Raw genomic sequence first — 57,671 nt, forward strand, 5'->3', positions numbered from 1 at the left:
TTCTTACCCATGGTACACCTCCGTGTTAGGCCGAAACCTAACTATACAGGGTGTCTACTAAACGTGGGTAAGTCTTAAACATAACGCCGCCGGCAGGGGCAGCTTACCTTGTGCGCGTTTTGCGCAAAAATGGGCGCGCAGCGACCTGCGCAAAACGTGCACAAGGTAAGCTGTCCCGCGGAGGGCCGAAGGCCTGGAGCAAATTGTCCGGCTTTGTTAGCTATTTCATGATTCATAGAAATATTTCGCTAAGAGATTTAGTCTTTTCCTTAATACTTTCTATAAATTCATTGGGACAGTCATCGGTTCGAAAACGGGTATCAATTTGATAACCTTCGCATTCACAAGGCCTAACACCCATTACTGATGAACGAAGGGTTGATAGCTCCCCCTCCTTCCCATAGGCCGAGAAATGGATACGGACTCCATTAGGACATGAAACAAACCAATATTGGCCTCGCTTTTCATTTCTTGCCGTTGAATTTAAAGGTGCGTCAATAACTGACTCAACCGACCTAGGGAAATTATCGTTGGTGACGATTTTGCCATTAATAGTGAGCTCCCCACTAAAGTATTCCATTGGTGTTTCAGGGTGTATTATAGACAGCAATACCTTTGGACCAAAGTATACTTCTAGCCAAGAAAAATCGTGGTCTAGCCGAATTCCTAGCCTATCCCAATAATAGAATTGCTGATCTACCCTGGAAGGCTCCCCGAGCGCTTCAAATACATTTTCTTCATTAGTTGATGGTGATATTTGAGTATCATTAAAGTAAATAGCATCGCTTTTAATGCTTAGGCGCCCTTGAGAAGAATCAGCGAGACTGATAGATGTAGAAAAAATTAGAACAAAAAATAGAGAAGTTCTCACGGAGGCCTCGGATAGCTAACGCCGCCAGCAGGGGCAGCTTACCTTGCGCTCGTTTTGCGCGAAAATAGGAGCGAAGCGACCCGCGCAAAATGTGCACAAGGTAAGCTGTCCCGCGAAGGGCCGAAGGCCCGTAGCATCCTGCCTGGCTTTGTTAGCGACTCCAAGGTACGGGCTTGTCCCGCCAATCTAGGCCTTCGCCCAGTGCGTTCTCGGTGATTTTCAAAGCCTCAGAATGACTGCACCCTTGGCCATAGATTCCACAATCCTGACATTCACAAAGATATAAAGAATCCTTGATTTTATAGACATTCAACTCCACCAAACCACACTGCGGACATTCATCAACTTGAACAAAAGACCGGTCTTTTGTGGCCTTCCATGCATTAGCCAGCATCTCATTGACTTCTGAGTTCGCCTCCGACTGATTCCCCTCAATCTCCCGAGCTCTTTTTGCACCTTCTGGGTCGAACTTTCCACCCACATAATTCGCAGGATTCTCTTCAGGGAAATCCTCAAAATAGTCAGACCATTCACTCATTTTTAATCCCTCCTGTGGATTTATTCATTGCTCGCTAACGCCGCCGGCAGGGGCAGCTTGCCTTGTGCACATTTTGCGCGAAAATGGGAGCGCAGCGACCCGTGCAAAATGTGCACAAGGTAAGTTGTCCCGCGGAGGGCCGCAGGCCCGGAGCAAATTGCCCGGCCTTGTTATGCATTTATGCCCCCTAAACTCCCAACCAGGGCCACCACACCTGAAATTAATGCCAACTGAGCTATCACCCAGAAAGCTGAAAAATACAACTTTGATATTCCATGTTGTACCACAGCCGACGCGTATGCCACTTGACTTAGCTTGTCATAACCAAGCAGCAGTGGGACTAAAAGCAATAGGTACCACACAGCATCCTTCGCGATCTGACCTAGAACCAGTGCGACAAAGATGTAATACGGTATCCCTAAAAACCACAGTAACTTCATTATATTTCTACCGGACTACGACACCGATGCATAACGCCGCGTTAATGGGCAGGCACTGCGGAGGAATTTTTGGTGTAAAATGCCGCGAAGCGGTTTACACCAAAAAGGCCGGAGTAGTGACTGTCCAGGCCAACTTGTTGGCCGAGCATTGAACGCCTTGTTAGCACTTTTATTGCTCCACTATGATTGATTTGCCCCTGAAAAAGAAATTGTCTTTTTCTTCTTCGGACTCTAGCTCGTTGAATGGGTCTAACGAAAGATAAATACCATCATTCTTGTTTATTAATTTGCACTGACTAATAACTAGACAGCCAAAATCTTCGTATATTGAGTACTCAGATAAAGCCACTATACGGTATTTTGTTTGTGTACCGTCAGATTCGACTACCGATAGAACAGCATAGTTTTGATTGCCATCCAAGTCATAGCCAATTGTGACCTGGACTAATGATTTATCTCTAAAGTTTAAACTCGTGATTTCCATATTTTTTGAGTGCTAACAGTTTATTCAAAGGACGCATCTTGTTATCTGGCTGTCGCCTATCCGCTAAGCGAATTATCTTCGATAATCGAGAATTTCTTTTATTTCAGTAACTTAGACTTTCTTTAAGGCACGGAAGCCCACGAAACCGCGACGTGTCGCTATCTTCTACCAGCAATCCTGTCAATTGATCTTAAGCGGTGTCCCTTGTAAGTCAATAAGTTACAGAAATTTGTCCGCAGATAGGCGACGCGTCGCGTTATCCTGGCAGTTGACAGCCTCATCCAAGCCTAAATACTGTATATAAACACAGACGGCATGGAGGGTGGTATGGATGATATTCGTCATCGTATTCCCAGGGAGAAGGCCGGAAGATTCATACAGCAGCTGAGACTGCACATGCGCGAAGCTGGACTATCGTACCGCTCTGAACAGACCTATGTGCACTGGATCAAGCGGTTCATTCACTTCCATAAACTGCGCCATCCCACTGAAATGGGCCTGCCAGAGATCGAGATATTCCTGTCACACCTGGCCATAGAGCGGGATTGCTCTGTGAACACCCAGCGAATCGCATTGAATTCGCTCGTCTACCTCTACAAGCGGTTTCTTGGCAGGGATACGGATGACCTGAACTTCAGTCCGGCACAACAGCCGCGGCGCTTGCCAGTGGTATACAGCCCAGCGGAAATCGGTGCAATCCTTCGGCAACTGCAGGGCGTGTACCGGCTGCAGGTGGAGCTGATGTACGGCACAGGCCTGAGAAGCGCGGAGCTGCTGTCATTACGAGTGAAGGATATCGATTTTGGCAGCAATAATATCTATGTACGCGCCGGGAAGGGGAACAGGGACCGAACCACCATGTTGCCGCAGACATTGCAGGCGGACCTGCGGCGGCAAATCCGGCGGGTGGAGCTGATTCACGCCCAGGATATGGTCAACGGCCTGGGCGAGGTGTACCTCCCGGATGCCCTCTCCCGTAAGTACCCGAATGCAGCACGGCAACTGGGCTGGCAATACCTGTTCCCATCTACAACGACTTCTATCGACCCTCGCTCGGGCACCGAGCGCCGGCACCACATGCATGCCTCCACGCTGACGAAGCACGTGCGCAAAGCGGTTCGCAGTGCTGGTATTCACAAGCCGGCGCGCACCCACGCCTTTCGCCACAGTTTTGCCACCCACCTGCTGGAATGTGGCTATGACCTGCGGACCATCCAGGAACTCCTCGGTCATGCCGATATTGGCACCACTGAGATTTATACCCACGTGGTTAACCGGGGTGGCAACGGTGTATTGAGCCCGGCGGACCGGCTCAGGAGCACCCTGCGGCCCAGCTGATGACTCTCTTGACCTGGACCGCCCCTGATCCGGCCAGCGTCACAGACAGGAGCCGCTTCGCTCCCGCCATGGTCCCCGTGATACCAGCCTGGCCTGTCAAGGAGGCCACTCCGCACGTTAGAATGGGCGCTGAATCCACCAGCAAGACGTCCCGGATGCCCGTCGAGTTCACCAGTCTGCAGCAGCTCCTTGAGCACATCGCCGCCACCGCACGCCATCGTGAGCGCGTGTCGCTGGACCTGGTATTGCGGGTCGTGGGTAGGCGCTCGTTTGCCCCGGTGCTGCTACTGGTGGGTATTATCCTTTTCTCTCCGCTCTCCGGCATTCCGGGCCTGCCCACCACCATGGCGATCCTGGTGCTTCTGGTCACCCTGCAGCTGCTGCTCGGCCGGCATCACTTCTGGTTCCCCCAGTGGATGCTGCAGCGCTCAATCGCCAACGACAAGCTCCTGACGGCGCTCAAATGGCTGGAGAAGCCGGCGGCATTTATCGATAACTGGCTGAAACCCCGGCTGCAGTTCCTGGTGCGGCGCAGCGGGACTTTTGTCATCGCCCTGATCTGCACCCTGATCGCGCTGGCGCTGCCGGTAATGGAGGTGGTGCCCTTCTCCGCCACTATCGCCGGCATCGCCCTGACGGCTTTTGGTTTGGCCCTGATGGCCCACGACGGGATACTGGCCCTGGTCGCTTTCTGCCTGACTGCCACCACCATGGTCACGATTGGAATGGGCCTGCTCTCCGCGGCGTGAGTGCCAGCCAGATGAAAGATTCCGCCTGCCTCACCCACCAGCTGCCCCCTGGCGTGCGGGGCAACCCTGATTGCCAGGTTTGCCGCCCGTCAACACCGGTACTGCTTGCTAACCGCCCCGGACTCTCTTAACTTGAAGTTTCCCTGACCACCGGATTCTCTTGCCAACCGGCTGACACAGGAAACAACTGCAGACAAGAACAACAAGACTACTTTCCGTCCCAACCCTCGATGTCCCCTATCCACCGGCGTAGCGCCCCATGGCTGGTGGTTGCAGTAATGCGCCCGGTTACCCCGGACGCCGCTGTTGAGTACCGATGTACCAAGAGCGACCAGCCCATCCATAGTTCACGCACATGAGGGAAGCTGCACCATGAAATCTGTCAACGAAATGATCGACGATATCCTGCGCCGCGAAGGTGGCTTTGTTGACCACCCGGCAGACCGTGGTGGACCGACCAGGTACGGCATTACCCGGGCAACACTGTCGGCGTATCTGGGCCGCGAGGCGCAGTACGCAGAAGTAAAGAACCTGGAACGGGAAGTAGCCCGGCAGATCTACCAGCGCAATTATTTCTACCAGCCACAGATAGACCAGCTGCCACCCGCGATACAACCTTTTATATTCGATTGCGCGGTCAATCACGGCCCGGGCCGGGCCATCAAGTTTGTTCAGGACGTCTGCAACCGGGCCGGGTACAAGCCGGCACTCTCGGTGGACGGGACCATGGGGCCCGATACACGCAAGGGTGCGGAGTGGGCCCAGGGCCAGCTGGGCGAGTCTTTTCTCCGCGCCCTGCTTGAGGAGCGCCTGAACTTCTATCGTCGGATTGTGGAAAGGGACCCCTCCCAGGACGTGTTCCTCGCGGGCTGGACGAACCGGGTCAATGAATTCGACGAGGACATGGTGTAAATCAGCCGGGCGTGTAAGCGGGGGACACAGACAGCAAACCGGGGCGGGAGCCCCGGGGTAGCTGTCTTTGCCCCAGACTCAGCCTTCTTTCTATACCACCTGCCCATCCGGGCCCAGTCCCAGCCATCCGGGCCGGCGGGTGATCACGGCAATGGCAAGCAGGTCGTAGAGGGCGTGCCAGGTCACCACCAGTAGAACACTGCCGGTCTGCCAGTAGGCGAAGCCCAGCAACAGCCCGATAACCAGGGTGAGAATAAAGTACAGGCGGGTCATGGCATGCATCAGCGCGAACAGCAGCGACGCCACCGCCACCCCCAGGGTGGGAGCGAACAGCCCCGCCAACCACTCCTGCAGCCAGACCCGGAACAGCAGTTCTTCGCCCAGCCCTGCCAGCAGGGAGACCAGTATCATTTGCGGCCACGACATGCCTGCAAGGATGGGGTGGACCATGGAGACAATGCGCCGCAGGCTGCGCCCCACCGGCAGCGACAGGCGCGTCAGCCACATGGCCAGCGCATAGCTCGCTACCGCACCGACCGCCCCCCATACGAGCGCGCCGTAACCGGTGTTACCCGGCCACGAAAAGGGCACACCGCTCCAGGCGATCAGCGCAATGGCAACCAGTAACAGGCAGCCCTGCAGCCTGATCAGAAGCGCGAACCTGGGAGTCTCGCTGGACTCGGGATGCTGCATGCATCCTCCTTGTAACTGTCATTCACTTGCGAATAGCCCTGGCGCGCCAGTCGTCAGCGCGCCGTCGGTTCCTCGACAGACACCAGCCTCGCCCGGCCATCCCCGCTGACCTTCAGGCGTGCCCGCGCCGCCTTGCGCAGTACTTTTTCCAGCCGCAGTGCTTCTTCCTTCGGGGCAAAAAAGGCCTCGATACCATAGCGAACCCGATAGGCTTCGCCGCTGTCACGAAACCAGCTGTCGCTGACACGTCCGCGCAGGAATATACCCTCCTCTGGCGGTTCCAGGCTCGCCCCGGCCAGGCGATAGACACCGGCCCCGGTTGTCTCCAGGGCAACATACACCACCTCCCCCTGCCGCAACTGCTCCTCGCCGAACAGGGAGGCATCCAGCTCGCTGAACGGATAGCGCAGGCGGGCATAGTTTCCGCGGAACATGGAGCGCGGATCCACCGGGATGGTTTTCACCAGGATTTCCTCACCGGTCCACAGGGGTATCTGGGCTTTCAGGTACATCCCTGTCAGGACCAGGAACTGCAACAGGATCGCCAGTGCCAGCCCCACTCTGGTTATCGGTTTCATCAGCGCTCCTCCCGGTCGGCGTCGTCCAGCCCCGACTGGTAGTGCTTCCAGTACCGGGCTGCTCCCAGCAACAGCAGCGCAAACAGCGCAAACATCAACGCGCCGCCGATATAGTCGCCGATCAGGTCGATGTAACGCAGGAATGCCGTGACCAGGATGGCCGCCACGCCGAGGAAAAAGTAGTGGGAAATCCCGCTGTGGATACCCCGTACCACCAGCCAGATACCGAAACCAATCATTACGAAGTTTGCAGTCACCTGGAAGTAAACCGCGTAATCGTCATTACCCAATGTTGACACGGTAAGGGCTGTCAGCCACAGGGCTCCCAGCAATACCGCCGGCAGGACCCAGCGTCCGGAAGCGCGCCCCAGCCACAGCGTGGGCAGCGCAAACAGGATCAGTACCAGCCACATGCCCAGACGGTGCTGCCAGCCGGCATCCAGCAGTTCCTCCCAGGGACCGGCAAATCCCAGTACCAGCAGGGAGATCACCGCGAAACGCAGGCACCAGACGGAAATAACCGCCGCGTAATCCCGGGCCATGTGCAGCTCGCGCCCGGACAACCAGTAGCCGAAAACAGAGAGCAACAGGAACATTGCCGCGGCCACCACCAGGTTCTCCACATGCAGGTCAAACAGGTAGAAGGAAGCGGACTCACGCCACAGGGCCGCAAGCGAATACTCGATCCAGAAACCGGTACTGGCGATCACCAGCAGCAACAGCAACACACTCTGGGGGCCGCGCAGCAGGACATACAGCATCGCGGCAATAAAAAGCGGGAACAGTGTGGGGTAAAAGCCGAAGCTTACCTCCATGAAAAACCACAGCAGGCCCAGCAGGCCGGCCTGCATGGCCAGCCATGGGTTGCGGGTGAGTAGCGCGAACGGCAGGCAGCCCAGCGCCCACCAGAAGATACCGTCGGGCATATATTCGCCCAGGTGGTAAATCTGGGCGATCAGGATGATCGAGGCCCCGAAGAACAGGTTACCCAGCAGGAACAGCCCCACCCCGCCGCCATGATCCCCCTCCAGGTAGCGTTTCAGGCCCAGCCCCTGGGTACAGACGGTCAGGCCGATCAGGCCCCACATCCGCAGTGCCCGGGGGATATTGTCCCAGTTGGCGCCTAACAGGGTGATCAGGGCCAGGCCGATAAACAGGAACCCCAGCCCCACCAGCACGTTGTAACCGAAGGTGCGGTATCGGGCCTGCTGGTAGTCCACACCATAGCGGGCGCAGATGGCCGTCGCCTGCTCCCGGCTGATCAGCCCCTCGTCCACCCAGTCCGCGGATTCCCGGGCAAGGTCATTCTTCAGTAAACGGATCAGTCGCATGGGCCTTGGGCAAGTCCTGTTGGCTATGGGTTCTGTGGGCCGGCAAAATAAATCCGACGGTTCGGTCACAAGCCAGTATCCCACAGGCCCGGCCAGCCACACCACTCCTGCGGACAGCCGCGAAAGATCAACTATTAACTATAAGGCGCTAATTAGTCAGATCTATCACAGCCATTTAAATAGATTATTTTTATTGATGAGGGTCACCCCATAGTATTGCACTCGTTCCAGACAAACAGACCCGAACATTCACTGCAACGAGGAGACGACACTATGTCCCGTTACATCGAATCCGAACTGAAACCCTTCCAGGCCAAGGCCTACCAGGCTGGCGACTTCTTCGACATCAGCGATGCTGATGTAAAAGGCAAGTGGTCCGTGTTCTTCTTCTACCCGGCCGACTTCACCTTTGTGTGTCCCACGGAGCTCGGCGACCTGGCCGACAACTATGAGGAGTTCAAGAAGCTGGGCGTGGAGATCTACTCCGTATCCACCGACACCCACTTCACCCACAAGGCGTGGCACGACACTTCCGAGACCATCGGCAAGATCCAGTTCCCGATGATCGGTGACCCCACCGGCACCATCACCCGCAACTTCGGTGTGATGATCGAGGAAGAAGGCATCGCCGATCGCGGCACCTTCGTTATCGACCCGGAAGGCAAAATCCAGCTGGTGGAGATCACTGCCGGCGGTATCGGTCGCGACGCCAGCGAGCTGCTGCGCAAGATCAAGGCCGCCCAGTATGTCGCCGAGCACCCCGGTGAGGTCTGCCCGGCCAAGTGGAAGGAAGGCGAGGAAACCCTGGCGCCGTCCCTGGACCTGGTCGGCAAGATCTAAGTCACTTCCCAATTGATTCCGGCCCCGACCGGAATCAAACGGGGCAAGAATGCGGGGGCCCGCCTGCCAGCGGGACCCACAGAGCCTCCGGGACTGCACCGGCAGTACGGCCCCTGCGCCTTCCCTCCTCCCCCGAGGGACCACCCCCAACCTGGCCCGCCCCCAAGCGGGCCCTTTTTGACCGAATACACACAGGACACACCGATGTTGGATGCAAACCTGAAGAAACAGCTGGACACCTACCTGCAGAATATCGTCGACCCGATTGAGGTGCGTGTGTCCGGTGACAACACCCCCAAGTCCGCAGAGCTGGAAGAACTGGCGAACGAAATCGCCGGCCTCTCACAGAAGATTGAGGCCAAGACGGGCAATGCAAAACGTACGCCCAGCATGGCCGTGGGCCCGGCGGGTGAAGAGCCCCGGGTGAACTTCGCCGGCATTCCCCTGGGACACGAATTCACCTCCCTGGTGCTCGCTCTGTTACAGGCCGGGGGACACCCCTCCAAGGCCGATCCGCAGGTGCTGGAGCAGATCCGCAACCTGGAAGGCGAATTCCACTTTGAAACCTATATCTCGCTGTCGTGCCAGAACTGCCCGGACGTGGTGCAGGCACTGAACCTGATGGCGACCCTGAACCCGAACATCACCCATACGATGATCGACGGTGCCCTGTTCCAGGATGAAGTCGAGCAGCACAACGTGATGGCCGTGCCCTCCGTCTACCTGAACGGCGAGCACTTCGCCCAGGGCCGCATGACCCTGCAGGAAATCGTCGACAAGATCGATACCGGCGCCGTCGAGCGCAAGGCTGCCGAGCTGGATGAACGCGAGCCCTACGATGTGCTGGTGGTGGGCGGTGGCCCGGCCGGCGCCGCCGCGGCCATCTATGCCGCACGCAAGGGTATTCGTACCGGCCTGGTGGCCGAGCGGTTTGGCGGACAGGTAATGGATACCGTGGGAATCGAGAATTTTATCTCCGTACCCTATACCGAAGGTCCTAAATTGTCCGCGGGACTCGAGCAGCACGTGAAGGAATACGGTGTGGATATCATTACCGAGCAGCGCGCCGCCGCAATCCAGCGCAACAAAATGCTGGAGCTGGAACTGCAGAGCGGCGCCACCCTCGCCAGCCGTTCTGTAGTGCTGGCCACCGGCGCCCGCTGGCGCGAACTTGGGGTGCCGGGTGAGGCCGAGTACCGCACCAAAGGTGTGGCCTACTGCCCCCACTGCGACGGCCCCTTCTTCAAGGGCAGGCATGTGGCGGTGATCGGTGGCGGTAACTCCGGTATCGAGGCGGCCATCGACCTGGCGGGTATCGTCAAACATGTAACCGTGCTTGAGTTTGCCGACACCCTGCGGGCCGACGATGTACTGGTGCGCAAGGCGCGCTCCATGGGTAACGTGGATATCATCATGAATGCCCAGACCACCGAGATCCTCGGCGACGGTAACAAGGTCAATGGCCTGCGCTACACCGACCGGGTGAGCAGCGAAAGCCACGATCTCGAGCTGGCAGGTGTCTTTGTGCAGATCGGCCTGGTGCCCAATACCGAGTTCCTGCGCGACAGTGCTGTCGCCATGAATCCCATGGGTGAAATCGAGATCGATAGTCGTGGCACCACCTCGATGCCCGGGGTATTCGCTGCCGGCGACGCCACCACCGTGCCTTACAAGCAGATTGTAATCTCCATGGGCCAGGGCGCCGCCGCGGCACTGGGTGCCTTTGACTACCTGATTCGCCATTCCGAAGAAGAGGAGGGATCGGAGGCCACTGAGAGCGCCGAGCCGGAGCAACTGGCGCAAAGCGCATAACCTCCCATCATCAATAGGGCAGCCGCGGCCAGCGCGGCTGCTCTTACTTTTTGCCTCACATTCCCCACCCGGTACGCCCACGGGTCATCATTTCCCCACAGGCCATTCGCCCTGTTCCTCGCCTCGCCACCGCGAAGCGACATTTCATGTGGAAAAATCTCGCCCGGAATCCATCCTTAGGGACACGGCGCTGAAAACCGGAACGAGATGACTACTTTCTCAAAAAACAACACCGGCCTGTTGCAGCTCGCGCTGAAAGCCATGGACCTCTATGAAGGCAAGATTGACGGCATTGTGGGTCCTCTGACCCTGTCCGCCATTCAGAAAGTCGAGGCTCTGGCATGCGACCGGCCCGGGGTGGAAAAGCCCGATGCTGAGGAGCCCGCGGAAAGGGTCGACGAGGTCGAGGACATCATCGAGGACCAGGGCGCGAGTATCGAGCACGCACTGGTTTTCACCCTCAAGAACGAGGGCGGCTATGTCGACCATAAACTAGACCGTGGCGGCCCCACCAACAAGGGCATCACCATTGGCACCCTGTCCGCCTACCTGGGCAGGAATGTAAGCAAGGCCGAGGTCAGGAACCTGAGTTATGAAACCATCCGGGACATTTACAAGCGCAACTACTGGGATGCACTGAACCTGGACCATGTCGTCGACCAAAGCATTGCCACCGCCCTGTTCGACATAGGTGTGCTCTGCGGGACGGGTACCGCCGCAAGGCTGTGCCAGGACGTACTGGATATTCCCGAGACAAAGAAAATGGATGCCGGCACCCTGGAGGCGATCAACAGGGTCACCGATGACGAATTTATTCCCGCCTTTATCGACCGGAACATCAGGCGATTTGAAGCCATTGTAAAAAAGCGACCCTCGCAGCGGGTTTTCCTGCGGGGCTGGAAGAACCGCGCCAACCGGCTGCGCACACTGATCGAGACCGATTCCGTGGACGGCAAATCGCCGGAGTCTGTGCCGGACGAACCGGTTGGTGACGGTCTCTATACCCTCGCCGACCAGGTGGGTGTGCCGCGGGACGATATCAGCAAGATGATCAACTGGCAGAATAAAAACCACCCCACCTCCAATCCGAGGTTCTGGGCGGTATTCAGGATCCGGGAACACTCCAGGAACAAGCGTCTCTTCGTCTTCGACCGGATCGCGAAAAAAGTCGAGCAATATCACGCCACACACGGCGAGGGCAGTGACCCCAATCACGACGGTATTGCCACGGAATTTTCCAATACCCCGAACTCCCACATGAGCTCACTGGGCCTCTATCGTACTCTCAACGAATATACCGGGCGGCATGGCAAGTCCCTGCGCCTTGAGGGACTGGAGTCGAGCAACAGTAATGCATTCAAACGGGCCATCGTTTTGCACGGGGCGCATTACGCCGGAGATGACTGGGTGCGGCGCCACGGCCGTTGTGGACGCTCCTGGGGATGCCCTGCCGTGGAACACCGGATCGCCCCCGACCTGGTCAACAGGCTCAAGCAGGGCTCTCTGCTGCTGATTTCCTGACCCTGGTTGCACGGGCGCTGGACGCTCGCTACCAACCAAACCTGACCCGCCATATCCCCGATACGGGAATAATTTACCAGCTGCCAGGGGTAGGATTTCCCATCACCGGCGATTCGACACTGTCCCCGCCCAGCAAATGACTTGTTGACTTATTAACCAGAGCCTATACACTGAGTGCAGCTAGAAAATCAGCTCCTGTTGACCCACTCCGGTTTCGAAGCATTAGTCATAATCCTCGTTCTGTAGCATCCAATATCAGCCAATTTTCCGGCTCCCCCGAACTTTCGGGATACCCATTATTCATCTCTATAGGACTTAAATTATGTCTAACGCAGTTAAAGGCACCGTAAAGTGGTTTGACGAATCCAAGGGCTTTGGTTTTATCCAGCAGGAGTCCGGTCCCGACGTATTCGCCCACTACAGCGCCATTTCCGATTCGGGCTTCAAGACCCTGGAAGACGGCCAGCAGGTAGAGTTCAATGTCACCAAGGGCCCGAAAGGCCTGCAGGCAGAGAACATCACCGTTATCTGACCGGTGACAGGGCTGGCGCGACCGACTGGTGGCGCCCCCTGGTGTGACACTTACGTCGCGCAGGAAAAGCAGGGCCAGGGCCCTGCTTTTTTTATGGCATGCACTAAATAACTGCGGTCATGCCGCAGACGCATCTCCCGCACAATTCCGGTAATTTAACCGCCTGCGGCATCCGCCCCTATGGCTCCTTGCACAGCCCGTGTCCCGGGGCGTCGAGCCGTTTCGACCGTGGCCCCTACCCTCCTTTAACCTGTCCTGATTGGCTGCATACCCCGCAACCCCAGCTGACAGCCCCCGACCCGGCTGATCTCCCTGATGCAGGCAAGGTCCATGCCCCTGCTAGCCATCCCCTCCTACAGGGAAAAATTTGCACACACCAGCGATTGCGCAAGTTCGATCATGCACATCCCCCCGCAGGGCGATACCATTTCCCTGAATTTTGCCTGGGACGGAAAATGGACAGCTACCAACGCTTACTGAAACTGCGGGCATATATCGGCGCGAACCTGGATGGGGACCTGGGCCTGGCCCGGCTCAGCCAGTGGGCCCACATATCACCGTATCACCTGCACCGGCAGTTCTGCGCCACCTTCGGTTTCCCCCCGGCGCGCCTTATTGCGAGGCTGCGGTTGCGGCGGGCCTCCTACCAGCTTGCCTACCGACCGGCACTGCCGATCACCCGGATTGCGCTGAAGACCGGCTACGCCAGTCCCGAGGCATTCTCCCGGGCCTTCAGTCGCATAGTGGGCCAGAGCCCCACGGCATTTCGCCACAGCCCCGACTGGGAACGCTGGGAAGAAAACCTCGGCGACATTGCAGAACAGGAGCCCACCAAAATGTACGACAGCACCACCCTCCGGGTCGAAATAGTGAACTTCCCCGCTTTGCGTGTGGCCCGCCTCGACCATGTGGGGCCGCCGCAATTACTCGGCAACACGCTACGGGACTTTATCCAGTGGCGCCGCGAGCAGCGGCTGCCACCCGCCCGCAGCCGCACCTTCAACCTGGTGTTCGACAACCCGGCCAGCGTGGATCCCGCAGACTACCGCCTGGGCCTCTGTGCGCAGACGGAAAAACCTGTGGAACCGAATGGGGCGGGGGTCTTGTCCGACACCATTCCCGCGGGCCGCTGCGCCCGGGTGCGTCACACCGGCCCAGACGCGGGACTCGAACCCCTGGTGCGCCGCCTCTACGGGCAGTGGTTGCCGGCCTCGGGAGAGGTGCTGCGGGATTACCCGTTATTTTTTGAACGCGTCAGCTTTTACCCGGACGTGGCCGAACCGGAGATGATCACTGATGTCTTCCTGCCACTGGCATAGGAGTATTGGCCCGGCGACTTAACCGGCACCCGGGGAACGGGTCATCGGCGATCACCCGGAAACCCCCGGCTTCTCTCCAGGCACCGACATACCTGCAAGCATTCTCAGGAACACTTCCCGGCGAAGAAGCGCTGGTACATCACTGGCACCACAAGCATATTCAGCGCTGTCGAGCTGATCAGGCCGCAGAGGATCACAATAGCCATGGGTGCCTGAATCTCACTCCCGGGCTGCCCCGCGGCAAGAGCCAGCGGAACCAGGGCAAATGCCGTGGCCAGGGCGGTCATCAAAATAGGCACCAGCCGCTCCTCGGCCCCGCGCCGGATCGCAGATCCCAGGTCCAGTCCCCCGTCCCTTTGCAGCCGCCCGATATGGTCCACCAGGATCACACCGTTGCGTGTGGCAATACCGAACAACGTGATAAAGCCGATTACGGCCGCAATGGTGACAATGCCATCGGTGAGCCAGACACCCACCACCCCGCCAATCAGGGCCAGGGGCAGGTTCAGCATCACCAGCCAGGCCTCCCGGGTATTGCCGAAGGCGGCCACCAACAACAGGAAAATCCCCACAATAACCAGTGCTCCCAGCAACATCAGGCGGGTCCCGGCGGCTTCCGCACTCTCGAACTGGCCGCCGTACTCGATGTGGTAACCGGTGGGCAGGGAGATGCTCTCCCCTAGTGCCACACGGATGTCCTCTACCACGCTGATCAGGTCACGACCAGCGACATTCGCCATGACCACCAGCTTGCGCTGCACATTTTCGCGGCTGATGGTGTTGGCCCCCCGCTCACGACGGATATCGGCGATCGCGGCGAATGGCACCCGTGCCCCACTGTCGAGGGTCAGCATGGTCTCGCGCAGGGTGTCGATATTGTCCCGGGCGGACTCGGGGAAACGCACCACCAGGTCGAAACTCGCCTGCCCTTCCAGGATCCTGCCCACTTCCGTGCCAGTGAAAGCGGTTTCCAGTGCCTCGGCCGCCTCAGCAACCGTCATGCCGTAGTTGGCCAGTGCCGGTCGATTGAAATTGACGGCGACAAAGGGAATCTCGCTCTGCTGTTCCATCGCCACGTCCACGGCCCCGGGAATTTCCGCCACCCGGGACTCCACCTGTTTACCGAGGCGGCGCAGTTCAAACAGGTCCTCACCGAAAACCTTAATCGCGATATTCGCCCGCGTGCCGGACAGCATATGGTCGATCCGGTGAGAGATGGGCTGGCCGATGATGACATTGGTACCGGGGATGCTGGCAAAGCGCTGCCGCAGGCTCGCCAGTAACTGCGACTTGTCCCGCTCCTGCATCGCCAGAGTGACGTCGATCTCAGAGGCGAACACCTGCTGCGCATGGGGGTCCAGCTCGGCACGACCGGTGCGGCGTGCGGTGGCTACCACCTCTGGCTGCTCCAGGAGAATTTTCTCGACGCGCTGGCCGATTTCATTTGAAGTCTCGAGTGATGTTCCCGGCAGGGTGACCACGCTGATGGTCAGGCTGCCCTCATTGAATTCCGGCAGGAAACCCCGGCCCGCCAGCATCAGCCCGGCAATGGCTGCGATAAGCAGGGCGGAGGACCCCAGCAGGACGCTGCGCCAGTAGCGCATGGCACCGGACAGGAGCGGCCGGTAACGGACCTTCAACCAGCTGATAAAGCGGGTATCGTGATCCTCATGCACCGGCTTGCTGTTGGGTAATAACAGTAGTGACAGTACTGGTGTGACGGTGACAGCAACCAGCAGCGACGCCGCCAGCGCTACCACGTAAGCCAGGCCCAGGGGCTCAAGCAACCGCCCCTCCACGCCGCTGAGAAAAAACAGCGGCAGGAACACCAGGATGATGATCAGCGTCGCGAATACAATCGACCCCTCGATTTCGCGGGTCGCATCGAACACCACGGCGACATTGCTACGTCGCTCTGACTCCGGCAGGGCATGGTTTTCCCGCAGGCGCCGCACAATGTTTTCCACCACGATAATGGCATCGTCCACGAGCGCCCCCAGCGCGATCGCCATGCCACCCAGCGTCATGGTGTTGATGCTGCCCCCCAGGTAACGGATCACCAACACTGCCACCAGCAGCGACAGCGGGATTGCCAGCAGCGCGATGCCGGTTGCCCGTGCGCTGAACAGGAAGGCGAACATGATCGCGACAACCAGGATGGCCCCGTCCCGGAGGGCGGCAGCGAGGTTGTCGATCGCAACGTTGATAAAATCGGCCTGGCGGAATGCATCCGTCTCGATCCGCATTCCCTCGGGCAGCGATGCCTGGATATCATCAATCACGGTATCCAGGCGTTTTGTCAGGGCCAGCGTGTTCACGTTGGGCTGTTTCTGGATACCCAGCACCACCGCCGCCTCGCCGCGGTAGGAGCCGGTACCACGCCGCGGTGCCGGACCTGTCTCGACACTGGCGAGGTCGCGCACCTGCACCGGCACTCCATCGCGGGTGGTCACCACCGCCTGGCGTATATCCTCCAGGCCTCTGGCCCGGCCGACGCCCTGGATCAGGAACTCCTGATCGTTCTCGGTGATAAAGCCGGCGGAAGAATTGCGGCTGGCGGCGGCCACCGCGTCACGCAGCTCGCCCAGGGTGACACCGTAGGTCGCCAGGCGCTCCGGTGTGGCAACCACCTGAAACTGCCGTGTCTGGCCACCGGTGGGAATCACCTCGGCTACCCCCGGCACCGCCAGCAGGCGGCGGCGCACGACCCAGTCAGCCGTGGTCTTCAGGGTCATCTCGTCGTGCACATCGGAAGAAAGGGCGATAAACAGGATCTCGCCCATGATCGAAGTAACCGGGGCAAGTACCGGTGATGGCAGGTCCGGGGGCAGCGATGCGCGTACGGTCTGCAGCTTCTCACTGACGATCTGCCGGGCACGATAGATATCCATGCCCCACTCGAACTCCACCGTGACCACACTGATACCGATACCGCTGTTGGAGCGCACGCGCCGCACGCCGCTGGCACCATTCATGGCAGTTTCCAGCGGGAATGTAACCAGTCGCTCGACATCCTCTGGCGGCATCCCGTGCGCCTCCGCCACCACCGTGACAGAGGGTGCGGTCAGGTCCGGGAAGACATCCACCGGCGCTTTCAGGGATGTCCAGGCGCCCCACACGAACAACAGGGCTGCCCCGGCCAGGACCAGCAGGCGATTCCCCAGCGACCACTGGATTATTCGATCAATCATTCACTCTTCCCAACATCAGTGTGCGTGGCCGTGCCCCACTTCGTCACCACCGATAGAGGCCAGCTTGACGAAATAGGCCCCTTTCGAGGCCACCCGCTCACCCGCTGCCACGCCGTCCAGTACCTCGACCATCTCACCGTCGACAATCCCCAGCTCCACCGGGCGACGCGCGAATGTCTCACCGCCGGTCTGCACATACACCACGTTGCGGCCGCCATCATCAATCACCGCACTGCGCGGGATAGCCAGCCGCGGCTCCGCCGGCGCCGTAAACAGGTGCGCGGGCAGGCGTGCGCCGAGAATGGTTGGCCCCAGGGAAACCGGGTACTCGACCGTGACGTGCGCCGTGCGTGTTTTCGGGTCCACGGCAGAACTGACCTGCACTACACGCGCGCCACTGGCTTCATCCAGCACTACCGTGTCGCCCCCTGCAGTTTCGAGCCAGGCGCCACTGGCCGCGGGAACATCGGCGGCAAAGCGCTCCGGCACCGCCAGGTCGAGCCAGCGACGATCCTGCGAGGCAATGCGGAAGACCCGCTCCCCGGCCCGCACGAATGCGCCCGGGCGGGCATTGAACTCGACCACCTCGCCCGCGACCGGTGCACGCAAGGCAATGCCGGCCTCGGCACTGCCGCCCTGGTACTGTTCGACGCGCGCCCTGGCGGCTGCGAATTCTGCCCTGGCGACCTCCAGTTCTTCCCGGGCTTCCACCAGCCGGCGCTCGGCGATCGCGCCCTGCTGGTAGAGTCGTTCCAGGCGCTCGACATCGCGCTTGGCCAGTGACAGCTGCGAACGTGTCCGCTCCATCGCTACCAGCAACTGGCCGAAGTCGGTCTCGCCGCCCAGGCGCGGTACCAGGTATCCCAGCACGGCCCCGCTCTCAACCACATCCCCGGCCCGGGCCATCCCCGCATGGGAGAAATAACCATCCGCGGGTGCCCGGATCTGGGCGCCCGCGTCCGCGGGTGCATCCACGGTGGCAAACGCCGGTACCGACGGGCGCATGGGACGCAGCTGCGCCTCGGTGGAGGCAAACGGGTTGCTCCACTGCTGCTCTTTCAGGTAAGTGATGTCACCCTCGGGTTCAGCCTGGTCAACCACCGCCTCTGCCGCCGACGGGTAGACCCGCACCATGCCCAGGTCATGGGTGGCCTGCAGCTCCCCATCCTGCACTTCGATCAGCAGGCGGAATTCCCCCGCGTCACGCGGCTTTACCCCCGGGGTAAAAATGCCGGTACGCGCGGGCTGCCGCACACGGAAACGGGCGGCTATGCTGTCGCCCCGCTTGAGGACCACGTCGACGCGCCCGCTTTCCAGCGGCGCCGAGTCGGCAAGACGGGTGACATGGGCGGCAAAGTTCGAGGTCTGCCCGGCAACCAGGGTCGGGAATTCCACAAACAATTCAGTGGTATCCGTGTAGTCGGTAAAGACCAGGGTCGGCCCCTCATCACCGTGGCCATGTCCGCTGCCGTCGTGGCCGCCCTCTCCATGAGCGCCTCCTGCCCCATGACCGCCTCCGGGCCCGTGTGCATGGCCGTGGCCACCGCCCGCGGGTTCCCCGCAGGCAACCAGGCCGAAGCCAAGCGCGGCCAGTGCCAGCGCCCGGACAAGGTTTTTAGTGCTCATGCTCGGAATCGTCATCGTGGCTGTGTTCGTGGGATTCTTCCTCTGCGGCTTCTTCAGTGGTGTCGTCCTCGTGGGTGTGCGTTGCTTCACCGTGCTCGTGGCCTTCTTCCTCGCTGGCCGCACCCTCCTCTGCTGGCGCACCGGTTTCAGCTTCTTCACCGTAAAACGCCTCGGTCTCGGTTTCGTCGTGGGAGTGGGCCCCGTCGCCGTGGTCGTGCGCCGTGCCATCTTCATGCGCTGCATCATGGCCCTCGTGATGAGAGGCTTCGTCGTGGCCATGTCCGCCCTCTTCGTGGGCGTGGTCTGACTCGCCTTCATGGGGATGCCCGTGATCATCGCCCTGGCCACAAGCGGACAACAGGAACGCGGAAAACGCGATGGACAGGATCAGAGCAAGCTTGTTCATAAATCACCTTTTATCAGTTGGAGTTGGATGTAGGACTGTCGCGCAGCGCGTGCGCGGCGCACCGCCTCGCGCTGCGCAGAAAGTTCAGTGCGGTGGGCATCGATCAGTTCCAGGACACTAACCTCACCCGCGTCATAGGCGCTCTCCGCAATCGATACCAGCGATCTGCCGGCAGAGGCTTCACGCGCGGTAATTGCGGCGCGCCGGCGGGCGCGCAGTTCCCGGAGTACGGCCCGGGTCTCCGCCGCGAGGCGCGTCTCGAGCAGCGCGCGTTTAGCCTGCAGTTGGTGCGAGCGGGCAGACTGCGCCCGCGCCTCGCCGGAACCGTTATCAAACAACGGCACTTCCACCCCCAGGGACAGCAGCTGGCCGTCGGCAGATACATCGGGATCCTCAAACTCACGGCGCCCCACCCCCAGGGTCAGCTCCGGCCAGCGGCGGCGTTCCTCCGCCCTGGCGGAGAGGGATGCGGCCTGCACTTCCGCCTCCAGCGCCTGCAGCATCGGATGCCCGGCGAGCACAGCCGCCAATTCCACCGTGTCAGCAGCCGGCGGCAGGAGCCTGCTGGCCAGCGGCGCCGGTTCGGACCCGACCAGGCTGAACAAGCGGTCCGCTGCCGATTCCGCCGCAGCCCGGGCGTCCAGCGCCTCACCGCTGACCAGGGCCAGCTCTTTCTCCAGCCGCAGGGCATCAAACTGCGAGGCATCACCCGCCCGGGCGCGGCTGGCAACTGCCCCGGCCAGGTGCGCCAGCCGATCACGCCAGCCGCTCACCGCAGCGGCCTCACGCTCAGCTGCAACCGCGGCGTAGTAGAGGCGACGCATCTCGGCCACCAACTCACGGCGTTTCAGGTCGACGCGGGCGTTTTCCGCCAGACGCTCACTGTCCGCTGCCTCCCGCTCCAGACCATGCACGCCGGCGATATTGAAGCGCTGGGTCAGCCACAGGTAGCGCTCCTCTGCCGTGCCGCTGTCCAGGTCGAGACCTTCATTGCTGTATTCAATTTCCGGATTCGCCCAGCGCCCCGCGGCATCTGCGCGCCCCGCTGCCGCTTCACGCCGTGCGTCCAACAACGTGGCGATGTCCGGTTGCGCCAGCCCGAGCCGCACAGCCTCGGCCTCCGTGAGCCCCGGTGCGGCACGACCGGCAGCGGCCGCCAGCATCGCACCAATCAATAAAAACAGTCGCATGAAGTCAATGTCCCGTGAGAAGCCCGAGCAGGGTTTCGAGTTCGTGGTGTGCACCGGCAGATGACAGCGATAAAGCAAAGATGGCCGCCAGTGAGACACTGACAAACACGCGTCCATTTCGCCTGTTGTCCGCAGGGCACAGTAACCGCTCGATGCGCTTCACTGCGTCGGCTCCCGCCACCGAGAGGCCCGGCATTACCTCGCCGCGCTGCAGGCGAAAAACCTTGAGCAGGGTTGCCGCGACCTCTTCCCGGCCAAAGTGGCCCGCCACCCGGTCATCCGCGATTTCCTCCAGCGCCTGGCGCCACTCTTTGCGCAGGCGGGAAGCAGTCACCGGCAGATGTAGCAGCAGCAGGATTTCGAATACCCCGTTATAGAGCAGATCCCGCGTGCGCACGTGGGAAACTTCATGCGCTAGCACAATGCGCCGCTCACGCGCTTCCAGCCTGTCAAGCAAGCCCCGTGACAGGATCACTCGCGGGGAAAAGGCCCCGGCAGTCACTGCAAAGGGGCTCAGGCTTTCGACAGTGTGTACTCTGCGATCGGGAATGCGCCCCTCGACCAAGCGCAACAGGCTGCAGATGTGCTTGCCAGCCCGGTACTGCCGGCTGCCAAAGCCAATGATGACGTAGGTGATGCCTGCGAGAAGCAGTGCAGCCGCAACGAACTCGACAACCCCGAGATCGATTGCCGGCAGGTGCCTGAAGCAGAGATGGGGATGTCCCGGGCCGTGATACACACAATGATCTGTCATCCAGCCAAGGGACTTGCCCAGTGCCGTCACGACAACGGCGACGACCAGCGCAGCCATTGCCAGCAGTGGCAAGGTCGCGAGGGTAAAGCTGTAGCTGCGTCGCGCCACCGGTGACAGCTCCCCACGGAATACAAAGCGGGAAACCAGCTCACTGGCCAGATAGCCTATCGCCCAGCCGCCCACTGCCAGCAGGATGAACAGCCAGGCCAGGGAAAGAATGACGTTCATTGGTCACGCCTCCCCTGGCGGCGCTTGCGCAATTCTTCCTCAAGGCGTGCCAGGCTGGCTTCATCGATATCCTCGACCGCCTCTACAAACGCCGCCAGGGACGAAACCGCATCGCCGCCAAAGCGGCCGAGGGTCTCGCGGATATAGGAGGCAATCAGGCGTTCCCGCTCGACAGTTGCGGTGTAGCGGTAAGCATGCCCGCGCTTGCTGCGCGTGAGCAGCTCCTTGCGGTGCAGACGCTCGAGAGTGGACTGCACGGTGTTCAGCGAGATACCCCGCGGCTGGCCAATGCGCTCGTGTACCTCTTTCGCCGAGCACTCCGGTGTCTCCCAGGTGACCTCCAGTACCGCCACCTCCAGGTCTCCCAGTGCGGGGGTTGGTTTCGAGGATTCGCTCACGTCGGCTCCAGAATTCCAGCAATTTCCCAGTGTATGGGCGGAAAAAACCGATCGTCAATCGGTTTTTCTGGAGCGGGGGGGGTCACAATGGGGTCTGGCACCGCCTGAGTCCCGGACCGCCGTGCAACAGCCGCCAAAAGACGTCAGTTGCTTTCTGCGTTAGCATGTGGAGCACAAGATCCATAACAGATTCAGGCCGGAGGTTCCTCGTGTCCCGATTATCCCTAGCTACCGCCCTCCTCTCTTCACTGGCCGTGGCCGGACCTGCCCTTGCGCAGCCCGCCACCGACTCGGCACTACTCGAGCAGATCCGCCAGGACGTGTCCGCAGAGCGGATTGAAAAGGATATCCGCACCCTGGTGGGCTTCGGCACCCGCCACACCCTTTCAGAAACGGACTCAGAAACCCGGGGTATCGGCGCCGCCCGGCGCTGGGTACATGACGAATTTGAGCGTATCAGTGCTGCATGCGGCGGCTGCCTGGAAGTCTATTACCAGTCGGAGTTCTTCGAGGATGAGAAGCGCATCCCCGAGCGCACCGAGGTGGTCAATGTGATTGCGATCCAGCGCGGCACCGTGGATCCGGGACGCTATGTGATCATGTCCGGCGATATCGACTCGCGCGTATCCGACGTGATGGACTACACCTCGGATGCGCCGGGCGCGAACGACAATGCCTCAGGCCTCGCCGGTGCCATTGAGGCCGCACGGGTACTGAGCAAGCACAAGTTCGCCGGCTCCATTGTCTATGCCGGCCTGTCCGGCGAGGAACAGGGACTGTTCGGGGGCCGCATCATGGCCGCCCAGGCCAGGGAAGACGGCTGGCGCATTACCGGTGTGCTGAACAATGACATGATCGGCAATATCGAGGGCATCAACGGTGTAATCAACAACACCACCGCGCGGGTGTTTATGGAAGGTACCCGCATGAACGAGACCGCCGATGAGGCCCGCGCGCGCCGCTTCTACGGTGGCGAGGTGGACTCCCCCTCCCGCAACCTGGGGCGCTATGTGCACCGTATCGCCGAGGACTACATTCCCAACCTGGATGTGATGATGATCTATCGCCTGGACCGCTTCGGTCGTGGCGGCCACCATCGCCCGTTCAATGACCTGGGCTATCCCGGCGTCCGCATCATGGAGACCAACGAGAACTACAACCGCCAGCACCAGGATCTGCGCACCGAGGATGGCATCCGCTACGGCGATGTGATCGAGGGGGTAAACTTCGAGTATGCCGCCAAGCTCACCGGCCTCAACGCACTCACCATGGCCGCCCTGTCCAGGGCCCCGGCGCCGCCCGCAGATGTCACCATCGAGGGTGCGGTATCCCCCGACACCACCCTGAAATGGAAAGCAGCCGGCGATGGCAATGACGATGTCCTGGCCGGCTACAAAGTCTACTGGCGCCTGACTTCGGAGCCCACCTGGACCAACAGCCGCTTTGTCGGCAAGGTGGATGAGTACACCCTGGAGAATATTGTGATCGACAACTACTTCTTCGGTGTCGCCGCCGTAAGCAAGGACGGCTTCGAGAGCCCGGTGGTTTTCCCCGGCCCCGCCGGATCCTTCTACCTGGATGGGTCAAAACGGGACTGAGTCTCCACAGCCTGATACCCTCCCGTATCCCCTGCCGCGCCGGAACTGCGCTCGCGCGGCAGGGGCACCTCTCCCATACTTCCCCCATACTTCTCCCGCACTTTGCCTCACCGGGACCGCCCTCCCCCCCCTTGCCAGACAATCACAGCTGCCACCGGGCTCACCCGCTGGATTGATGACTATCATTGGGAAGTGTCACCCCGCCCGCAGGAACCGCCCTGCGGGTATTGCCATTTGACGCGCCCTTTGGGCACCCCTGTGACAGGAGAAAGCTTTATGGGAACCGGACCAGTCACCAGAGGCAACAGGACAGTCCATCACGCAGTCGCGATAATTACCCTGCTGCTGGTCACTGCCGGCGCCAATCTCACCGGCTGTGGTAAAGAGGACAATGGTCACGCCGCAAAAGAGGATACAGCGCCGGCGGAGCAGCAGGAGGCGACCAGCGGAAGCGCCGAACAAGCGGAAGCCGACAAAGGCACGGGCAACGGGGCCGGACTCACCGATGAGACGCTCGAGGAACTGATTTCCCGCTCTTACCAGTACGTCGCCATGTACAACGTGAACAACAAGTTTGCCGAAAGCCAGGGAGGATGGAACACCTGTGTAGCCGACACCCAACTGAAAGACCATACCATGCGGGACATCGCACGGCCGAATAATGACACGCTGTATATAAGCTGCCTGCTGGACCTGCGCACTGAACCAGTCGTTCTCAATATACCGGCATTCAATACCGACTATGCCTCATTGATGATCACCGGCTATGACCATTACGTGAACATCCCGCTCAGTTCCCGTGAGGGTCACTTCAGTGAACCACAGAAAACACTGATCTACAGTGCGCGGACGGAGGGATATGACGGCACGCCAGTAGACGGTATCGACCAGGTATTTGAAGCCACCGGGGACTTCGTCTCCGCGGTCTTTCGTGTAATGCCGCACAGTAACGAACCGCAGCGCTTCCAGGAAATCACCGGGCAAATGCAATCCATCAAGCCGGTCACCCTCAGTGAGTACCGCGGAAATCCCCCCAAAACCAGGCAACCCGTCGACTTTCCAGCCACCGGCGAGACCGATATAGCCATCTTCGGCGACAACCTGCTCGAAGTGATGCAGTTTGTGTTCAACCACACCACCTTCGATCCTGACAACCCACTGGACCAGCGCTTGCTTGCCATCTACAAACCGCTCGGTGTGGAGCCCGGCAGGGAATTCGATCCCGAATCTGTAAAAGAACTGGACGGTGAACGCACTCGCGCCATGGCAAAGCGCATACGGGAAGAGTGGCTCACGAAAATGAATGACCCCGAGCTGATGAATAAAATGCAACCGAGGATGTTCCAGCCAAAGGGGGAAACCGACCTGGAGACGCTGCTGGCAGTATCCATTTACGGCCCCATTGGCGTGCCGCGCGAGGAGGCCGTCTACCCGACAGTCGATTCAAGCGACGGCGAGCCGCTCAATGCGATGCACGACTATGTCGTCCGCATGGACAAGGACTCGCTGCCCCCTGCCGGGGCCTTCTGGTCGCTGACTCTCTACGACCTGGACAATGGCTTTTTCATCCCCAATGAGCGCAAGAAATACAGCGTGGGCAAGAACGCGGGCATGAAGCTTAATGAGGAGGGCGGTATCGATATCTATATCGCCGCGGAGAAGCCAGAAGGGGTGCCCGATGAGAACTGGTTGCCCATCGAGCGCAAAGACATGAACCTCAACCTGGTGATGCGAATTTACGAGCCCGACCTGGAACAACTGAAGGAGTGGTCACCGCCCTCCGCAGAGAAGCTTTCCGACTGAAATCGCGGCGAACAGCGCCGGCAAACGGGGACGCGGATACCGGGCTGGCGCCCGGTATCCGGAGCCCTCAGGCAGGCTCAGTCCCGGTTGGGGACCTGGCCTTTCCCGTCACCTTCCAGGGTCTCGCTGGCACGCACCCGATGGAAAACCGCGTACAGCACCGGTACGGCGATGAGTGTCAGCACCGTCGCGAAGCCCAGGCCGCCCATGATCGTCACCGCCATATCCGCGAAGAAGGCATCGAAGAGCAGCGGTGACATACCCAGGATAGTAGTCACTGCCGCCAGGAACACCGGCCGCAGTCGACTCACACTGGCCTGTTGAATCGCGGTCAGGCGCGGCAGGCCCGCATGGGTCTGTATCTGGATCTCATCCACCAGTACCACCGCGTTCTTGATCAGCATACCCGACAGGCTCAGCACCCCGAGCAGCGACATAAAGCCGAACGGCAGGCCGGAAGTGAGCAGGCCGATGACCACCCCCACCACCGACATGGGCACGACCAGCCAGATAATCAGCGGCTCGCGCCAGGTACCGAACAACAGGATCGATACCAGGATCATGATCAGGAAACCAATCGGCAAACCCTTGCCCAGGGACTGCTGCGCTTCCGTGGAACGCTCATACTCGCCGCCATACTCCAGCTTGTAGCCGGGGGGCAGTTGCATACCGTCGGTCTCACCACGAATTCTCCCGAAGGCTGCCATGGCGGTCACGCCCTCCGGTGCATCACCGCTGATGGTAATCGTGGGGACGCGGTTGCGGCGCTGGATCAGCCCCTCCTCAGCGGTGGTTTCAAACTCCTCCACCAGCTGTCCGGCGGGAATATAACCCCGCTCATTGGGGCTCCATACCAGGCGGTCCGGTAACGACCCCACCCTGTTCCGATCCCCCTCGGGCAGGCGTGCAACAATCGGGATAATGCGGTCGCCGCTCTCAAACTCACCGACCCGGTAGCCCTGGGTGGCGAACTGCACCGTGCGGCTGATGTCCGCCCCGGTTACCCCGGCAACCCGGGCCCGTTCCTCATCGAGCTGCGCGCGGATTGTCGGCTCGCGCCCGCGCCAGTCGTGGCGCACATCCTCCAGCCCCTTTTCACGGAACAATTGCTCCACGTTACCGGCCATCGCCCGCAGCTGCTTGAAATCGGGGCCGGATAGTCGCACCTCGACGTCGGCACCACCGCCCGGACCAAACACAATGCGCTTGAAAGTCACCAGTGCATCCGGGTTCGCATCGCGCAACTCGGCTTTCGCCCGCTCAATCAGCACCGGGATCTGCTCGCGGCTCTCCGTGCGCACGATCAACTGCCCGTAGGAGGGGTTGGGTGGCTCTGGCGCATAGGTAAGCATAAAGCGGTCTGCGCCGCGCCCGGTCACCGCGGTGACGGAAACCACGCTGTCCTGCGACTGCAGGAATTCCGTCGCTTCCTGCAGGGCGCGGTCGGTGCGCTCAATGTCACTGCCCTGGGGCAGGTGATAATTCACATAGAAGAGCGGCGCATTGGAATTGGGGAAGAACCCCTGCTTGACGAAGCCGAATGCCCAGTAACTGACTACTGTCACCGCCACCAGGACCGCGATGGTCAGCCCGCGCCGGCGCATTGCCCCGGACAGGGCATTGGCATACATCTGGTAAAAACGACCACGGTACGGGTCATCCGAATCGGAATCCTTTCCCGGCCTGAACAGGTGATAACCCAGGTAGGGCGTGATGGTAATCGCCAGTACCCAGCTCAGCAGCAGCGAGATCCCGATAACTGCGAACAGGGAGAACAGGAACTCACCGGTGGCATCATCGGAGAGGCCGATACCGGAAAAAGCCATGATGCCGATAATGGTTGCGCCCAGCAGCGGCCAGAATGTCTGGCGCACCACCCGCGCGGCGGCGTGCTCGGGCTTCTCTTTCTTTTCCACCCCCATCAACATGCCCTCGGCCACTACAATGGCGTTGTCCACCAGCATGCCCATGGCAATGATCAACGCCCCGAGGGAGATCCTCTGCAGGTTCAGCCCCAGCAGGTTCATGATCAGGACAGTTCCCAGTACCGTCAGCCCCAGCACGGCGCCGACCACGACCCCCGAGCGCCACCCCATAAACAGGCACAGCACCAGGATCACGATCACCACCGACGACACCAGGTTGAACAGGAAGCCGTTAACACTGTCGGCCACCACCCGGTGTTGTTCGTAAATGGGGAATATCTCCACGCCGAGCGGCAGGCCCTGCTCCAGCTCCGCCAGTTTCTTTTCTACCGCCGTGCCCACGTCGACGATATTGGTGTCCTGGCCGCCGGCGATCCCGAGCAGGATCGCAGGCTTACCGTTGTAACGCGCAATAAAATCCGGGTTCTGCTCATAACCGATGGAGACATCGGCAATATCCCGCACGGCAAGCATGGCCGTGGAGCCGGGCACGCCGACCAGGATGTTGCGGATACTTTCCAGGTCATTGGCCGGGTTGTCCACCACGATACGTGTGCGCAGGTCCTTGCCTTCGATCTCACCCACCTGCTGGATGGAACTCTCTGCCTGCAATACCTGCGACAAATCGTCGAGGGAGAAACCCAGTTGCGCCAGCCGTGATTCATCGATATCGAGGAAGGCAACCTCATCAATCACCCCGGAACGGGAAACCTTGGCCACCCCTTCCACGGTCAGCAACTCACGGCGAATGGCCTTGGTGATGTCGCGCATCTCGCTTTTCGAGAATCCGTCCCCGGTGATGGCGTAATAAATCCCGAATACCTCACCAAAATCATCGTTCACCACCGGCGGCATTGCCCCACGGGGCAGTTGCCCCTGGGCATCGCGGACCTTGCGGCGCAGCTCATCCCAGATCTGGGGCAACTGGTCCGAATCGTAGTGATCCTCGATTTCCACCCGGATTTCCGACATGCCCGGCCGGGAGGTGGAAGTAATATCCTTGAGTTGCCCGAGTTGCTGGATGGCCACCTCGAGTTTTTCCGTGACCTCCTCTTCCACCTGGCGCGCACTGGCGCCCGGGTATGCAGTGAATACCCGCGCCTCCTTGATGGTGAATGCCGGGTCTTCCAGGCGCCCGATGTCGGCAATGCCCCAGAGTCCACCCAGCAGGCAGATCAGCATCAGCAGCCAGGCGTAGACCGGCTGCCGGATAAATACCTCAGATATCTTCACCGCAAGTCCCCCTGAAAATCCGCTTACTGCTGCCGGCCGTTACCGGCATAGTTCCTCACCTTCGCACCGTCGTAGAGGTGCTGCCCACCGGCGGCCACCAGCCGGACACCGGGCTGCAGGCCCTCGGTCACCTGGACGGTATTACCGTCAGTGGGGCCCAGTGCCACGTTAACCCGGGATACGGTGAGGTTTTCATCAATTTGCCAGACATAGGGGGTGCCATCGGCGTTGGTCTGTACCGCGGACAGGGGCACGCGCATCTCCCCCTGCGCCTGCTTCAGGCGCAGCTTTACCCGCGCCGTCATGCCGGGCAGTATCTGCACGTTTTCCGGGCGCGGCATGCCCAGCTCTACCAGGTAGGTCTGGGTGACACTATCGGCTTCCGCCTGGTGCTCGCGGTACTCAAGCGGGAATTCCTGTCCGGGAAGGAATTCGAAGCTGGCGGTAATGGACTCCACCCGGTCGGCATCGATGGTGGCCAACAGCTTTTCCGGTACCGAGACCTGGACGCGCACCTCCGATACATTCTGCAGACGCACAATGCCCTGCCCCGGCTTCACGTTGGTGTAATTCTCCACCAGCTGCCGGGTTACCAGTGCATCAAACGGGACGGACAGCCTGGTATAGGCCAGTTCCTGCTGGGCATTTTCCAGCGCCACCTGCGCCAGCTCGTAATTGCTCTCGGTTTCATCCAGCTGTTGCGCGGAAATCATGTCCCGTTTTTCCAGGGCCCGCTGACGCTTCAGGGTCTTCTCCAGCAACTGCACATTGACCCGGGCTTCTTTTACCCGGCGACGGAAATCCGTGGCATCCAATGCTGCAATGAGCTTGCCCCTGGGGATGATCTCACCCTCGCTGAACTTCACCTCCTCCAGTTTGCCCCCCACCTGGAACGACAGGTCCACGGTCTGCACCGCTTTTACCCGGCCGGCAAACTGGCGTGACGTAACATCGCCGCTGCTGGAGACGGTGGCGATCTTCACCGGCCACACGCGCTCCGCTTGCTCCTGCCCTGCCTCCCTGTCACTGCAGGCAGCGATTGTCACAATCGCCACGAGCGCCACCAGCAAGCGGCTGGCTTTACCAAAAAATTCCATATTCAGGTCCCACAAGATCATTGGATAAAAAATCGGAAAATGGGCGGGAGCCCACAGTCAGTCGAGCTCTTTGCACATAGCCAGCAACCGCTCACGCAACCGGTCGATCGCAGGATCGCCCGGCTCCATCACGCCGAGTACGCGGCCGAGGAAAATACCCCGTGCGGCGGACAGCAACAGCAGCGCAAGCTCGGGATCGCCGGACTGATCACAGACCTCCCGGCGCACCCGTGCCTCCTTGGCCTTGATCGGCTCCAGCAGCGAGGGATCTTCGGCCACCGCGGCAATCAGCGAGCGCGGCAGGCCCTCATCATTCTCCATCAGCGCGAACATGCACTGGACCCGCGCGGCCAGTTCGCTGCCCGGCCCCTCACCGCACTCGAGGCGGATAGCCTCTTCCTGCTCGATAGCGGACTCGAGCATGGCCTTCAGCAGCGCCTGTTTGGTGCGGAAGTGATGCAACAGGCCGCCCTTGCTCAGGCCGCACTGCGCGGCTACCGCATCGAGCGTGAGCTTGCGCGCGCCCTTCTCCCGGATCACCTCCTCGGCGGCCCGGATAATGGTGTCTTTGTCGACTCTGGACACGTGACCCTCCAGACACTTTCGGTCAAAACCAACCAACTGGTCGGTATGGTAGCAGTGCGAATCCGCGCGTCAATAGACAGAATGTGACAATGCGCCGCCACCAGCAGTCCCTGACGCGGTATTCCCCTCTTATAGCGGGGCAACGCGGGGCTGACCTGCCATCCGCGCGCCCACCAATGGCTATGCTTGGGTTTCAGTTGTGTAACTTCAGCATCCTTGAGGCGGTCCCCCCTTGGGCTCGGCAAAGAACACGCTCGGATTCAACGGCACTTGGTCTATGGCCGTCGGCGGCATGATTGGCGGTGGGATCTTCTCCACCCTCGGGGTTGTCGTCGCGATAGCCGGCCCATGGGCCTGGCTCAGCTTCCTGGTGGCGGGGCTGATCGCCCTCGCTGCCGGTTACAGCTATGCCGGCCTCGCCGTGCATTACCAGGAAGGCGGCGGCGCCTTTACCTTCCTGAACCGGGTGGGGGCGCACCACCTGGCCGGTAGCCTGGTGTGGGTACTGACCGCCGGTTACGTGCTGACCAACGCGGTATATGCATTTACCTTCGGCCAATACCTTGGCCATGTGGTCGACCTGGGGGCCTGGTTCCCGCGGGCAGTCAGCGTCGCGGTCATGCTGGCATTCATCGGCCTGAACCTGCGCAGCGTCGGCGAGGCCGGCGGCGTGGAAATATTCCTGGTCTGGGCAAAGCTGCTGGTGCTGGCGGGTCTCGCCGCCTGGGGGCTCGCCCAGTGGGACCCCCCAATGCTGTCGCGCGGCTTGCCCGATGCGGGACTGACGGCCGCCATATTCGGCGCGGTCTCAGTATTCATGGCCTATGAAGGCTTCCAGCTGATCAGCTACGACTACGAGGCGATCGACTCTGTAGAACGGACGCTACCCCGGGCCATGCTGTCGGCAATCGCGGTGGTGATCGTGGTCTATATACTGGTTGCCGTGGGGACGACGATGCTGATCGGTGCCGACCAGGTTGTCCGGCACGAGGAGGTTGCCCTGGCCTACGCCGGCCGGGAGGCATTAGGGCTTGCGGGGCTGGTGATCGTCACCATCGCCGCCGCCTTCTCTACGGGGTCTGCAATCAACGCGACCCTGTTTGCCACCGCCCGCCTCACCCACCGGGTAACCCGCGGGGGGCAATTCCCGGCGTTCCTCGATCACAGGAACAGCTTTGATGTGCCCGACCGTGCGGTAATTGCCCTGGGCACTGCTGCCGCAATCCTGGCGGCGATAGGAAACCTGACTGCGCTGGTGGAGGCCGCAAGCCTTGCCTTCCTCATTACTTTCGCCGTGGTCTGTGCGCTGGCATTCCAGAAATCCGCAGGGCACCGTGCAATCACCGGCTTTGGCGCTGTCAGCGCGGCTGTCGCCGCCGTCGCGTTAATGAAAGAACTGCTGGAGACCTCGCCCATAGCCCTGCTCATGCTGGCGCTCCTTGCCCTGGTAGCGGTCTTCGTCCGCCCATGGATCCTCAAGCATGTGGAAACCCGGTCGCCGGACGAGGAGAACAGCAGTGCCGGCAACAGGGATTGACGCCGGCCTGCGGGATGCGGTGATTCGGAGGTGGCCGTACTGCATCGGAATAGAGAGCCCAACGAGCGCAACCAGGCCGCCCCGGGACCAGGCCCGAACCATGCCATTCATATCCCCATCCGGGCAGTGGCGGCAATTCACGTAGTTGCGGCCATGGCTTAAGCACCTGTCCCACCCGGCGACGGAACTGTTAACATCAGGGCCTGTAAGCAACGCACGGGTCCATACGCAATGCCCCACCGCCCCTGCCCCTGCTGCTCAGGTAAAACCTTTGGGCAGTGCTGCCAGCTCTATCTTTCCGGCAAGGCCTACCCCAACACTGCCGAAGCCCTGATGCGCAGCCGCTTCAGTGCCTTTGTAACCGGCAATTTGCCCTACCTGCGCAAGACGTGGCATCCGGACACCTGCCCCGACCTGTCGGCCGACGACCTGGACACACGCTGGACACGGCTCGAGGTGGTTCGCAGTAAACGGGGCCTGAAAAAATCGATAGTCGAGTTCCGGGCCTACTTCGAGGGTGAAAGCGGTGAGCGGGAGATGCACGAGATCTCACTGTTCAGGCTTTACCGGAAGCGCTGGGTGTATGTGGAGCCGCTGCAGGAGTGGCCGTGAGTAGTAGCGGGAGAACAAATTAAGGCGCTGCGGGTCCGACATGGACGCAACCGGATAACCAGGACAAGTGGACGTGAAAATGACTTCCAGGGCCGGACGCCCGCTCGCACTGCTGTTAACCGCACTGCTGGCCGGCTGTGCCAGCAACGAGATAGTACTGCCAGGCTACCAGAACCAGCCCACCACAGACCCACTCAACTGTGAGAGCTACTCCCTCGCCCACGACGCCAGGACCCGGCGCGACGGCGACTTTACCCTGATTCTGACGTTTTCCGGCGGCGGGCATCGCGCCGCTGCCCTCGCCTACGGTGTCATGCTGGGCCTGAGGGAAATCACCATTACCACCACACAGGGAAAGCGCCAGAGTCTCCTGGATGAGGCGGACATGATCAGCTCGGTGTCGGGGGGCAGCTTCCCGGCGGCCTACTATGGCCTCTACGGTGACCGGATTTTCTCCGACTTCGAGGGCAGCTTCCTGCGCGCTGATGTATCCCGCAGCCTGGTAAAGCGGTTGCTGGACCCGTCGGCCCTGCTCGGTGAGCGCAACCGCACAGACCATGTCGTCAGCTATTTTGAGGAAACACTGTTCCGCAACAAGACATTCGCCGATCTGAAACAGGCAGGCGGCCCGCTGATTGTGATCAACGCCACCGACCTGGGGCGGGGAGTACGGTTCTCTTTCCTGCAGGAATACTTCGACCTGCTGTGCTCGGATATCGACAGCTACCCGGTTGCGCGGGCTGTCACCGCTTCTGCCGCAGTGCCACTGGTGTTCAATCCCGTGGTACTGAGGAACTTCGGTAACTGCCGTCCCGCATGCCAATCCATGGAGCTGCTCCAGGCGGCACAACAGGATCACGAGTCAAGCCAGGTTCGCGAGCTTGTCCGCGACTTGCAGAGCTATGGCGACGAGCAGGCGCGGCCGTTTGTCCACCTGATCGACGGCGGTATTACCGACAACCTGGGGCTGATGGCCATTTACGAAATGGTGGAAATTACCGGGGGCGCCCCCGAGTTCATCAGGCGACTGCGCGCAAAGGCGAATCCGAACCTTGCGGTGATCACAGTGGACGCCGCAACCAACGCGCCCACCGTCATAGAGCAGTCGAGCCGGCCCCCGACGGTGAAAGACACCATAAACGCCGTTACCGATGTCCAGCTGCATCGATACAACGCCGCCACCATTGACCTGATGGGGGACCGGCTGGAACGCTGGACCGGGGAACTCGCGGCCCAGGGCATCAATGTCACACCGCACTTTGTCAGGATTGGATTCGGCAACCTGCCGGAGGCCGAGCGTCGCTACTTTGACAGTATCCCGACCGGCCTGTCCCTCACCGATATACAGGCAACCACACTGATCAACACCGGGCGCTCGTTGCTGTTCAACAACCCGGACTTCCAGCGACTGGTGCAAGCGGTGGGCGCGCAGATTCCCGACACGCCTGTACCGGTAGCCGGTGCGGCTTCCCTGCCGGCACCCGGAGCAGGGAACGGCAACCAGTAGAAATCTGCGGTAGCCGCCACCGTCGCGCTCTTTCTTATCCGGGCCCGTTACAGGCAGGCACATGCCAACCCCCTGTGACCCGGGCGGCATGGGCCTCTAACTTTTCCGCAGCGCCGGGTGCTTTCTGAACAGCCTGCCCACTCCGGGAGCGAAACGTTTGCAGGCAGCTTCCCGGGCATTGGCCAGCATGTGTCTGGCCTTGCACTCGTGGGCTTTCACCTCAATGGCATCCCGCAGTGGCTGCAGGCTGTCCGCTAGCAGGTTGGCGCGCGGCGTTACGCATACGGTATTCGCGCCACTGCCTGTATCCACTGCAACAGCTGCGGGAAGAATCATCCCCAACATCGCAATCACAGAGTCCGCAGTGACGCCTGTACCCTGGTATACATCCGGCATCCAGGGGTAATACGCATGACATCCTTGAAATTCCTCCTCCCATTTTCATGGTCTCCTGCCCCCTGCCGGCACGCCCGACAGGAATCGAACCTGGCCCCATGGATTTCGATGAGCCAGGCTCAGCCAGTCAAGCGGTGGGCACATTAAATACGGATAAAATTGACCCGGTCCGCAGTCCGGTAGCCGCGACCGAGCAAATACTGCATTGCCAGGTGACGATCCACCGGGGCAACCTGGCTGATCACAACACGCCCCGGCAGGGTGCGATTGCAATTTGCCCAGGCCAGGAAACCCACCAGGGACTCACGACTGGGCGTTGGTTGCAGAACCTGTAAAACCGTGACGGGAAACTCCCGCAAGAGTCGCTTCGCCGCAATATAGTTCGTTGCGCCAAGACATCCCTGCTCGAGACGGGCACCGATTATCAGCCTCATATTGATACCCTCCCTCCTCCGGGATTTCCTCTTCGGCCAGGCACAGGGTTCAAGCCTGTGAGGTCTCCCGCAAATACGAATGCGCTTTACAGGCCCCGCCATATAACGGAATTGATTTCCGGACAACGGCCCACAGGCCAGTTCCCAGTGCACTTTCTGCCAGACATAAAAAAACCCGGATGGCGGGAAGCCAACCGGGTCCTCAAACCTTTTGCCCAAGTATCCGGTCGGCACGCAGCCAACCAGAATGGCCTGCTACGCAGTCATTTGTTTCCCATCAGTTTCCAGGATCTTACTGAAGCTACCTGGCCGGGACACAACATCCCGGGGCAACGCGCAGATGCAGAAGCAGCACCCTGACTTCCGGGCTGCCTCCTGTGATTGCTGTTGACGTTGCGCTATCGACACTGTTGTCTCCTCATTACGGGGCAAGGCCACTGCCTTCACCTCCTCCCCGGACGATTGCGCCGGTACTGCTACCCTGCGCCAGGACTTCTTTTAAAACTATCATGAAACGGAGCATATGCAACCCCGAAAATCACATTTTTTCTTTATTTTTCAATGGGTTACATAAATTCTGCGCGAGCATGGCCCTACCGCTGAGATGGCATGGAAATTTGGGCCTCGGGGCCGGTTGAGCGACTGGTCATACGCTTAGCTCTGTCCCGTTCTCGATCGTTGTGTCTGCATTGCTTCCTTCCTTCATTCCCCGGTCCGCCACGACCCCGTACGGTTGCCGCCCACCCACCAGGCGAGAACTCTCATACAACAGGCTATCGCCCAGCCAAAAAAAAGCCCCCACGGGCGAACCTGCGGGGGCTTTCGGGCCGGGTCCGGAAGGCTCACTGCCTCCCGGATTCCGGAGGGCTATCAATACGGGCTATTGGTAATGGACAAAACAGACCACCGCTTCCCCTGGGAAGCGGGCAATAAACCGGGCTTTATGTACCTTGTCAGTTGCATTGGTGAGTCTCCATTGGTTGCCGGGGATTGTAGCGGCCCGCCGCGCGGACGCAAGTGAACGCTACGACAGGATGCGCATAATCGGCGTATTTTTTTCTCACTGCAGCCGTCAGCGCTAATGGAAATGGATCAGGGCACGTACGCAAAAGACGACGCTTCCAGCTCCCTCTCGCCGTCGAATCGATAGGCGACGAGCTTCCCTCCCCCAGCGACCGAATAATCCAGGCAAGCCACATTGTCAGTCAGTGGCCCTGGCTCACCATGGAGCCAGTAGTGCCCGATAAAACAGGGGACAGCATCGACTGGATACTCGGGAACATCTTCTGGCACCCCGAGAGCTGCCGCCTGGCCGATATCCACCCCCAACGGCAATGCGATATCGCCGAGACAGGATGCCTCTCTCTTCCACCATTGCACCCGCACAGCCTCACGGGAATTGCCATCCTTGTCGGCAAAGGCAATTCCCTCCGGCAGCGATACTTCGAAGCCCTTCAGGAGTGTTTCCACCGCACGAAACTCGGCAGTTCCTCGCGTCGAGGCGGCCACGAGCAGGTCATGGTCCAGCCGGGCATCCGGCGCCCTGTCGCGCAGCAGGTCTACATGCTCCTGGGCCCAGCAGGCATGCACCACCCTGCACCCTTCCAGTTCCAGCCACATCGGTAACTGGCGAAAAAAGTCCAGCACTTCCCGCTTCAGCGCAGGTCGATCGTCGAACTCGTTGAGGAAAGCCTGGTGCTGGCGGGTATTCCTGCGGGTACGCGGGCGCAGGGGCTCGCCCTGGTGCAGCGTGTGGAAGGCCAGGGCATTGAACTCGTGGTTGCCCATCACTGCCAGGGCGTGGCCGTTATCCACCATGGCCATGACAATTTCAAGCAGCCGGCGGTGCTGGCGCAGGTGCTCGCCGCGATCGATAAAATCGCCGAGGAATATCACCTTACGTCCCGGGTGGCAGAAGCCGGATCCGGTCTCCCGATAACCCAGGTGCAGGAGCAGCCGCTCCAGCTCAGCAGCATGCCCGTGGATATCCCCGATAATGTCGTAGCCCTGTGGCAAAGCGCACTCCTGTATTGAACTGGTATTGCTGGTCAGCAACCGGGCGGTACGGCCAACCGGTAATCAGATTACAATAGGCAGCATTTCACCACTACAGGCTGTCCGCTGTACATGGACCCCGAAATCCTCTTTGAAGATCCTTACCTGGTGGCGGCATACAAGCCCGAAGGCTGGCTGGTACATCGATCGTCGATTGATCGCCACGAGACCCGCTTCCTGCTGCAACACCTGCGTGACGTGGTGGGCTGCCACCTGTACCCGATCCACCGGCTCGACAAGCCCACCTCCGGGGTGATCCTGTTTGCCAAGAGCGGCGAAGTCGCCGCCCGCGCGCAGGCAGAGCTGGCTTCAGAGAGTTCTGTGAAAGCGTATATCGCCGTGTGCCGCGGCTGGTGCCCGGAGGAAGGCGTGATCGATTACCCGTTGGCGCCGGTCAACGATTTCAGGCACCAGCGCAAGCGCCCCAAAGCCGACCAGCCCCGCCAACCGGCGGTGACGCGTTTCCGGCGGCTGGACACTACCGAACTGCCCTATGCGGTCGACCGCTATCCTTCAAGCCGCTATTCGCTGGTGGAAGTGGAGCTGGAAACCGGGCGTCGCCACCAGATCCGCCGCCACTTCAAGCACCTGCACCACCCGCTGATCGGCTGCCCCAAGTATGGCAAGTCGGTGCACAACCGCTTCTTCGCCCAGCAGTTCGGCTGCGCGCGCCTATTGCTGCACGCCCACCGCCTGGAACTGGATCACCCGGTGACCGGCGAACGGCTGTCTATCTGTGCTCCGCCGCAGGGCTGCTTCGCCGCACTGCTGGAGACGCTGGGCTGGGCGCTGCCGCCCCGCTGACTACCGGACTCCCATCGCCCCCGCCACATGACTCACTCCGCAAGCACGGGAGCTGGTTGCGCCCGCTCGTCAGGGGATTGCCCACCAACAACACCCAGCTCCCCACCGTAACTCCTCAACGCTCCTGGACTGATCATGTCCTCCTCGCACAGCGTCGCCAGCGCAGCGTAGGCGATACTGGCGGCGTCCACCTCGAAATACCTGCGCAGGTCATCCCGCGCTTCGCTCAGGCCGAAACCGTCGGTACCTAACACCACGTAACGGCCGGGCACCCAGCGGGAGATACTGGTGGGCAGTGCGCGCATGTAGTCGGTGCAGGCCAACACCGGTCCCTCTATGCCCCGCAACACCCTTTGCAGATAGGGTTCCCGTTTTGCGCCGGGCTGCAGGCGGTTGTGGCGCTCCACCTGTTCGGCGTCGCGGGCGAGCTCGGTATAGCTGGTGACACTCCACACATCGGCGCACACGCCTTTTTCGGCCAGCAGTTCCTGCGCGGCCAGCACCTGCTGCATAATGCTGCCGCTGCCGAACAACTGCACCCGGGGTGCGCCGCCCTGCGTCAATTCCGATTCGCGGTAGAGGTAAATCCCCTTCAGCACGCCTTCCTCGATCCGCTCGAGCGCTTTTTCCGGCAGTGCGGGCATGGGGTAGTTTTCGTTGTAAACCGTGAGGTAGTAGAACACCTGCTCGCCACGGCCGTACATTTCCTCGATGCCCTCTCGCAGGATGATCGCAAGCTCATAGGCAAAGGCCGGGTCATAGCTGCGCAGGTTGGGCACGGTGGAGGCGAGGATATGGGAGTGGCCATCCTGGTGCTGTAGCCCCTCGCCGTTGAGGGTGGTCCGCCCGGCAGTACCGCCCAGCAGGAAACCGCGGCACATACTGTCGGCCGCGGCCCAGATGAGATCCCCCACCCGCTGGAAACCGAACATGCTGTAGAAAATATACAGCGGGATGGTGGGTACGCCGTGGTTGGCGTAGGCGGTACCGGCGGCCAGGAACGAGGCCATGGCACCGGCCTCGCAGATGCCCTCCTGCAGTATCTGGCCGTCGGCCGCCTCGCGATACGGCAGCAGGCTGTCGGCGTCCACCGGCAGGTACTTCTGCCCGCCGGGGGCATAGATGCCCGCCTCGCGAAACAGCGCCTCCATGCCAAAAGTGCGCGCCTCGTCCGGTACGATGGGGACAATATAGTTACCGATGCTTTTGTCTTTGATCAGCTTGGCCATCATGCGCACCACCGCCATGGTGGTGGAGATAGCGCGCTCGCCGCTGCCCCGGTAGAACTCGGCAAACAGCGCTCGCTCCGGTGCCGCCAGCGCCGCACAGTCAACGCGTCGCGACGGCATGGGCCCGCCGAGGGCGCGGCGCCGCTCGCGCAGGTAACGCAGCTCTTCAGAGTCCTCCGGCGGGGAGTAGAAGGCGGCCCGACCCAATGCCTCGTCATCGAGGGGAATACCCAATCGGCGGCCGATGGCGATACGGTCCTCGCGGGAGAACTGTTTTTGCTGGTGCGCGGTGTTCTTGCCCTGGGCCGCCTCGCCCAGGCCGTCGCCCTTGACGGTTTTCACCAGGATCACCGTGGGCCGGCCGCTGCTCTCGGCCGCGCGGGCAAATGCCGCATGGATTTTTTTCGGGTCCTGGCCACCGCGCTTGATCTCGCGTACCTCGTCGTCGGTCAGGCTGCTCATCAGGGCCCTGAGTTCGGGGGAGTCTTCCACCCAGTGCTCGCGCTGGGCGCCGCCGGGCCGGGTGGAATACAGCTGGTAGTCGCCGTCCAGCGTTTCGTCCATGCGCTTCTGTAACACGCCGCGGTGGTCGTTCTGCAGCAGCGTATCCCAGCCGCTGCCCCACACCACCTTGATCACCTGCCAGTCGGCGCCGCGGAAGCTGCGCTCCAGTTCCTGGATGATCTTGCCGTTGCCCCGCACCGGGCCATCCAGGCGCTGCAGGTTGCAGTTCACCACCAGCACCAGGTTGTCGAGTTTTTCCCGCGCGGCAATGTTGATGGTGCCCAGCACTTCCGGCTCGTCCGCCTCGCCGTCGCCGATAAAGTTCCACACCTTGCCACCGTTGGCAGGCTTGAGGCCGCGTGCCTCCAGGTACTTGGCGAAGCGTGCCTGGTAGATGGCCGACGGCGTGGAGAGGCCCATGGACGCGGTGGGGGCCTGCCAGAAATCCGGCATCTGCCGTGGGTGCGGGTAGGACGAGAGGCCGCCGCCCGGCTGCAGCTGGCGACGGAAATTTTTCAGTTGCTGCTCGGTAAGGCGCCCCTCCAGGAAGGCACGGGCGTAGATGCCCGGCGCGGCGTGGGCCTGCACGTTGAGCTGGTCGCCGCCGTAACGCTCGTCACGGCAGCGGAAGAAATGGTTGAAACCCACCTCGAGCATGGTGGCGGCAGAGGCGTAGGTGGCGATATGGCCGCCGACCCCGGTGCCGCTGTCCGCCGCCTGCAATACCATGGCGATGGCGTTCCAGCGGATCATGTCCTCCACCCGCCGCTCCAGCTCCAGGTCTCCCGGATAGGCAGGCTGCGCGGACAGCGGGATGGTGTTGCGGTAGGGCGTGTTCAGCGGCGCCTCGTCCAGCGGCACGCCGCTGCGCACCAGGCGCTCCTGCAGTTCGCGCAGGATTTCCCGGGCGCGGCCGGCGCCCTGGTAACGCAGGATATCCTCCAGCGCCTCGCGCCACTCCTGCAGTTCCGGGTCCTGCTCCCCGACGCAATCCTGCGGATCCACTTGTATGTTCACCTTGCCCTGCCCCGCTTGTCTGCTCCAGCCCAACTCCACAGGAAGATACAGCCCGGCCCCGACGCCGGGGCTGCACTCCCGTTACTTCTTCGCAAATCCAGACTGTCGCTGTCAGCCGATACCGGCCAGCGCCTGCTCCAGGTCGGCGACGATGTCCTCGGCGTTCTCCAGCCCCACTGCCAGGCGAATCAGCGTGCGGGAGATACCCGCCGCCGCCAGTTCCTCGGGCTCGTAGGTGGAGTGGGTCATGGAGGCCGGGTGCTGGATCAGGGTCTCGGCGTCACCGAGGCTGACCGCGCGCTTGCACATCTGCAGCTTGTTGATAAAGGCCACCGCCTGCTCGAAGCCCTGCTTGAGCTCAAACGCCATCACGCCGCCAGCGCCACTCATCTGCGTACCCAGCAGCTTGTAGCCCGGGTGGCCCGGCAGCCCCGGGTAGTAGACCTTCTCGACTGCGGGGTGCTTCTCCAGGTACTCGGCCACCACCTGCCCGTTCTCGCCGTGGCGCTGCATGCGCAGGTGCAGGGTCTTGAGGCCGCGAATCACCAGCCAGGCATCGTGCGGGCTCATCACCGCGCCCATGTCCTTGCGGGTGGTCATCTTGATCTGGTCAATCAGTTCAGCCGGCCCGCAGAGGATGCCCGCTACCACGTCGCCATGGCCGTTCAGGTACTTGGTGGCCGAGTGCAGCACCAGGTCGATGCCGTGCTCGGCCGGGCGCTGCAGGATCGGCGACATGAAAGTGTTGTCGATCACCGTGACGATACCGCGCTCCCTGGCGATACCGGCCAGGGCGTCCAGGTCCATCACTGTCATGCAGGGATTGATCGGGGTCTCGCCGTAGATCACTTTGGTGTTCGGCTTGATGGCCTCCCGCACTGCCTGCGGGTCGGCCAGGTCCACAAAGCTGACCTCGATACCCAGCGCCGGCAGCTGGTGGTTGAACAGGGCATAGGTGCAGCCGTACAGGCGGTGGGAAGTGACAAGGTGATCGCCGGCCTTCAGCAGCGCGAAGATCGCTGCGGACACCGCGCCCATGCCGGAGCCGAAGGCGGCGGCCGCTTCGGTGCCCTCGAGGATGGCCATGCGGTTTTCCAGCTCCTCCACGGTGGGGTTGCCCAGCCGGGAATAGATGTGCCCGCCTGCCTCACCGGCGAAGCGGTCGGCACCCTGCTGCACGTCGTCGAAGACGAAGGTGGAAGTCTGGTAGATGGGTGTGGACAGGGGCCCGTGCTCACCCTGCGACTGCTTGCCGCCGTGGATGGCGTTGGTCTCGATATTCTTGGATTCCCACATGTGTGCCTCTCTTATCGTTATACATCCGCGGGGCACACAAGCTGGTACGTGCCCCGCCTAGGGTTCCGGCAGATCCAGCTCGGTTGTCTGCTTCAGCGCCTTCAACACGATGCTGGTATGGATCCGGGCAATGCCCGGCAGCGGTATCAGACGCGCGGCGATGAAGTGATCGAGCGCGCGGTTGTTCACGGTGCTGACCTTGATCATGTAGTCGTATTCACCGGTCACGTGGTAGCACTCCAGCACCTCGGGCATGGCCACAAGGCGGTCGAGCACCTCGGCGATCCGCTCATACTGGTGCAGCTCCAGGGCGATCTCGATCAGGGCCAGGTTGTCGTGCCCCAGTTTCTCCCGGTTGAGCATCGCCGCGTAGCCGCTGATATAGCCCTCCTGTTCCAGCCGCCTGACCCGGGCCAGCGTGGCCGGCGGCGACAGGTGCACCCGGTCGGACAGCTCCACGTTACTGATCCGACCTTCGGCCTGGAGGACCCGCAGGATGGCGATATCCGTACGGTCCAGCGACGAAACAGAGGTTACCATTCGAGAAGCCTCACAGAGTATGATTAGGAAAAACTAAGATTATTCCGAATATTATTAATTCGCAATGTCCTGTCACCGGCTCAAATTAAGAAAATTCGGTTCCGCTGGCGACGGGATTTTCGGTTATTAGGTGGGCCACGGAGGGACGGCAGGCGGCGGCTGGGAATCCGGTGTGCCGGCCCGGCCGGGGGCGGCCATCAAAAAAGGCCAGCCCGATGCCGGGCTGGCCTTGGCACGGACCCCGCTGCATGCAGAGCCCCGTCATATGCCTCCCCTGGACAGGGAGGACCAGGTCAATCCAGGGACTTCAGGACCTCCACGTGGTTCAGGTACATCGGGTTGATATCCTTCAGGGTAAACATCCCGGTCACATCCAGGTGGTCCCAGCCGGACTTCTTGCCCATGTGCTGCCATACACCGGGTACGGGCAAGCCGTTGTAGTCCTGGTAAGGGGCTCCCATCGGCGCCACCATGCTGCTGGTGTTCACCGCACTGTCATTGGCGAACCAGCTGGAATCGACCCCAAGGTTGCTGTTCTTGTACTGCCCCATGAACAGGGACTGCGGCATAAACGGCAGGAAAGTGGAAGCAATGGGGTACTGCTTGCTCGTAAACAGTCCCTTGAAGGTGGACTGGTTCGAATAGGAAAAATAGTAAACATCCGGATAGGTGATGGCGCCACCGTAGATATAGGGTGCCCCCTCCGCACTCAGGTCATAGAGTGACGTATCCAGGGAATCTTCCCACAGGCGGTGGTCCTTTACGCGCCGGAAGTAGTCATCCCAGCTTTCCCCGGATTGGCGCGTCAGTGCCCACTGGTCCAGCTTGAGGTCGTAGACCACGTTCTCGACACTGACCAGGCCCGCCGTCCGGTAGATGGAGGTTACCAGTTGCTCGGTGATGTCCAGTGGGTTGAAGAACTCTGTCAGCGTGGTGCCGTTGTGGGGCGTGGAAACCGTGGTGATACTGTGCACCCAGTTCCTGCCGCCCTCGAACACCGTACCGGCCTCGTAGTTCTCCTCGGGCGAGCCATCCCGCAGTAGTTTGAGCAGCACCCGGGCCGTCTGGCCGCCCTGGCTGTGGGCGATGATATGGATCTTGCTGGAGGCATTCCAGTCCGGCAGCAGCCCGCCGAAGCAGCGACCAAATTGCGCGTGCCCATGGGTCGAGGCATGGGTTGCACCATAGTTCACGCAGCCGCCCTTCAGCTGGTAGTAGGCCTCAACCGCCCGGTCCCAGTTGGAGCTGAGCGGCCCGACCGCCAGGGTGACGGTATCGTGGCCACGGGATTTCAGGTATTCCTGCAGGTCCCGCTTGCCTTTCCAGCCGCCCCCCCAGTACTTGAAACCAAACAGCTCGTTGCGGCCCCAGCCGGCGAAACCGTGCAGCAGGACAACAGTTTCATTGTTGGCGGCCTGGGCGGCGGTGTAACTGGCCGCGGTTGCCAGCGGCTGCAGCTCAAAGACCTGGTTGTCATCGTAGTTGCAGGTGTACTGCTCCAATTCCTGGTAACCGGAGCTGAACACGCTGTTGTTAACATCCAGGCACTGGTAGCTGGACTTCGGCCGGATCACGTAGCCGGAGCCATAGGGCACGAAGCGGAAGAGCTGGTTGTCACTGCCATACCCCTCGTCCTGCTCGATTGCCGCACTGGCAGCGTCGGCAAAATTCCGCACCGAAAGTGACAGGCCACTGTTGGTGTTCTGGATATTGAAGTACCCATCGGCCTGGTGGATCAGCTCGAACGTCTGCGCGCTGGTACCGTTACAGGAGTATTGCTGGAGCTGGGTACCTGCGGTGGTGCTCGATCCCGGCACGTCCAGGCATTTACCGCTGTGCCTGGCAACAATGTTGTAGATACCATCCTGCACCGCCGCCTCATAAACCACCGGCTCGAGCGTCCATTTCTGGTTGTCACCGCCATGCTCGTCCCAGAGGTGGATTTCAGCCCCGTCGTCGGTGGAGACACCGGAGACATCCATCGGTTTGTTGCCCGACAACGCGGTTTTTATAAAGAACTCCCCGTCACCGGTTCCCTCGACCAGGAACCGCTGGTTGCTTCCCTGGTTGCAGCTGTACTGCTGGACAGGGGTGCCGTTGCCGGTCTGGCCCCAGTACACGTCGACGCACTTACCGCTGTTGACGTTGATGATCTCGTAGCGGCCAGCGCCTGCGTAAACAAAGTCGAACTGCTGTGCGGCGGTGCCGTTGCAGCGCCACTGCTGCAGCTGCTTGCCATTGGCGGTGCTGGAGGAGGGAACATCAAGACAGAGCCCAGAGTGCACCGCCCGGGCCGTGTACCTGCCGGGCGCCAGGGTGCGCTCACCGTCGATGGTCGGATTGATGGCAAAGGTCTGCTGTGGCGAACCGCTACAGGACATCTGCACCAGCCGGGCCCCGTCATCCTGGGATGCACCCGAGAGCTCGACACACTTGCCCGAGTTCCTGTTCCGGAGAATATAGCCACTCCCGTTCTTCTGCGGCAGGAAGTGCTGGGAGCCGTAGTCGTACCAGCTGTACTGAACCAGTGCCGCGCCATCCGACTGGGAGCCGCCCTGCACCCGCATGGCCTTGCCGCTGTTTACATTGATAATCTTGTAATAACCGCCGCCCACCGGGCTGACATCGAAATCCTGGACGGTGGAGCCCGAGCAGTTGGCCTGCTCCAGCTGGACGTTACTGGATATGCTGCCACCGGGCACATTGACGCACTTGCCGCTGTGGGCGAGTGTCAGCTTGTACCTGTCGGCGGGTAAATTGGATGCGTGGGCGGCCAGGGGTAGCTGCAGAACAAATAGCGAAAGTATCCCGAGATAAACGGGGGTAAGTCTCTTCATCATGCGCCGAACCTCATTCTCTCTGTGAACTTGATTTGGCAACACGTCAACGATCAATTAAAAGGAAAACTCCATACCTTTAGGACAGGCCGGTTTATCCAGAAGCAGACTACGGCATTACGACACTTTGGACACACGGCGGTTTGCCGGGGATTGATGATGACTTGGCGTGTTGTCGCTGTTTTTATTTGAAAAAGTTTTATTATTTTTTAAATTGTTTTTTTACTGACATCACAGCCATGGAGAACCGCTGAAATGGCTGGCGAAATGATTCTAGTCACGAAAATGAAACAGTGTAAACAGCAAAAAAGTGACTGTACGTCCCCTGAGAAACAGCGCACAAATAGAATAAATACAGACTTACCAGTCCCCGAACAGGCACTGCCAAAGGGGACGCCCGCCACTGCAAAGGTGTGAACGATGGCCAAAACTTCGACCGGCCAGGCTTCGAAAGATAAACGTAAAAACTCTGGCCGGGCTATTAACAGGGAGGGCTCCCCAGCTTCACCTGTCAGCCGCTCATCTCATCAAGCAGACAATCGCCCACTCCATATCCAGCCCCGCCCTGGCGAACATCAACCCACGGCTGGAAAAAGATTATTTCGGCGCCGATTAAAAATTAAGGGCCGCGTAAAAAGGTGAAGAAAGTGCCCCCCCGGATGTGGACTGATCAATGAAGTGCAGGAAAGATCGCGAGAAAAGCTTGTAAACGGGCCTTACCTCTTGCCGCAATCGCTCGCGCAGGAAAGTCCGCAGGCGACCGGCCTGACCACCGGCGTGCAGCGTTGCGCGGCTTTCACCAAAGTCTAATCGCCCCCATGGGTCCAATCGCGTAGCATGGCCCTAAAAGGCACAAGCAAGGGGCCACCCCCATGAATGCAGACCCAAAGCTGCCGGAAATACAGTCAGTGGTGTCCTTCCTGCGCCACTGCCCCCCCTTCGGCGGGCTGCCCAAACCCACGCAGCAGGATACAGCACGCAGGATCCGGATCACTTACCTGCGCAAGGGTGAGCAAATTCGCGCCGACTCGGCCGCCTACGCCCTGCGTATTGTGCGCAGCGGGGCGGTGGAAATCCGCAGCGAAGACCGGCAGCTGCTGGACCGGCTCGGCGAGGGCGAGAGCTTCAATATCCACGGGCTCGACGTGGGATCAGAAGGCGTGGTGGCGGAAACCATCGAGGACACCCTGCTCTACCAGTTGCCCCGCGCCGCCTACGAGGCCCTGCGGGCGCAGTTTCGCGACTTCGACCGCCACTTCCACAGCCAGCGCAACCGGCGCCTGCGGCGCGCCGCCCGCTATCGCCCGGACACCAACCTGCTGACCCAGCCCCTGGCCAACCATGTCACCAGCAACCCGCTGTCACTGCCGCCGGAAACCCCGCTGCAGGCAGCGGCGCGAACCATGACCGAACACCGGGTCTCCTCCCTGCTGGTGAAGGACGGTGAGCAGTTGCTGGGCATTGTCACCGACCGCGACCTGCGCAGCCGCGCGCTCGCCAGGGGCCTGCCGGTGCACACCCCGATTCGCGACATCATGACTTGCGAACCCAAGCGCATCGAACTGGATGCCAGCGTGTTCGACGCCGTGCTGGCCATGACCCGCGAGGGCATCCACCACCTGCCGGTGCAGCAAGATGGCAAGGTGGTAGGCATCATCACCTCCTCGGACCTGATGCTGGCGCGTGAGAACGACCCGGTTTACCTGGTCCAGCACCTCTCCCGCCAGCAGGACGTGGAGAGCCTCGCGGCCATGACCAGCTCATTGCCGTCACTGATGGTGCAGGCGGTACGCGGCGGCATGCGCGCCCACCAGCTGAGCCGCGTACTCACCGCTATCAGTGATGCGGTTACCTGCCGCCTCATTGAGCTGGCGACCGAGAAACTGGGACCGGCACCGGTGCCCTTCTGCTGGCTGGGCTTCGGCTCCCAGGGGCGCGGTGAGCAACTGGTCGGCGCCGACCAGGACAACGGCCTGTTGATCGACAACCGCGCCACCGCCAACGACATGGACTGGTTTCGCCGGCTGGCCACCTTTGTCTGCGACGGCCTGAATGCCTGCGGCTACCCCTACTGCAACGGCAAGGTGATGGCCACCACCGACCGCTGGCGCCAGCCGCTGAGTGAATGGCGCCGCACCGTGGACAACTGGACCCATGCCCCCACGCCGGAGGCCGTGATGCGTGTGTCGATTTTCTTCGACCTGCGCAGTGTCTACGGTGACGCACACCTGTGCGAGCAGCTTCAGCGGCATATGCTGTCCCGCGCTCGTCGTGACGCCATTTTCCTGGCGGCCCTGGCCGCCAACGTACTGGAACAGACCCCGCCACTGGGGATATTCCGGCGCTTCCTGGTAGAGCGCAACGGCGAGCACCGCGACGAGTTCGATATCAAGAAGCGCGGCGTACTACCCATCGTCGACCTGGCCCGTATCCACGCCCTGGCCCACGGCATACCCGCGGTAAATACGCGCGAGCGGCTGCAACACCTGGTGGACGCGCGCATCCTTACCATCGGGGACGGCCGCAACCTGCAGGACGCCTATGACACCATCCAGCAGCTACGGGTGGAAAACCAGTGTCGACAGGTTACTGACGGCCACCGCACCAGCAACCACCTGAACCCGGACGAGTTGCCCGGCCTGGAGCGCAAGCACCTGAAGGATGCCTTTACCGTGGTGCACGACGCCCAGGAAGCCATGCGCAGCCATTTCCGGCAGGGTCTCTGAGCCGTGGACTGGCCCGCGCTCCTGTGGCTGGGTTTACAGCGCCGCTGGTGGCGCGGTCGCGCCCGTCACCCCGCCCTGCGGCGGGTACTCTCCCCGCCGGTGCCGACAGGCGACGCTATGGATACCCGCTACGTGGCGGTGGACCTGGAGACCACCGGGCTCTCACCGGAAGCGGACGAAATTGCCAGTATCGGCTGGGTAGCCGTCGAACAGGGTTGCATCCTGCTGGAAACTGCACGCCACTACAGGGTGCGGCTGGAAAAAGGGGTGGGCCAGAGTGCCATCTATCACCAACTGACCGACAGCGAACTGCAACAGGGAGAACCACTGTCTACCGTGCTCCCTCGCCTGCTGGAGGCAATCAGTGGCAGCGTGCTGATATTCCACAACGCCCAGTTGGATATGGGTTTTCTCAACCGCGCCTGCCGGTCATTGTGGGCCGCGCCGCTGCCGGTACCCATTGAAGATACGATGCAGCTGGAATTGCGCCGGCTGCAGCACCGGCAACAGTGCATCCCAGCCGGCGCCCTGCGCCTGTTCCAGTGCCGGCATCGCTACGGGTTACCCGATGTGGCCGCGCATGACGCGCTGGGAGATGCGATTGCCACGGCAGAACTGTGGCTGGCCATGAAAGCCGGCGAATACCAGAAATGCCCGGCGCAGTAGGCGGGAAGGTAACAGTGAAAAAACTGGCCGAAATACATAAAGCTCAAAAAACGGGCATCAGCTGGGCTTTCTGTTGACCAAACCAATTACGCGAGCCCTGGAACGAATTCTATATAAAGGTGGCGCTGCGATTCAGGTAGGTATCCCCCTGATTGGTGCTCAACTATAAAAAAGCAAGGTAAAGGTAGGTGCGAGGCCGCTCGCTCAGAGCGGCCCGGGCATGGGATATGCACCCACGCCGTCGAGTCGACCTGGCACTCGAAACCGGCAACCCCACAAACACATGATTACCTGACCTTACGCCACTCATCAAAGCAAAATGTCGCCAGACCGCACTACCCCCAGCCAAATAACCTGTCAAATTCATTAAGTTTTTTATGCCTGCTTAAGCCCCTGTTTTCCATTCCGCAATGCGTTATATTGGGAGTATCCAACATTAATAAGCATAAGAAGTTGGGCCAGTTTATGAAGCAAATCGACCAGCCGCCAGAAATGCTGAGCGGCGGCCAGATCCTGGTCAGGAGCCTGCAGGCGCAGGGTGTTGACCGTGTTTTCGGCGTTCCCGGCGAGAGCTATCTCGCCGTGCTCGACGCGCTCTGTGATGCTCCGGATATCCAGATGATCACCTGCCGGCAGGAAGGTGGCGCCGCGATGATGGCGGAGGCCGATGGCCGCCTGGCCGGCAAACCGGGAGTATGCTTCGTCACCCGTGGCCCGGGCGCAACCAATGCGAGCGCCGGGATTCATGTCGCCTACCAGGCCTCCACCCCGATGGTGCTGTTTATTGGCCAGGTGGCACGTGCCCAGCAGGATCGCGAGGCCTTCCAGGAAATTGACTACCGGCGCATGTTCGGTCAGATGGCCAAGTGGGTCGCGCAGGTCGAGTCCCCGGCGCGCCTGGCAGAATACGTTGATCGCGCCTTCGCGGTTGCCATGTCTGGCCGCCCCGGCCCGGTCGTAATCGCACTGCCCGAAGATATGCTGCGGGAATCCTGCGCGTTTCACCCGAATCAGAAAACTTCCGCCCTGCCGGCAGCGGCCCCGGCCCCACACGACCTGTCGGCGCTAGAGCGGTTACTTCAACAGAGCGAGCGACCGCTGCTGCTCTGCGGCGAGAGCGGCTGGAGCGATGAAGCGCGCAGGCTGGCCGAAACTTTTTGCGAAAAACACGCGGTGCCCGCGGTGGCCGCATTTCGCTGCCAGGATCGCTTCGACAACACCCACCCTGCCTATATCGGCGATTGCGGCCTGGGCATCAACCCCTCACTGCAGCGGCATATTGAAGGCGCAGACCTGGTGCTGGTGATGGGCGCACGGCTGAGTGAAATTGTCACCCAGAATTACACCATCCTGGTGGATCCCGGTGCGCAGAAACTGGTACATGTACACCCAAGCCCCGATGAGCTGGTCACCGTGAGACAACCGGATGTCGCCATGGCCTGTGCAATCGAACCGCTCGCCGAAGCGCTGGCCGATATTCCCGCCAATCCCGAGCGATTGGAGGGACGCCGCGCAAGGCTGCAAAAGGCGCGCGCGGAATATGAAGCCTGGTCGACACCCGCGGCCATCCCCGGTGATCTCCAGTACGGGGAAATCGTCGACTACCTGCGCGAGCAGTTACCGGCGGACGCCATTATCTGTAATGGCGCCGGCAACTATTCCATCTGGGTGCACCGATACTTCCGCTATCGCGCTGACCAGGCACAGCTCGCACCCATCAGCGGTTCGATGGGCTACGGGCTGCCTGCGGCCATCGCCGCCAAGCTCCGCTATCCCGACCGCGATGTGCTCTGTTTCGCCGGTGACGGCTGCCTGCAAATGACGGTGCAGGAGCTGGCCACCGCAAGACAGTACGGCGCCAATATTATCGTCCTGGTCATCAACAACGGCAGCTACGGCACAATCCGCACGCACCAGGAGCGAAATTACCCCGGCCGGGTGATGGCCACCGACCTCGTGAACCCGGACTTCACTGCGCTGGCTGCTGCCTATGGGTTTCACAGCACCAAAATCACATGCACGGAAGAATTCTACCCGGCATTCGAGGCGGCACGGGCGGCCAGCCAGCCTGCCCTGCTGGAACTGTACCTGCCCCTCGAGGCACTGACGCCATCGGTGACACTGTCGCAATTACAAAGCAATAACTGAAAAAAGAAGCAGAACACTATGAATCTCGATCTCACAGGAAAGCGCGCCCTTGTCTGTGGTTCCAGCCAGGGACTGGGCAAGGCCAGTGCCATCGAGCTCGCCCAGCTGGGCGCATCGGTAACGCTGTTTTCACGCAACGCAGAAAAGTTGCAGGCGGTCATGCAGGAGCTGGACACCTCAAAGGGCCAGCAGCACCACGTGCTGGTCGCTGACTTTACGAACCCGCAAGAGGTCCAGTCCGCGATCGGGCAACATATCGCCGAAACCGGCAATTTCGAGATCCTGGTAAACAATACCGGCGGCCCGCCCCCGGGGGCAGCCAACTCCGCCGATGCCCAGGAATTTATCGATGGATTCAACCTGCACCTGGTGAATAACCACAACCTGGTACAGGCACTGCTGCCCGGGATGAAAGCAGCCGGCTACGGGCGCGTGATCAACGTCATTTCCACCTCGGTGAAAGCCCCGCTGAATGGCCTCGGCGTTTCCAATACCGTACGCGGCGCGGTGGCGAACTGGGCCAAGACCCTGGCCAATGAGCTGGGCCAGTTCAACATTACCGTCAATAACGTATTACCCGGCGCAACCAATACGGTCCGGCTCGAGGCGATTATCACCAACAAGGCGAAAAAGGCCGGTGTCAGTGAGGCGGACATGGCCGAGAAAGAGAAGTCCACCATTCCCATGGGCCGCTTCGGGGAAGCGCACGAATTCGGCGCAGCCGTCGCCTTCCTGGCGTCGCCGGCGGCAGGCTATATCAATGGCGTCAACCTCCCGGTCGACGGGGGCAGGACCGGGTGCCTGTAATGGAAACCCTGGAAAATTACATCGATGGCAAGCTGGTACCTCCCGGAGACGGCCGCTACCTGGACAATATCAATCCCGCTACCGGGCAGGTGTATGGCCGGATTCCACGTTCTGGCCAGGCAGACCTGGACGCCGCGGTAACGGCCGCGGAAAAGGCCCGGGCCGGCTGGCAGGCCACCCCAGCCGAACAGCGCGCCGCACTGATGGAGCGCATCGCGGGCCTGATCGACACAAACCTGGAACTGCTCGCCACTGCAGAGTCCGAGGACAATGGCAAGCCCATCGCCCTGGCCCGCTCCCTGGATATACCCCGCGCGGCCAGTAACTTCCGCTTTTTCGCCCACGCGATTACCCAGTTTGCGTCGGAGTCGCACGCCATGGGGGAAGCTGCGATCAATTACACCTTGCGTGACCCCATCGGAGTCGTCGGCTGTATCTCGCCGTGGAACCTGCCGCTGTACCTCTTTACATGGAAGATCGCCCCGGCGCTGGCCGCCGGCAACTGTGTGGTTGCCAAACCGTCGGAAGTTACCCCGAAGACCGCGTACCTGTTATCCCAGCTGTGCATCGAGGCGGGGCTCCCGTCGGGTGTACTGAATATCCTGCACGGCCTGGGTGGCGAGATCGGCAATGCCATTGTCACCCACGCCGGCGTCAAGGCCATTTCCTTTACCGGCGGTACTGAAACCGGCGCGCAAATCGCGGCGCAGGCCGCCCCAAGGTTCAAGAAACTGTCACTGGAGCTGGGCGGCAAGAACCCGAGCCTGGTATTTGCAGACTGCGACCTGGACAAAGCCGTGGCCGGTGTTGCGCGTGCCGCCTTCGCCAACCAGGGCCAGATCTGCCTGTGCGGCTCCCGCATCTACGTGGAACGCAGCATCTACCCCGAGTTCCGGCAGCGCCTGCTGGACCAGGTAAAAGCTTTGCGCGTCGGCGACCCCCTGACCGACGTCCAACAGGGTGCCCTGGTATCGGAAGCGCATATGGGTAAAGTGCTCGGCGCCATCGAGACAGCCCGTGCAGAGGGAGGGAAGATCCTCTGCGGGGGTGAGCGGATTGTGCCGGACGGGCGCTGCGCCCAGGGCTATTTTGTCGCGCCCACGCTGATCGAGGGGCTGCCGCTGGCATGCGAGACCAACCAACGGGAAATATTCGGGCCGGTGGCAACGCTGCAACCCTTTGATACCGAAGAAGAGGCGATCCAGATGGCCAACGGCACCGACTATGGACTCGCCGCATCGCTCTGGACCGAAAACCTGCGCCGCAGCCACCGCATCGCCAGGCAACTGGACTTCGGCATCGTCTGGGTCAATTGCTGGTTACAGCGCGACCTCCGCACACCATTCGGCGGCATGAAGAATTCGGGTGTAGGTCGCGAGGGCGGGCTGGAGGCGCTGCGGTTCTTCACCGAGCCGAAGAACGTCTGTATCAACTACGAGTAAACAGAAGCAAAACCGAGAACATCATGAGCGCAGTGAAACACTCCTCCAGGGCCCCGGCTCCTGTCGGGCTCTATCCACACGCACGCAAGGTCGGTAACCTGCTGTTCCTGTCCGGTGTGGGGCCACGCAAGAAAGACAGTAAAGAAATCCCCGGCGTGACGCTGGACGATAACGGCAACATCGTCGCCTATGATATTGCCGAACAATGCCACTCGGTGTTCTCCAATGTCCGCGCAATCCTCGAGGACGCCGGATCCGGCTGGGACCGGCTCGTGGACGTCACCGTGTTCCTGACCAATATGAAAGACGACTTCAAAACCTATAACAAAATCTATGCGGAATACTTCAGGGATAACCAGCCTTGCAGAACCACGGTCGAGGTTCTCTCCCTGCCAACCCCGATTGGCATCGAGCTAAAGTGTATCGCCACGGTCGATTAGGCTTCCTGGAGTTCAGCCAACCCTATACCCGTCCCTAAACAACATATTGTGAGGCATATAATAATGAAAAGCATGATGCCGCCGGTCAACTTCAAACAGTGGATCGAAGACCACCGCCAATACCTGAAGCCGCCAGTGTGTAACAAACTGGTATTCGAGGAGAACGGTTTTTTCATCATGGTGGTCGGCGGACCCAATTCACGCAAGGATTACCACGTGGATGAGGGACCGGAGTTCTTCTACCAGGTCGAGGGCGATATGCTGCTCAAGACCGTGCAGGACGGCAAGGTTGTGGATGTGCCGATCAGGGAGGGAGAGATCTTCCTGCTGCCACCGAAGATTCCCCACTCACCACAGCGCTTTGAGAATACCGTTGGACTCGTCATAGAGCGCACCCGCCTGCCGGAGGAGAAGGATGGCCTGCAGTGGTACTGCGACAAGTGCGACCACCTCCTCTACGAGGAGTATTTCCAGCTGAAGAATATCGAGGAGGACTTCCCCCCCGTGTTCGACCGCTTCTTCTCTTCCGAACAGAACAGGACATGCGACGCTTGCGGCCATGTCATGGAAGTACCGGGGGCGTGATGCTGACCATTGATATCCACACCCATATCCTGCCCAAAGACTGGCCCAACCTGAAAGAGCGCTATGGTTACGGTGGCTTTATCCACCTGGACCATCACAAGTGCGGCTGCGCCCGCATGATGAAGGAAGACACCTTCTTCCGCGAGGTGGAGAGCAACTGCTGGGATGCAGGTGTACGCATGCAGGAGTGCGATACTCACGGCGTGCATGTGCAGGTACTCTCCACAGTTCCGGTGATGTTCAGTTACTGGGCCAAGCCGGAGGATACACTCGACCTGTCCCGTATGCTGAATGACCATATTGCAGGTGTTGTGGCCGAACACCCGGGACGTTTCATCGGCCTCGGCACCGTACCCATGCAGGCGCCGGACCTCGCCGTCCAGGAGCTGGAGCGTTGCGTCAGGGAACTCGGCATGGCTGGCATCCAGATTGGCTCCAATGTGAACAGCTGGAACCTGGATGCGCCTGAACTCTACCCGGTGTGGGAAGCAGCGCAGGAACTCGGGGCGTCGGTCTTCGTGCATCCCTGGGAAATGATGGGACGCGAGAAAATGCCCCGCTACTGGCTGCCCTGGCTGGTCGGCATGCCGGCGGAGACCTCGCGGGCGATCTGCTCGATGATTTTCGGTGGCATCTTCGAGAAATACCCCCGTCTCAAGGTGGCGTTTGCCCATGGTGGCGGCTCCTTCCCCTCCACCATCGGCCGCATCGAGCACGGGTTCAATGTTCGCCCGGATCTCTGTGCCGTCGACAACCCGGTCAATCCCCGCAACTACCTGGACCGGATCTATTTCGACTCGCTCGTGCACGACCCGTCGATGATGAACTACCTGCTGGAGCTCGTCGGGCCGGACCGCATTGCCATGGGCAGCGATTACCCCTTCCCACTGGGCGAACTGGAGCCCGGCTCCCTGATTCGCTCAATGGGATACAGCGAAGACGTGCAGGCCAAGTTGTTACACGGCACGGCTCTCGAATGGCTGGGACTGGAGAAATCCCACTTTATGGAGGAGTGACCATGGCTACCTATATCGAACTGGGGACTGTGCGGTACCGACTGTGCCACGAACGGGCCACCAGTATTGCCATCCCGCTCAACTTCTCGGGACCACAACCGAACCACTTTGGCGTACCCACCGCAACCACGACAACGGTGGAGGGTGGCGGCTTCGTCGGCGACACCTCTCGCGGGGGCAGCTGCAACGTGCGGACGCTGCAACTGACACCGCACTGCAATGGCACCCATACGGAATCCATCTCCCATATCGTCGACGACGAAGTGGCGGTGGGTGAACTGCCGCTACCGATCCTGCAAAACTGCCTGCTGCTGTCGGTGCAGCCCGTGCAGCTGGCAGAAAGCGAGGAAAGTTACTGGCCCAACCCGGAGGCGGCCGACAGTATCGTAACAAAAGGCGCGTTACTGGCGGCACTGCATAACGCCGGCTTCCCCGGCCCGCCCGGCGATTGCCCGGCGCTGGTAATCCGTACGCAGCCAAACAGTCCCGAGAAATGCGCGCTCGAATACGGGGAGGACTGCCCCCCGGTATTCCTGAGCCTGGAAGCCATGGAGTGGATCAGTGAGCATTTCGATCACCTGCTGGTGGATTTCCCCAGCGTCGACAAGATGTATGACGAGGGCCAGCTGGCGAATCACCGCCAGTTCTGGCATGTGCCCCGCGGAATCACCAGGATGGATGAGACTGCCCACACAATGCGAACCATTACTGAAATGGTCTTTGTGCCCGACTTCCTGAAGGACGGCTACTACGGCCTGAACCTGCAGGTACCGGCGTTCCGCACCGATGCTGCCCCCAGCCGGCCAATCCTCATACCGCTGGAAGAAGAATAAAAGAGGCTTACCCATGCACTATCAAACGGGTTTGGAATTCGCGCAGCAGATGGACTGCGACGACCCGCTGGCAAGATTCCGCGAGCAGTTCTCGATTCCGCACACCTGCCACGGCACCGAGGAGATATACCTGTGCGGCAACTCCCTGGGCCTGCAGCCAAAGCTGGCGCGCGAGTATGTTGTGCAGGAGCTGGACAAGTGGGCAAGCCTGGGCGTCAAGGGGCACTTCGACTGTGAATACCCGTGGATGCCCTACCACGAGTTCCTGGCAGAGACCGCCGCGGACCTGGTGGGCGCAAACACCGACGAAGTCGTGATGATGAATTCCCTCACGGTCAACCTGCACCTGATGATGGTGACTTTCTACCGGCCCAGTGAAACACGCTACAAGATCGTGATCGAGGACCATGCGTTTCCTTCCGACCACTACGCGGTAGAGAGCCAGTTGCGCCACCACGGTATCGACCCCGACGACGGCCTGGTGCTGCTGAAGCCGCGGGAAAACGAGGACCTCTTGCGCGAGGAGGATATCGAGGCGCTGATTGAGGAACAGGGAGATTCCATCGCACTGATACTGCTGCCCGGCGTACAGTATTACACCGGACAGGTACTGGATTTCGCGGCCATTACCCGCGCCGCGCAGGCGCGGGGCATCAAGGTGGGCTTTGACCTCGCCCACGCGGTCGGCAACATCCCGCTTAAACTGCATGAATGGAATGTGGACTTTGCCTGCTGGTGTACCTACAAATACCTGAACTCCGGCCCCGGCTCCGTGGCCGGCTGCTTCGTCCACCGCCGCCACGCGCGGGATACCGGCCTGGACCGTTTTGCTGGCTGGTGGGGCCATGACAAGGACACACGGTTCAGGATGGAGAATCGCTTTGTCCCGATGCCCACCGCCGAGGGCTGGCAGCTTTCCAACCCCCCTATCCTGTCGCTGGCGGCGATCCGCGCCTCTTTCGATGTGTTCAGGCAGGCCGGCGGCATGCAGCCCCTGCGCAAGAAATCGGAGAAACTCACCGGTTACCTGCGCTACCTGCTGGAAGCTGAAGTCTCCGAGTTTATCCGGGTGATCACCCCGGAGAGCCCCGACGAATGCGGCTGCCAATTGTCACTATGCTGTGACGCCAGGCACCTGAGTGGCCGCGAGCTGTTCGGGCGCCTGGAGGCGGCAGGCATCACTGCCGACTGGCGGGAGCCGAATGTAATCCGTATCGCCCCCGTTCCCCTCTACAACAGCTTTACGGACGTCTACAACTTTGTGCAAATCCTGAAGTCCGCCTGCAACGAGTGATGGGTATGAGCAAAAACAGCAAGGAAAAAATCGTCATCGCAGGCGCCGGCCTGGTGGGCGCCATGGCCGCCTGCTTCCTGGGACGCCGCGGCTTCGATGTGGACGTCTATGAAAGCCGGGTAGACCTGCGCCGGCACGATATCTCTGCCGGCCGTTCCATCAACCTGGCGCTGGCCAACCGGGGTATCTACCCGCTGGAACAACTGGGCCTGATGGGCAAGGTACGGGAAATGATGATCCCGATGCGCGGCCGCATGATCCACGACCTCAAGGGCGAGCAGAACTTCCAGCCCTACGGGCAGAGCGAAGACGAAGTGATCTACTCGATTTCCCGGGGGGATCTGAACCGCCTGCTGCTGGACGCGGCGGAGGAAACCGGGCATGTAAGGATTCATTTCTCACACCGGCTGGATTCGGTTGACTTCGACAGCAACAGCGCTGTGTTCATCGATGACGAAACCAGCTCCCCTGTCGATGTAAGCTTCTCGAGGTTGATCGGTGCGGATGGTGCGGGTTCAAGGGTTCGTCAGGCCCTGGTGGCGGCGCAGGATGGCAGCGACAGCCTGGAGCCACTGGACCACAGCTACAAGGAACTGGAGATCCCCGCAGGAACTGATGGTGGCTTCCAGATCGAAAAGCACGCGCTGCACATCTGGCCGCGGGGCGGCTTCATGCTGATCGCCCTGCCGAACCTGGACGGCAGCTTCACGGTGACCCTGTTCCTGCCAAATAAAGGCAAAGCGAGTTTTGCGGCGCTGCAGACGCGAGAGGCGGTATCGCAGTTTTTCGAGGAGTACTTCCCGGGTGTGGATGCGCTGATACCGGGACTGGTGGAAGACTTCTTTGCCAATCCCACCGGCAAGCTGGGTACCGTGCGCTGCAACCCCTGGCATATCGCCGACAGGGCGATCCTGGTCGGGGACGCCGCCCATGCCATAGTGCCCTTCCACGGCC

General features: G+C 60.8%; 45 protein-coding genes and 1 pseudogene (1 of these 46 running past the window's edge). 25 read left to right on the plus strand and 21 right to left on the minus strand.

The genetic code is table 11. The features are described 5' to 3' along the window. Positions 1-232: 232 nt before the first annotated feature. Both LVD11_RS09345 and LVD11_RS09350 read right to left on the minus strand, forming a co-directional pair. Entirely contained in the window at positions 233-871 is a 639-nt protein-coding gene (locus tag LVD11_RS09345) for a DUF7738 domain-containing protein (RefSeq protein ID WP_237058288.1), read from the minus strand. A 151-nt stretch (positions 872-1,022) separates the two neighbouring features. Beyond that, on the minus strand, positions 1,023-1,409 hold the full coding sequence (locus LVD11_RS09350; RefSeq protein WP_237058290.1) for a hypothetical protein: 387 nt from the start codon (positions 1,407-1,409) through the stop codon (positions 1,023-1,025). A 1,251-nt stretch (positions 1,410-2,660) separates the two neighbouring features. Between LVD11_RS09350 and LVD11_RS09355 the strand changes: the two genes are divergently transcribed. From LVD11_RS09355 to LVD11_RS09365, 3 genes are all read left to right on the plus strand, one after another. After that, complete coding sequence (locus LVD11_RS09355; protein WP_237058292.1) at positions 2,661-3,671, plus strand: integron integrase; 1,011 nt, start codon at positions 2,661-2,663, stop codon at positions 3,669-3,671. A gap of 155 nt (positions 3,672-3,826) precedes the next feature. Continuing rightward, entirely contained in the window at positions 3,827-4,420 is a 594-nt protein-coding gene (locus LVD11_RS09360) for an exopolysaccharide biosynthesis protein (RefSeq protein ID WP_237058294.1), read from the plus strand. A gap of 372 nt (positions 4,421-4,792) precedes the next feature. Then, entirely contained in the window at positions 4,793-5,332 is a 540-nt protein-coding gene (locus tag LVD11_RS09365) for a glycoside hydrolase family 108 protein (protein WP_237058296.1), read from the plus strand. A gap of 90 nt (positions 5,333-5,422) precedes the next feature. Here the strand turns inward: LVD11_RS09365 and LVD11_RS09370 are convergent, their stop codons facing one another. From LVD11_RS09370 to LVD11_RS09380, 3 genes are read right to left on the minus strand one after another with little or no spacing between them, the layout of a single operon-like run. Beyond that, the gene (locus LVD11_RS09370) at positions 5,423-6,025 is read right to left on the minus strand and encodes a CPBP family intramembrane glutamic endopeptidase (RefSeq protein WP_237058298.1); all 603 of its coding nucleotides are present in this window, start codon (positions 6,023-6,025) and stop codon (positions 5,423-5,425) included. 53 nt (positions 6,026-6,078) lie between these two features. After that, a complete protein-coding gene (locus tag LVD11_RS09375; RefSeq protein ID WP_237058300.1) occupies positions 6,079-6,603 on the minus strand; it encodes a GDYXXLXY domain-containing protein in 525 nt (174 codons plus the stop codon). Next, a complete protein-coding gene (locus LVD11_RS09380) occupies positions 6,603-7,934 on the minus strand; it encodes a DUF2157 domain-containing protein (RefSeq protein ID WP_237058302.1) in 1,332 nt (443 codons plus the stop codon). The genes LVD11_RS09375 and LVD11_RS09380 overlap by 1 nt, the downstream gene beginning before the upstream one ends. Before the next feature lie 273 nt (positions 7,935-8,207). Between LVD11_RS09380 and ahpC the strand changes: the two genes are divergently transcribed. From ahpC to LVD11_RS09405, 5 genes are all read left to right on the plus strand, one after another. Then, positions 8,208-8,774 carry an alkyl hydroperoxide reductase subunit C gene (gene ahpC / locus LVD11_RS09385; protein WP_237058304.1) on the plus strand — a complete coding sequence of 189 codons (567 nt, stop codon included), beginning with the start codon at positions 8,208-8,210 and terminating at the stop codon, positions 8,772-8,774. A gap of 204 nt (positions 8,775-8,978) precedes the next feature. Continuing rightward, entirely contained in the window at positions 8,979-10,586 is a 1,608-nt protein-coding gene (gene ahpF, locus LVD11_RS09390; RefSeq protein WP_237058306.1) for an alkyl hydroperoxide reductase subunit F, read from the plus strand. 207 nt (positions 10,587-10,793) lie between these two features. Further along, the gene (locus tag LVD11_RS09395) at positions 10,794-12,107 is read left to right on the plus strand and encodes a murein L,D-transpeptidase catalytic domain-containing protein (RefSeq protein WP_237058308.1); all 1,314 of its coding nucleotides are present in this window, start codon (positions 10,794-10,796) and stop codon (positions 12,105-12,107) included. 322 nt (positions 12,108-12,429) lie between these two features. After that, positions 12,430-12,639: a cold-shock protein gene (locus LVD11_RS09400; RefSeq protein ID WP_237058310.1), complete on the plus strand. Its 210-nt coding sequence runs from the start codon at positions 12,430-12,432 to the stop codon at positions 12,637-12,639. A 455-nt stretch (positions 12,640-13,094) separates the two neighbouring features. Continuing rightward, positions 13,095-13,958, plus strand: a complete 864-nt coding sequence (locus LVD11_RS09405) for an AraC family transcriptional regulator (protein ID WP_237058312.1) — start codon at positions 13,095-13,097, stop codon at positions 13,956-13,958. A 104-nt stretch (positions 13,959-14,062) separates the two neighbouring features. Here the strand turns inward: LVD11_RS09405 and LVD11_RS09410 are convergent, their stop codons facing one another. Genes LVD11_RS09410 through LVD11_RS09435 form a run of 6 tightly spaced genes read right to left on the minus strand, consistent with a single transcriptional unit; the run spans position 14,063 to position 21,751 of the window. Beyond that, entirely contained in the window at positions 14,063-17,149 is a 3,087-nt protein-coding gene (locus LVD11_RS09410) for an efflux RND transporter permease subunit (protein WP_237058314.1), read from the minus strand. A gap of 15 nt (positions 17,150-17,164) precedes the next feature. Continuing rightward, complete coding sequence (locus tag LVD11_RS09415; RefSeq protein ID WP_237058316.1) at positions 17,165-18,775, minus strand: efflux RND transporter periplasmic adaptor subunit; 1,611 nt, start codon at positions 18,773-18,775, stop codon at positions 17,165-17,167. Further along, the gene (locus LVD11_RS09420; RefSeq protein ID WP_237058318.1) at positions 18,765-19,181 is read right to left on the minus strand and encodes a hypothetical protein; all 417 of its coding nucleotides are present in this window, start codon (positions 19,179-19,181) and stop codon (positions 18,765-18,767) included. Before LVD11_RS09420 ends, LVD11_RS09415 begins: the two co-directional genes overlap by 11 nt. Beyond that, on the minus strand, positions 19,178-20,371 hold the full coding sequence (locus LVD11_RS09425) for a TolC family protein (protein ID WP_237058320.1): 1,194 nt from the start codon (positions 20,369-20,371) through the stop codon (positions 19,178-19,180). The genes LVD11_RS09420 and LVD11_RS09425 overlap by 4 nt, the downstream gene beginning before the upstream one ends. Before the next feature lie 4 nt (positions 20,372-20,375). Further along, complete coding sequence (locus tag LVD11_RS09430; RefSeq protein ID WP_237058322.1) at positions 20,376-21,353, minus strand: M56 family metallopeptidase; 978 nt, start codon at positions 21,351-21,353, stop codon at positions 20,376-20,378. After that, the gene (locus tag LVD11_RS09435) at positions 21,350-21,751 is read right to left on the minus strand and encodes a BlaI/MecI/CopY family transcriptional regulator (protein ID WP_237058324.1); all 402 of its coding nucleotides are present in this window, start codon (positions 21,749-21,751) and stop codon (positions 21,350-21,352) included. The genes LVD11_RS09430 and LVD11_RS09435 overlap by 4 nt, the downstream gene beginning before the upstream one ends. Before the next feature lie 209 nt (positions 21,752-21,960). Between LVD11_RS09435 and LVD11_RS09440 the strand changes: the two genes are divergently transcribed. Then, positions 21,961-23,349: a M28 family metallopeptidase gene (locus LVD11_RS09440; RefSeq protein ID WP_237058326.1), complete on the plus strand. Its 1,389-nt coding sequence runs from the start codon at positions 21,961-21,963 to the stop codon at positions 23,347-23,349. Positions 23,350-23,625: 276 nt separating this feature from the next. Beyond that, on the plus strand, positions 23,626-25,152 hold the full coding sequence (locus LVD11_RS09445) for a DUF1214 domain-containing protein (RefSeq protein WP_237058333.1): 1,527 nt from the start codon (positions 23,626-23,628) through the stop codon (positions 25,150-25,152). A gap of 77 nt (positions 25,153-25,229) precedes the next feature. On the opposite strand, the gene LVD11_RS09450 is transcribed toward LVD11_RS09445, so the two are convergent. Genes LVD11_RS09450 through LVD11_RS09460 form a run of 3 tightly spaced genes read right to left on the minus strand, consistent with a single transcriptional unit; the run spans position 25,230 to position 29,992 of the window. Next, positions 25,230-28,310, minus strand: coding sequence for an efflux RND transporter permease subunit (locus LVD11_RS09450; protein ID WP_237058336.1), 3,081 nt, complete (start codon positions 28,308-28,310; stop codon positions 25,230-25,232). A gap of 23 nt (positions 28,311-28,333) precedes the next feature. Beyond that, positions 28,334-29,407 (minus strand): efflux RND transporter periplasmic adaptor subunit, encoded by a 1,074-nt coding sequence (locus LVD11_RS09455; protein ID WP_237058338.1) that lies wholly within the window; start codon positions 29,405-29,407, stop codon positions 28,334-28,336. A gap of 57 nt (positions 29,408-29,464) precedes the next feature. Beyond that, the gene (locus LVD11_RS09460) at positions 29,465-29,992 is read right to left on the minus strand and encodes a TetR/AcrR family transcriptional regulator (protein ID WP_237058340.1); all 528 of its coding nucleotides are present in this window, start codon (positions 29,990-29,992) and stop codon (positions 29,465-29,467) included. 232 nt (positions 29,993-30,224) lie between these two features. On the opposite strand from LVD11_RS09460, the gene LVD11_RS09465 reads away from it, so the two are divergent. The 3 genes from LVD11_RS09465 to LVD11_RS09475 all read left to right on the plus strand — a co-directional run bounded on the left by LVD11_RS09465 (position 30,225) and on the right by LVD11_RS09475 (position 33,648). Continuing rightward, on the plus strand, positions 30,225-31,529 hold the full coding sequence (locus LVD11_RS09465) for an APC family permease (protein WP_255775525.1): 1,305 nt from the start codon (positions 30,225-30,227) through the stop codon (positions 31,527-31,529). Between the two features lie 231 nt (positions 31,530-31,760). After that, a complete protein-coding gene (locus LVD11_RS09470) occupies positions 31,761-32,141 on the plus strand; it encodes a YchJ family protein (RefSeq protein ID WP_237058344.1) in 381 nt (126 codons plus the stop codon). Positions 32,142-32,220: 79 nt separating this feature from the next. Continuing rightward, complete coding sequence (locus LVD11_RS09475; protein ID WP_237058346.1) at positions 32,221-33,648, plus strand: patatin-like phospholipase family protein; 1,428 nt, start codon at positions 32,221-32,223, stop codon at positions 33,646-33,648. A 96-nt stretch (positions 33,649-33,744) separates the two neighbouring features. Here the strand turns inward: LVD11_RS09475 and LVD11_RS16995 are convergent. The 3 genes and pseudogenes from LVD11_RS16995 to LVD11_RS09485 all read right to left on the minus strand — a co-directional run. Then, positions 33,745-34,059 (minus strand): annotated as a pseudogene (locus LVD11_RS16995) (RtcB family protein); the annotation flags it as partial. Positions 34,060-34,187: 128 nt separating this feature from the next. Next, complete coding sequence (locus LVD11_RS09480; protein ID WP_237058348.1) at positions 34,188-34,478, minus strand: hypothetical protein; 291 nt, start codon at positions 34,476-34,478, stop codon at positions 34,188-34,190. Positions 34,479-35,570: 1,092 nt separating this feature from the next. Beyond that, a complete protein-coding gene (locus LVD11_RS09485; RefSeq protein WP_237058350.1) occupies positions 35,571-36,494 on the minus strand; it encodes a metallophosphoesterase in 924 nt (307 codons plus the stop codon). 111 nt (positions 36,495-36,605) lie between these two features. Here LVD11_RS09485 and LVD11_RS09490 point away from each other — a divergent pair, with 111 nt between their 5' ends. Then, positions 36,606-37,337 (plus strand): pseudouridine synthase, encoded by a 732-nt coding sequence (locus LVD11_RS09490; protein ID WP_237058352.1) that lies wholly within the window; start codon positions 36,606-36,608, stop codon positions 37,335-37,337. A 32-nt stretch (positions 37,338-37,369) separates the two neighbouring features. On the opposite strand, the gene aceE is transcribed toward LVD11_RS09490, so the two are convergent. The 4 genes from aceE to LVD11_RS09510 all read right to left on the minus strand — a co-directional run bounded on the left by aceE (position 37,370) and on the right by LVD11_RS09510 (position 44,763). Next, on the minus strand, positions 37,370-40,087 hold the full coding sequence (gene aceE / locus LVD11_RS09495) for a pyruvate dehydrogenase (acetyl-transferring), homodimeric type (protein WP_237058354.1): 2,718 nt from the start codon (positions 40,085-40,087) through the stop codon (positions 37,370-37,372). 111 nt (positions 40,088-40,198) lie between these two features. Next, a complete protein-coding gene (megL, locus tag LVD11_RS09500) occupies positions 40,199-41,383 on the minus strand; it encodes a methionine gamma-lyase (protein WP_237058356.1) in 1,185 nt (394 codons plus the stop codon). 57 nt (positions 41,384-41,440) lie between these two features. Further along, complete coding sequence (locus LVD11_RS09505) at positions 41,441-41,923, minus strand: Lrp/AsnC family transcriptional regulator (protein WP_237058365.1); 483 nt, start codon at positions 41,921-41,923, stop codon at positions 41,441-41,443. Positions 41,924-42,216: 293 nt separating this feature from the next. After that, positions 42,217-44,763 (minus strand): lipase-like domain-containing protein, encoded by a 2,547-nt coding sequence (locus tag LVD11_RS09510; protein ID WP_237058373.1) that lies wholly within the window; start codon positions 44,761-44,763, stop codon positions 42,217-42,219. Between the two features lie 869 nt (positions 44,764-45,632). Between LVD11_RS09510 and LVD11_RS09515 the strand changes: the two genes are divergently transcribed. From LVD11_RS09515 to LVD11_RS09565, 11 genes are all read left to right on the plus strand, one after another. After that, entirely contained in the window at positions 45,633-47,486 is a 1,854-nt protein-coding gene (locus LVD11_RS09515; protein WP_237058375.1) for a putative nucleotidyltransferase substrate binding domain-containing protein, read from the plus strand. Positions 47,487-47,489: 3 nt separating this feature from the next. After that, positions 47,490-48,152 carry an exonuclease domain-containing protein gene (locus tag LVD11_RS09520; RefSeq protein WP_237058384.1) on the plus strand — a complete coding sequence of 221 codons (663 nt, stop codon included), beginning with the start codon at positions 47,490-47,492 and terminating at the stop codon, positions 48,150-48,152. A gap of 465 nt (positions 48,153-48,617) precedes the next feature. Beyond that, on the plus strand, positions 48,618-50,300 hold the full coding sequence (locus LVD11_RS09525; RefSeq protein WP_237058386.1) for a thiamine pyrophosphate-binding protein: 1,683 nt from the start codon (positions 48,618-48,620) through the stop codon (positions 50,298-50,300). An 18-nt stretch (positions 50,301-50,318) separates the two neighbouring features. Further along, positions 50,319-51,107 (plus strand): SDR family oxidoreductase, encoded by a 789-nt coding sequence (locus LVD11_RS09530; RefSeq protein WP_237058388.1) that lies wholly within the window; start codon positions 50,319-50,321, stop codon positions 51,105-51,107. Further along, a complete protein-coding gene (locus LVD11_RS09535) occupies positions 51,107-52,549 on the plus strand; it encodes an aldehyde dehydrogenase (RefSeq protein WP_237058390.1) in 1,443 nt (480 codons plus the stop codon). Before LVD11_RS09530 ends, LVD11_RS09535 begins: the two co-directional genes overlap by 1 nt. Positions 52,550-52,572: 23 nt before the next feature. Continuing rightward, positions 52,573-52,989: a RidA family protein gene (locus LVD11_RS09540; RefSeq protein WP_237058392.1), complete on the plus strand. Its 417-nt coding sequence runs from the start codon at positions 52,573-52,575 to the stop codon at positions 52,987-52,989. Positions 52,990-53,052: 63 nt separating this feature from the next. Continuing rightward, the gene (locus LVD11_RS09545) at positions 53,053-53,574 is read left to right on the plus strand and encodes a 3-hydroxyanthranilate 3,4-dioxygenase (protein WP_237058394.1); all 522 of its coding nucleotides are present in this window, start codon (positions 53,053-53,055) and stop codon (positions 53,572-53,574) included. Next, positions 53,574-54,590, plus strand: coding sequence for an amidohydrolase family protein (locus LVD11_RS09550; RefSeq protein ID WP_237058396.1), 1,017 nt, complete (start codon positions 53,574-53,576; stop codon positions 54,588-54,590). The genes LVD11_RS09545 and LVD11_RS09550 overlap by 1 nt, the downstream gene beginning before the upstream one ends. Positions 54,591-54,592: 2 nt before the next feature. After that, positions 54,593-55,423, plus strand: a complete 831-nt coding sequence (locus tag LVD11_RS09555) for a cyclase family protein (protein WP_237058398.1) — start codon at positions 54,593-54,595, stop codon at positions 55,421-55,423. Between the two features lie 13 nt (positions 55,424-55,436). Continuing rightward, positions 55,437-56,717 carry a kynureninase gene (kynU, locus tag LVD11_RS09560; protein WP_237058400.1) on the plus strand — a complete coding sequence of 427 codons (1,281 nt, stop codon included), beginning with the start codon at positions 55,437-55,439 and terminating at the stop codon, positions 56,715-56,717. 5 nt (positions 56,718-56,722) lie between these two features. Beyond that, on the plus strand, positions 56,723-57,671 hold the 5' portion of the coding sequence (locus tag LVD11_RS09565; RefSeq protein WP_237058402.1) for an FAD-dependent oxidoreductase. The gene runs 425 nt beyond the window's last position; 949 of the gene's 1,374 nt are visible here — the first part of the coding sequence; its start codon is at positions 56,723-56,725; its stop codon lies off the right edge, out of view.

The organism is Microbulbifer sediminum (assembly GCF_021729035.1).
In the GTDB taxonomy this organism is placed as follows: Bacteria; Pseudomonadota; Gammaproteobacteria; order Pseudomonadales; family Cellvibrionaceae; genus Microbulbifer; species Microbulbifer sediminum.

Coding starts and splice junctions, on each gene's coding strand:
- LVD11_RS09350 (WP_237058290.1), bottom strand. CDS start 1,409: ATGAGTGAATGGTCTGACTATTTTGAGGATTTCCCTGAAGAGAATCCT.
- LVD11_RS09355 (WP_237058292.1), top strand. CDS start 2,661: ATGGATGATATTCGTCATCGTATTCCCAGGGAGAAGGCCGGAAGATTC.
- LVD11_RS09360 (WP_237058294.1), top strand. CDS start 3,827: ATGCCCGTCGAGTTCACCAGTCTGCAGCAGCTCCTTGAGCACATCGCC.
- LVD11_RS09365 (WP_237058296.1), top strand. CDS start 4,793: ATGAAATCTGTCAACGAAATGATCGACGATATCCTGCGCCGCGAAGGT.
- LVD11_RS09370 (WP_237058298.1), bottom strand. CDS start 6,025: ATGCAGCATCCCGAGTCCAGCGAGACTCCCAGGTTCGCGCTTCTGATC.
- LVD11_RS09375 (WP_237058300.1), bottom strand. CDS start 6,603: ATGAAACCGATAACCAGAGTGGGGCTGGCACTGGCGATCCTGTTGCAG.
- LVD11_RS09380 (WP_237058302.1), bottom strand. CDS start 7,934: ATGCGACTGATCCGTTTACTGAAGAATGACCTTGCCCGGGAATCCGCG.
- ahpC (WP_237058304.1), top strand. CDS start 8,208: ATGTCCCGTTACATCGAATCCGAACTGAAACCCTTCCAGGCCAAGGCC.
- ahpF (WP_237058306.1), top strand. CDS start 8,979: ATGTTGGATGCAAACCTGAAGAAACAGCTGGACACCTACCTGCAGAAT.
- LVD11_RS09395 (WP_237058308.1), top strand. CDS start 10,794: ATGACTACTTTCTCAAAAAACAACACCGGCCTGTTGCAGCTCGCGCTG.
- LVD11_RS09400 (WP_237058310.1), top strand. CDS start 12,430: ATGTCTAACGCAGTTAAAGGCACCGTAAAGTGGTTTGACGAATCCAAG.
- LVD11_RS09405 (WP_237058312.1), top strand. CDS start 13,095: ATGGACAGCTACCAACGCTTACTGAAACTGCGGGCATATATCGGCGCG.
- LVD11_RS09410 (WP_237058314.1), bottom strand. CDS start 17,149: ATGATTGATCGAATAATCCAGTGGTCGCTGGGGAATCGCCTGCTGGTC.
- LVD11_RS09415 (WP_237058316.1), bottom strand. CDS start 18,775: ATGAGCACTAAAAACCTTGTCCGGGCGCTGGCACTGGCCGCGCTTGGC.
- LVD11_RS09420 (WP_237058318.1), bottom strand. CDS start 19,181: ATGAACAAGCTTGCTCTGATCCTGTCCATCGCGTTTTCCGCGTTCCTG.
- LVD11_RS09425 (WP_237058320.1), bottom strand. CDS start 20,371: ATGCGACTGTTTTTATTGATTGGTGCGATGCTGGCGGCCGCTGCCGGT.
- LVD11_RS09430 (WP_237058322.1), bottom strand. CDS start 21,353: ATGAACGTCATTCTTTCCCTGGCCTGGCTGTTCATCCTGCTGGCAGTG.
- LVD11_RS09445 (WP_237058333.1), top strand. CDS start 23,626: ATGGGAACCGGACCAGTCACCAGAGGCAACAGGACAGTCCATCACGCA.
- LVD11_RS09455 (WP_237058338.1), bottom strand. CDS start 29,407: ATGGAATTTTTTGGTAAAGCCAGCCGCTTGCTGGTGGCGCTCGTGGCG.
- LVD11_RS09470 (WP_237058344.1), top strand. CDS start 31,761: ATGCCCCACCGCCCCTGCCCCTGCTGCTCAGGTAAAACCTTTGGGCAG.
- LVD11_RS09475 (WP_237058346.1), top strand. CDS start 32,221: ATGACTTCCAGGGCCGGACGCCCGCTCGCACTGCTGTTAACCGCACTG.
- LVD11_RS09480 (WP_237058348.1), bottom strand. CDS start 34,478: ATGAGGCTGATAATCGGTGCCCGTCTCGAGCAGGGATGTCTTGGCGCA.
- LVD11_RS09490 (WP_237058352.1), top strand. CDS start 36,606: ATGGACCCCGAAATCCTCTTTGAAGATCCTTACCTGGTGGCGGCATAC.
- megL (WP_237058356.1), bottom strand. CDS start 41,383: ATGTGGGAATCCAAGAATATCGAGACCAACGCCATCCACGGCGGCAAG.
- LVD11_RS09505 (WP_237058365.1), bottom strand. CDS start 41,923: ATGGTAACCTCTGTTTCGTCGCTGGACCGTACGGATATCGCCATCCTG.
- LVD11_RS09510 (WP_237058373.1), bottom strand. CDS start 44,763: ATGATGAAGAGACTTACCCCCGTTTATCTCGGGATACTTTCGCTATTT.
- LVD11_RS09515 (WP_237058375.1), top strand. CDS start 45,633: ATGAATGCAGACCCAAAGCTGCCGGAAATACAGTCAGTGGTGTCCTTC.
- LVD11_RS09525 (WP_237058386.1), top strand. CDS start 48,618: ATGAAGCAAATCGACCAGCCGCCAGAAATGCTGAGCGGCGGCCAGATC.
- LVD11_RS09530 (WP_237058388.1), top strand. CDS start 50,319: ATGAATCTCGATCTCACAGGAAAGCGCGCCCTTGTCTGTGGTTCCAGC.
- LVD11_RS09535 (WP_237058390.1), top strand. CDS start 51,107: ATGGAAACCCTGGAAAATTACATCGATGGCAAGCTGGTACCTCCCGGA.
- LVD11_RS09540 (WP_237058392.1), top strand. CDS start 52,573: ATGAGCGCAGTGAAACACTCCTCCAGGGCCCCGGCTCCTGTCGGGCTC.
- LVD11_RS09545 (WP_237058394.1), top strand. CDS start 53,053: ATGAAAAGCATGATGCCGCCGGTCAACTTCAAACAGTGGATCGAAGAC.
- LVD11_RS09550 (WP_237058396.1), top strand. CDS start 53,574: ATGCTGACCATTGATATCCACACCCATATCCTGCCCAAAGACTGGCCC.
- LVD11_RS09555 (WP_237058398.1), top strand. CDS start 54,593: ATGGCTACCTATATCGAACTGGGGACTGTGCGGTACCGACTGTGCCAC.
- kynU (WP_237058400.1), top strand. CDS start 55,437: ATGCACTATCAAACGGGTTTGGAATTCGCGCAGCAGATGGACTGCGAC.